Genomic DNA, 57671 nt, shown 5'->3' on the forward strand with positions numbered 1-57671 from the left:
TTGACGGTGTCGACCGCAAGGTCGACCCGGGGCCGGCGTCGACCGGCGACCCGTACGCTTCCGGCAAGCCGCCGCTGCCGCGCAACCTCTACCAAGCGGTCGAGGCGCTCAAGAACAGCGACCTCTATCGACGGGCGTTCGGCGACGGCTTCGTGGACTACTACGCCTCGATGAAGGAATTTGAGATGGACCGCTTCATGGGCGAGGTCACCGAGTGGGAGCACCGCGAGTACTTCGAGATGTACTGACGCTGACGCTGGGCCGAGCAGCGGCGCCAGACACGGCGCCGCTGCTCGGCCCAGCCGCTGAACACACTCCCCGCCCGCTGGTCCGGCGCGCCTGAACACTGCGGCGACAGAGCCAAGTCCTCCCTCTCGGCATCGCGCAGGTCATCCCTCGTGCTGCGCCGAGGCGCAACCTCGCGAGGAGCGAGTCATGACGCATCACCCGTCCGCCGCAGAGCTGGCGCAGTCCTACCTGACCCATGTCCCGAAGGGTCTGTGGATCAACGGCGCTAGTCGAGACGCGTCCGCCGGCGCCACCTTCGACGTTGAGGACCCGGCCACACAGTTGCCCATCGCCCAAGTTGCCGACGCGGGGCCGCAAGACGCCTCCCGGGCTCTCGACAGTGCCGTGCAGGCCAGCCGGGAATGGGCTTCCACGTCGGCCCGCGATCGCTCCACGGTCTTGATGAACGCCCATCGGCTGGTGCTCGAACGTCGCAGCGAGCTGGCGGCCTTGATGAGCCTTGAGCTGGGTCGAGCCCTGCCAGACAGCTACGCAGAGCTTGCTTACGGCGCCGAGTTCCTCAGGTGGTTCGCCGAAGAGGCCGTGCGGATCAGCGGCCGATTCATGGAGTCCCCGGGAGGCTCCGGGCGAATCCTGGTCGCTAAGGAGCCGGTAGGGCCGTGTCTGGCCATCACACCGTGGAACTTCCCATTGGCCATGGGCACGCGCAAGATCGCGCCGGCACTCGCCGCTGGCAACACGATTATCGTGAAACCCGCTGCGGAGACCCCTCTCACCATGCTGGCGCTAGCCGCGCTGCTGTCCGAAGCAGGCCTTCCGCCGGGGGCCCTGGCGATCGTTCCAACGACGCGGCCCGCTGAGGTCGTAAGTGCGCTCATGCAAGATGACCGACTGCGAAAGGTCAGCTTCACGGGTTCGACCCCGGTCGGGCGCGAGATTCTGCGTCAAGCAGCTTCGACGGTCCTTCGCACCTCGATGGAACTCGGTGGATGCGCACCTTTCATCGTGTTCGACGATGCCGATCTCGACCAGGCTGTCGTCGGGGCACTGGCAGCCAAGCTGCGCAACGGTGGTCAAGCGTGTACGGCCGCTAACCGGTTCCTAGTGCACGAGCGCGTCGCGGACGAATTTGTCGAGAAGTTCTCGAAGGGACTCGACCTTCTCCGATTGGGGCCTGGGTGCGATGACGGCGTCACCCTCGGGCCGCTGGTGAGCCGTGGTCAGCAGGCCAAGGTCGCCCAGATCGTCGATAGTGCCCTCGCTGAGGGCGCACAACTTCGCATGGGCGGCCATCTGCTGGAGGGTCCGGGCTACTTCTTCCCTCCAACGCTCATCGACCGGGTTCCCTTGGATGCCCAATGCACGCGCGAGGAGGTGTTCGGCCCCGTCGCTCTCGTCAGTCGATTCACAGACGAGGCCGACGCACTGGCGGCCGCGAATGCGACGGAGTACGGGCTCGCCGCCTACTTCTTTAGCACCGACCACGAGCGCTGCATGCGCGTCGCCGGCAACCTCCAGGCCGGCATGGTGGGGGTGAACCGCGGGATCATTTCCGATGTCGCTGCCCCATTTGGTGGCATCAAGCAGTCAGGGCTCGGACGTGAGGGCGGGGCCGAGGGCATCGAGGAGTACCTGGCGACGAAGTACGTGGCCCTTACGTGAGCGCACAACCTCCTGCTCCCTCGCCAGAACAGACGGGCCGGAGAGCCGCGATGTCTTCAGAACTGACCGTCGACTGGCAGCGCCGCTGGCAGTCCTCGGTCATGAACACCTATGGCACGCCGAGCCTGGCTCTCGTGTATGGCGAAGGCATCAATGTCTTCGATACTGAGGGACGCCGCTTCGTCGACTTCACGGGCGGTATCGCCGTCAACACGCTCGGGCATCGCCACCCGGCGATCATCCGGGCAGTCTCAGAGCAAGTGGGCCGACTCTGTCACACGTCCAATCTGTTCATGACGCCTGGCGTCGTTGAACTGGCCGAGAGGTTGACTGCCCACCTCGCTCAACCCGCCAAGGCGTTCTTCTGCAACTCTGGAACGGAGGCGAACGAGGCCGCGCTCAAGATCTCTCGTCGAACCGGGCGGCCCAAGATCGTGGCGGCCGAAGGAGGATTTCACGGGCGGACTCTAGGAGCCCTGTCCGTCACGGGCCAACCCGCAAAGCAGGACCCGTTCACTCCACTCTTGCCCGACGTGCAGTTCGTGCCCTACGGGGACAGTGCAGCGTTGGAGAGAGCCGTCGACGACCGCACCGCCGCGGTGGTCCTCGAGCCAATCCTCGGCGAGGGGGGCATCGTCGTACCGCCGGCGGGCTATTTGTCGCAGGCGAGGCGGATCACTCGCGAGTACGGGTCACTGCTCGTACTCGACGAGGTACAGACCGGCGTCGCGAGAACGGGATCCTTCTTCGCGCACGAGAGGGAGGGGATTGACCCTGACGTCGTCACTTTGGCCAAAGGTCTTGCGGGAGGACTCCCCATTGGCGTGTGCCTAGCAACGGAGGGAGCGGCAGACCTGCTCCAGCCAGGGGATCACGGAGCCACGTTCGGTGGGAACGCCGTCAGCGTCGCTGCGGCTCACGCTGTGCTTGACGAGATTGACTCGGCAGGTCTGGTAGATCACGCAGCACAGATCGGACGAATGCTGCGGACGAGCATCGAGCACCTTCAGCACCCAATGGTGGCATCGGTGAGAGGGGCTGGGCTGCTCATTGGCCTGGAACTCAGCTCGGCCACTGCAGGAAAGGTCGTGCAGCTCGCGCGCGACAGCGGGTATCTCCTCAATGCGGCAACCCCCAACGTTGTCCGACTGGCGCCGCCGCTCATAGTGACGAGCGACGACGTCCAACGGTTCGTGTCGTGCCTGCCGGCCATCCTCGACCGTGTCGTGAAGTAGTAGGACCTCAACTGTTTCTCCGCAGCCCCGTCGCCGACGTGACGCGTCTTTGTTGCGCGCACTGATGTACGGCGATCAGTGAGCGCCGAGATGTTTCGGGATCGTGAACATCGCGTCTCTGCTGACCGGAGCTCTTGACGAGGGCGCGAGCGAGGTAGGAAGGTAGCCGCACACGAAGCCACTACAGTGTGGCATCTGTACCAGCACATCGAAGGAAGTCGACATGGTCGCAGACGAGCACAACCTCCCGGCCCCTCGATTCACCCTGACGCGACGAGCGACGCTCAAGCGAGGGGGCCTCGTCCTGGGTCTGACAGTTCCCGCCGTATCCGCACTCCTGTCGTCGTGCTCGGACTCCGACGGCAAGAGCGACCCCAACGCGCCGGCCAAGGGGGAGAAGTACGGCGGCACCGGTGTTGCAGACCGAGCTGTTGACGCGGCCAAGGCACTCGGAATTTCCGGTCCTCTGACCCTCGTCGCCCCTTCGGGCAACGTCGGCAACTTCGAACCCTTCTACGACGAGTGGGCTTCGCGCACCGGAATCAAGATGCAGTCCCTCGAGCTGCCGATCGGCCAGTTCACAGACAAGCTCTTCTCCAGCGCCACCGCCAAGACCGACGCGTGGGACCTGATCGCCATTCAGCCACGGCTCATGGGCGACCTGATCGGCGCCAACGCCATAGCGGAGCTCACCGAATACGTCGACAAGCACCAGCCGGACATCGACGACGCGGACCACGGATTTCTGCCGCTGCAACGAGAGTACGCATCCAGGTACGAGGGCAAGGCGTACGCGATCCCGGTGGACGGTGACAACTGGATCTATGCATACCGCAAGGACCTCCTCGATGACGCGGACAACCAGGCAGCCTTCAAGTCGGAGTACGGCTACGACCTGGCGCCCGCTACCACGTGGGCGCAGTACCGCGACATCGCTGAGTTCTTCACGGGCGACGGCGTCTACGGCGCCGCCGACCTCGTCTCCTCCGGATGGTCGTTTTGGTTCTGGGAGCTCCGATACGCCTCGAGGGCGAAGCCACAGGCGTACTACTTCGACGACGACATGAACCCTCTCGTTAACACCCCAGAAGGGATCGCCGCGCTCGAAGACCTGATCAATCTCAAGGACTTCATGCCGAAGGACATCCCGTCCTGGGGTTACACCGAGTCCTACGCCGCCATGGGCAAGGGCGAGGTCGTCCAGGAGACGGCCTGGACCTCCCTCGCCAAGTATCTCAACTCCGACGACTCGGCGGTCAAGGACAAGTGGGCGACTGCGCCCATGCCTGGCACCGAGATCGACGGCGAGGTCGTATCCCGCCACATCTACGCCTACGGCGGATCGTTGGTGGTCTGGAACTACTCGAAGGCCTCCGAGGCCGCGTACCTCTTCGCGCAGTGGATCTCCAGCCCAGAGATCAGTGGTCGAATGACCGCCGAGGCCGGCTTCGCTGACCCGTTCCGCATCAGCGACATGGGCAGCGAACAGCTGGCAGAGATCTACTCGGCCGACGTGATGGCCGACTACATCAGGGTGGCCGAGACGTCCGTGCCCGAGATCATGATCAAGGGATCCAACGAGTACTCGAACGTCCTCGACGAGAACATCACCCGAGCGTTTGCCGGGCAGATCTCGGCCGCCGAGGCAATGGCCAACGTCGAGTCTGCGTGGAACGACATCACCTCGCGCCTGGGCCGCGACGAGCAGAAGGCCGCCTGGCAGTCTCTCAAGAGCACCTACCCGCAGGGATAGTCCATGATGACGGTAGACATGCGAGAGCGCCGACCCGAGGCTCAGTCTCGGTCGGGTGAGACCGCGGGCGGCGCCGCGCGGCGCCAGGCGCGAGAGCGTCGGCGACTGAGCTGGCTGACGTCAGGGCCACTCATCGTGGTGCTCCTGCTCCTCCTCGTGTTCCCCTTCGTGTTCAACATCTGGGTCTCTCTCACGGGCTGGCAGATCAACCAGGGTGACTGGTGGAAAGCCCCCTGGATTGGCCTGGACAACTACCAGGACGCCTTGACCGACAGCCGCCTGTGGGGCTCCCTGCTGCGCACGAGCCTCGTCACCCTCGTGTGCGTCCTGGTCGAAGGAGGGATCGGACTCGTCCTCGCGCTCTGCTTTGCGGAGAAGTTCCGAGGTCGGGCCCTGCTGATGGGAGTCACCATCGTCCCGATGATGATCCTGCCGGTTGTCAACGGCTTCATCTTCTTCATGCTGTTCCAGTCCGACGGCCCGGTGAACGACATTCTGCGCACGGACAAGGCCTGGCTCAACGACCCTTGGTCGGCGTTGTTCGTAGTGGCGCTCTCGGACATCTATCAGTGGACGCCGCTGATGTTTCTGATCATGCTCGCTGGATACAACGCGGTGCCGCCCAATCTGCGCAGCGCCGCAACGGTGCTAGGTGCCAGCCGCTGGCAAGAGTTTCGGTACGTCGTTCTCCCCTTGATGCGACCGGTCATTGTGATCGCACTCATCATCCGGGCCATCGAGGCGTTCAAGCTCTTCGACCCGGTGTTCATCCTGACCGGTGGCGGCCCCGGCACTTCGACCGAAACCATTTCGGTGTACCTGTACAAGGTCGCCTTCAACGACTTCAGACTCGGATATGCCGCCGCACTGGCGCTTGTCGTCCTCATTCTGCTCTCGATCGTCGGGATGCGGGCTGTGGAGCAGGTCGAGGGTCGCGTCAAGTCCCAGAAGGAGGAGACTGTCGATGAGTAGGCCTCAGTCACGTCTACTGCAAACAGCCCGGGTGGCTTTTCTGATCACGTGGACGCTCCTCATCGCGTTCCCGCTCTACTGGACCATCACGATGGCCCTCAAGCCGAAGAGCGAGTGGACCGGGACGACCTGGTTCCCCTCGAAGCTCGAATGGTCAAACTTCGCCGAGGTGCTCATCCCAGGCTACGGCGATGACGGCCTGTCGTTCATCGAGACACCAATCAAGGATGCCCTAGGTCCGCTCAAGGACAGTCTCGTTATCTCTGTCGGCGGGACCTTGCTGGCTGTCATTCTCGGCACCGCGGCTGCTTATGCCATCTCCCGATATCGGTTCGGCGGCTCCCTCTTGCCGTTCAACATTCTGTCCGTGCGGATGTTCCCTCCGATCGCCGCGATCATCCCGCTCATGGTCATGTTCTCAACAGTGCAACTGGTCGACAGCTATGTCGCACTGATCCTGGTGTACGGCGGCCTGACGGCCCCGTATGCGGTGTGGCTCACCAAGAGCTTCATCGACGATCTCCCCCGAGAGCTCGAAGAAGCTTCGATGCTTGATGGCAACACCAGGCTAGGAGCCCTGACGAAGGTGACGTTGCCCTTGATCGCCGGCAGTGTGGCGACGACAGCCCTCTTCGTCTTCATCGTGATCTGGTCCGACTTCGTCATCGCCTTCACCCTCGGCGGCACGAACGTGGAAGCGGTGTCGGTACGCATCGCGTCCCTCACTAGTGCGACCCAGGGTCAGCTCTACGGACCACAGGCTGCGCTCGGACTTATCGCGGCGCTGCCGGCGATCGTCCTCGGGCTCAGCATCCAGAAGTACCTAGCGCGCGGACTGACGTTTGGAGCGGTGAAGCGGTGACCATCAATGATCCGACACCTGCAGAGTCGGCCATGACCTCTGGCGCGACGCTCGAGCTCGTCGGTGTCACCAAAGCATTCGGGGACTTCGTGGCAGTCCAGGATGTGTCGTTCGTTGTCAAGCCTGGCTCGTTGGTCGCACTGTTGGGTCCGTCCGGGTGCGGTAAGACGACCATGCTCCGCATGATCGTCGGCCTCGAGACTCCTAGTTCGGGTTCGGTTCTGTTTGACGCGCGAGATGTGTCCGCTCTCGGGCCCGGCGAGCGCGGCGCTGGTCTCGTGTTCCAGGACTACGCGATCTTTCCGCACTTGACGGTGAGCGAGAACCTCGGGTTTGCCCTGAAGATGCGTGGAGACAGTCCCGCCGAACAGCAAGAAGTCGTTAAGGAGCTCGCGGCGGCGCTCGAGCTCACGGCCCTTCTCAAGAAGAAGCCACGATCGCTGAACCCGAGCGAGCTCCAGCGGGTCTCCATTGGTCGCGCGCTCGCCGCACGTCCGGCCATCATGCTGTTCGACGAGCCGCTGTCAAATGTCGAGGCGGGGATGCGGACCCGCATGCGCGCCGAGCTCCGGACCCTGCACAAGGCGTTCGGGCAGACGGCGGTCTACGTGACCCACGACCAGACCGAGGCGATGGCTCTCGCCGATCGGGTAGCGGTCATGAACCGGGGGCGGCTGGTGCAGTTCGGGGCTCCCCGGGAGCTCTATGACCGCCCTGCTGACGCTTTCGTTGCAGGCTTCATCGGGACGCCGCCGATGAACCTGCTCGACGTGGAGGCGACGGAGGGGCGTGCGTATGCGGGCTCACTGAGCGTCCCGATTCCGCAGGGGCTACGCCGGGGCGACGCTCGTTGGCAGTTGGGTTTCCGGCCAGAGCACACGCGACTAAGCCTCGCGCCGGACCATAACGAGGTGGCCCGTGGACAGGTGGTCGCGATCGAGCCGATGGGCGCGGAGGTGACAGTCACCGTGGCCGGCAAGGGATGGCAGGTCGCCGCCCTCCTGGACGAGGCGGACCGCGCCGATCTCACCGAGGACGCAAGCGTGTCGGTCGTTGTGGACGCGTCGCACCTGCACTGGTTCCACCCCGACGGCCCGCGCGACTTCGCAGCCGACACGCGAGCTCAGGAAGGGGCGGTGGCCCACTGATGGCCAGAGTCAGATTCAGCGGAGTCACCAAGCGCTACGAAGGTCGAACCGTCGTGCATCCCTTCGACCTCGAGGTCGATGACGGCGAGTTCATCGTGTTCCTGGGCCCGTCGCGTTCGGGTAAATCAACCATCCTCAGGATGGTCGCCGGCCTCGAGCCGTTGGACGGCGGGCGGATCGAGTTCGACGGCAAGGACATGAGTCTTGTCGAGCCCCGCCATCGCGATGTCGGCATGTTCTTCCAGAACTACGCCCTCTACCCGAACAAGACAGGTCGCCAGAACATCGCCGCGTCCCTCATGCGCCGAGGTGCGGATTCGAGCGCTGTGCGGGCGCGTGTCGACGAGGTCGCAGACCTGTTGGGCGTGAGCCATCTACTTGACCGGCACCCGAAGACGTACAGCGGTGGTGAGCAGCAGCGTGTAGCGATCGGTCGGGTCATCGCTCGCCGCGCTTCGGTGTTCGCGTTCGACGAACCGCTCTCCAACCTCGACGCGCTGGTTCGACTCAGACTTCGTACCGAGTTCAAGCGGATCTCTCGCGAGCTCGGCATCACCACCCTGTATGTCACCCCTGACCAGGTCGAGGCGTTGGCTCTGGCTGACCGAGTCGTCGTGCTGGACGAAGGGCGAATTGTGCAGGTGGGGACCCCGCAAGAGCTGTACGAGCGGCCGGCCAATGCGTTCGTCGCGTCGTTCGTCGGGGCCACCCCGATGAACACTCTCACGGGGACGTTGAAGGGTGACCATCTGCTCACGGAGGATGGAGCAACGATCGCCGTCTATGGAGTCACGGCGATGATGAGCGCCGACGCGCAGGGCATGGCAATGGTCGGGATCCGCCCGGAAAGCGTTTCGCTCGAAGAGGGCGGGCCGAACAAGGTGCATCTGGTCGAGTCTCTGGGACGCCAGACGCTGGTGCATCTCAAAGTCGGGGAGAAGGACTTCCGGGTGCTTGCGCCCGCGACGACTTCGGTCCGCGAGGGCGACAACGTGGCTCTCAGATGCGATGCCAAGGCACTGCATCACTTTTCCTACGACGGCTCGCAACGCGTCAACTGACCGCCCACTGCCGGGTTGAGGGAGCTCGTCCCCGTGACTGAAGCAGGTCACGGCTGAACCAGATCCACCCGCTCGCGGGGACCAGGCTCGTCCGGCCTGCTCATCAGACCGGGCGACACGCCTGCACAACATCAGAATGGAGCACGAAATGACAACGACGTCACACCCCACTGGTCAGTTCGAACGAAGCGAGCGCACGAAGCTTCGACGTTTCCCTGACCGCGCGAACTACGACCGCGACGAGGTCTATGCGGTGCTGGACGAAGCGCTGGTCTGCCACATGGGCTACCAAGTCGAGGATCAGCCCTACGTCATCCCAACCCTCTGCGTCCGGGTCGGCGACGCTTTGTATCTGCACGGATCCGCCGCGAGTCGAAGCCTTCGAAACATGAACGCGGCGCCTCGCGTTTGCGTGACCGCCACTATCATCGACGGGCTCGTGCTGGCGCGGACCGCCTTCAACCACTCGATCAACTACCGATCGGTCGTTGTCTTCGGAGAGGCGGAATCCGTCACCGATCCGGACGAGAAGCTGCTTGCTCTCAAGCAGTTCACTGATGCCGTCGTCGACGAACGGTGGTCCGAAGTGCGGGCGCCGACCACCCAGGAGCTGAAGGCGACGGAGATCCTCAAGGTCGAGCTGCTCGAGGCTGTGATGAAGGTCCGCAACGCACCGCCGGCCGATGAGCCCGAGCACTTCGAGGACGATACCTGGGCCGGGGTCGTTCCTGTCGGGTTGACCTTCTACCCGCCCGTTCCCGACCCTGCTCTCCCCGATCACATTCAGCCTTCAGCGACACTCACAGAGTTCATCGAGCGCGAGCGTCCTCATCCCTTCGCTGGCATGCGGAAGAGGTAGTCGCGGGGCCCTCACTTGTGGAGAGCCCGCCCTGTCGGACGCCTGAGATCATCCCCAGATTGATAGGGTCAAGTTGTGACAGTCGACGGAGTTATCGCGGGTAGTTCCGCGCGCGAGATTGCCGCCAGTATCGAGGGTGCCATCCGTCGCGAGGTGCTGGCCCCGGGTGACCCGCTGCCTTCCGTGCGAGAGCTCGCTGGGACCCTCGGGGTTAGCCCGACGACGACCGCGTCGGCCTATCGAACCCTGCGCGAACGGGCTTTGATCGTGACGCGAAAGCGCAGTGGCGTTCGGGTAAGTGAGAGGCCAGTGCTTGGTGGGCTGGGGGGCGCCTTGTACGTGCCGCACGACGTCGTCGATGTCGGAAGCGGTAACCCAGACCCTCAACTACTGCCGTCTCTGGTCGAGGGCCTGCACGCCATCGAGCCGGCGCCGCGGCTCTACGGCGAGGCCGCATCACTGCCAGAGCTGACCCGAGCCATGATGCGCGAGTTCCACGACCGGCGGCTCAATGAGCATCAGACGGTTGTGGTGGCCGGTGGCCTGGACGGGATCGAACGAGTACTCAACGCTCACCTTCGACCCGGCGACGAGGTCGCCGTGGAGGACCCCTGCTACGCAGGCACCCGGGACCTGATCCGCTCCCTGGGGATGGTCGCTAGGCCGGTGGCCATCGATAATGACGGCCCGGACCCCGATGAGCTCCAGCAGGCACTGGTCTCGGGGTGTGCGGCCGTCGTCATCACGCCACGCGCCCAGAACCCTACCGGGGTCACGATCGACGCGCGTCGAGCCGAGGAGTTGCGGGAAGTCCTGGCATCGTTCCCTGATCGCCTTGTCGTCGAGGACGACCACGCCGCTGGCGGGGTCAGCTCCGCGGAGCGCTACACCACCATCTCCACCCAGAAGAACTGGGCGCTGGTCACCTCGATGAATAAGTCCTACGGGCCGGACCTCCGAGTGGCCTGCGTGACGGGGGACGAGGAGACCATCGGTCGGGTTGAGGGGCGGCAGAGCGTCGGCTACGGCTGGGTGAGCACTGTGCTGCAGCACCTTGCCCTCCACCTGCTCAACGACCCGAGCACCCAGAAGCTGATCGCCACGGCTTCGAGTGCGTATCAGGTTCGGCGGGACGCTCTGGTCGTGGCGCTAGCCCAGGGCGGCGTCAAGTCCATGGGCAGCACCGGCTTCAATGTATGGATCCCCGTTCCGGAGGAGGACGCGGTCGTCAAGGCGCTTCTCGACCGGGGGTGGGCCGTCCGGGCAGGAGAGCCGTACCGCATCAACGCCCGGCCAGGCATCCGGGTAACCACTTCGACGTTGACCGCCGAGCAGTCGGCGCAGTTTGCCGATGATCTGGTCTCCATCCTGAGACCCGTTAGCCGCCGCCGGATGGGCTAGGCAGGACTGGCCGTAGGCAATTGCCCGGGCGGTGTCATCCCGGGCCAGTAGAAGTTGTCGGGAGTCGAACGCGTGCTAGAGATCGCCTGACCGATGCGTACACAGGCTGAGCCCTCTGCGATAGCGAGAGCAAAGTCTCCTGACATCCCCATGGACAGTTCGCCGTCGCCGATGAGCTCGGGATCCGAGCAACGCAAACCTGTCAAGCAGCTGCGCGAGGCGTCGGAACCATGCGCGCACCAGCGCCTGGGCTGGCGAGAAGATGGCGAGAGTCATCAAGCCGCGCACCCTGAGCGACTGAAAGTCGCGGACTCGGCGCAGGAATGCTTCGGCCTCGCTAGGCAGCAGGCCGTACTTCTGCGGCTCGGCGCTGGTGTTCACTTGGACGTGAACATCAATCGAGCGGCCGCCGCCTGCAGACGGTCCAGAACCCTCAGCAAACCGCCAGTCTGTCGAGCGCCTGAAACTCAGAGGCAAGGCCGCGACGTCCTTCGCCTCTTGCACGCGGTTCTCGCCGAGGAGACCGCACGCCGCCTCGATCGCGTACCGAACTCGATCGGCGGCGACGGTCTTGGTGACCGGCAGCAGACGTATCGAACGTGGGTCTCGACCCGAATCTCGGGCCGCGCGATCGATCCGCGCTCTTACCGTCCCGAGCTTGCTAGTGATCTGCTCACGTTCGTCGCCTACTGCATCCCTCAGCTCGCCTGGGTGGCTATCGGGCCTGAGGGCTCATCCATGCAGCACAAACCTGCCCAGCCACTCCCCGAAGATCGTAGTCGCGATGGCGCGGTTGTTCCGCTCGCCGTTGACAAGCTCTTTCATGACTCGCTCCGCACCATCTTCGCCATGCACCTGTCGCAGCGACTGCTGGTATGCCTCGACTCCTGCCCATCTGGCCGCGAGAGTCGCATTCACCTCGACGTGGAACTGGACGCCGTAGGCCGAACCCAAACAGAACGCCTGATTCTCGTAAGTAGCGGACCCAGCGAGTCGGACAGCCCCATCGGGAAGTGTGAAGGTGTCGCTGTGCCACTGAAAGACGTCGAACTCAGCGGGAAGGCGACCGAATACTGGGTCGTCGTTCGACTCGCTCGTCCTTGAGATGCGAAACGCGCCGATTTCCGGGGTAGGTCCCGTGTAGACCGTTCCCCCGAGAGAAGCAGCAAGCAGTTGCGCGCCGAGGCACACTCCCCAGTACGGAACGCCAGCCATGACTGCGCGGTTGATGAACGACCGCTCCTCTTGGAGCCATCGATGCCTGGAGTCGTCCATGGCGCCCATAGGCCCTCCCATGACGACCATGGCCGCGAAGTCGACGTGTCCGGGAAGCGGTTCACCCTCGTCGAGTTCGACCCGGTGGATGGCGAGTCCGCTGTCGAGGACCAAGTCTTCGTACGTGGCCGGAGGCTCGCAGTCGATGTGCTGCAGGACCAGAACCGTTGTGTTGTTCGCCACTAACTTATCCTAATGTGTCGGCACAGATAAGCACATGTACTGCTACAGTAGCGGATGGCGCCCAGCCGTGCGACGGCTGGGTTGAGAATTGGAGCTATCTCGCATGCAGTATCGGTCTCCGTCCCGCACCAGCGCCTCTGTCGCCCTGTTCGACCGCGCGAATCGCTCCGTGCCGGGCGGGGTGAACTCTCCGGTCCGGGCATTCACTGCCGTGGGCGGCGTACCGAGGTTCATCGCCTCAGCGCGCGGGTGCTGGCTGACGGACGCCGACGGAAACGATTACGTCGACCTCGTCAACTCCTGGGGTCCCATGCTCCTCGGGCATGCTCACCCAGCGGTTGTCGAAGCAGTTCGCGAATCAGCCGGCGGCGGCTTGTCGTTCGGAGCCCCCACTGAGGTGGAGCTCGAATTGGCCGAGGAGATCATCCGACGAGTCGAACCGGTCGCAAAGGTCCGTCTGGTCAACTCTGGGACCGAGGCGACGATGTCCGCTATCCGCCTTGCACGAGGTTTCACCGGACGTTCGAAGATCGTCAAGTTTGCTGGCTGTTACCACGGTCATAGCGATGGCTTGCTGGTGGCGGCGGGATCAGGAGTCGCGACCCTGAGCCTGCCCGACTCGCCTGGGGTGACAGGTGCGGCTGCGCACGACACCATCGTGCTGCCGTACAACGACGTTGCAGCCGTCAGGGCGTTGTTCGACGAAGCAGGCTCGGAAATCGCCGCCGTCATCACCGAGGCCGTGCCGTGCAACATGGGCGTCGTGCCGCCTGCGGCCGGGTTCAATGCGGAACTTCGCCGCCTGAGTTCGGAGTACCGCGCGCTTCTCATCATCGACGAAGTACTGACTGGGTTCCGGGTGAGTGAGTCCGGCTGGTTCGGGATCGAAGGGGTGCCGGGCGACCTGTACACCTTCGGCAAGGTCATGAGTGGAGGACTTCCCGCAGCCGCGTTCGGGGGCCGCGCGGACGTGATGGACCGCCTGGCCCCGGCTGGCCCCGTCTACCAAGCGGGCACGTTGTCGGGGAACCCCGTGGCTGTTGCGGCCGGATTGGCCACACTTCGCTGCGCGGACGCGCAGGTCTACACAGCTGTTGACGAGAACTCCAAGCGTCTGATGCGTCTGATTCACGAGTCCCTCGGCGCCGCCGGGGTGCCGCACACCATCCAGCGCGCGGGGAGCCTGTTCAGTGTGGCGTTCACAGAACGCGCAGGTCCGGCCAACTACGAGGAGGTCAAGTCCAGTGATACGTGGCGCTACGCACCGTTCTTCCACGCTCTTCTCGAGCAGGGGGTCTATCCACCGCCGAGTCCTTTCGAAGCATGGTTCGTATCCTCGGCACTTGACGAGACGGCCTTCTCAGCGATCGCCGATGCCCTCCCCGCTGCGGCGGCGGCGGCTGCGGCCGCCCCCCGAGAATCGGTCCACGGGGGGTGACCAAAGGCGAGCGGCTGCATGGAAAGGACCCTCGGAAGCACCCCATGACGGTCAGTTCTTCGGGCTTGCTCCGTCGGTGCCAGACGGGGTCTTGGTCAAAGCGGCTCGTCGTACTTGCGGTGGGGATGAGCGACACGCGCTGATCGGCTGATCCCGGAATGGGTCGAGACCTTCCAGGATCGGCAGTGACAAGCCGCTCAACCCGGAAGGCCTCGACGGTGTCCGAGCCTACGGTGAGCGACCACGTGCGCACCTGCCCAGATCCGACTCGCTGTGACCGCTGCGACGTCCTCGTCGGACTCGATGGGTTCCACGTTGTGGGCGTCGACCGGCGGCGCCACCTCGAGGTCGTGATCGAGTCCGCACCCATGGTGACGGCCTGCCGAGCATGCGGTGTCGTCGCGTACAGCCACGGCCGCCGCGACGTCGTCCTGGTCGATGTGCCCTGCTTCGGACGCCCGGTCCAGTGGTCTGGCGCAAGCGAACCTGGCGCTGCGAGCCTGGTGCTGCGCCGAGCCCATGTGTGCCACCGGATCTGGACCGAACAACACCACGACGTCGCCGCGCCGCGGGCGCTGCTGACGACGCGGGCGTGCTGGTGGGCGATCAGCCAGATCCGTGATGAGCATGCCTTTGTCGCCGGAGTCGCGCGTCAGCTCGGGACCACCTGGACGACGGTGTGGGGCTCCGTCCAACCCCTGCTGCAGGCGACGGCCGACGACGAGACCCGGTTCGTCGAGGTTACTGCGCTCGGCATGGACGAGCGCAGCTGGCACCACGTCTCGACCAAGCCGATCGAGGCCGGCGGCCGTGGCCCGAAGGAGCTGACCGGGATGGTCGATCTGACCCGTGACCAGCAAGGACGCGTCCACGCCCGACTGCTCGACCTCGTCGCGGGCCGCTCAGGTGCGGCCTACTCCGACTGGCTCGCCGCGCGATGTGAAGCGTTCAAGAAGGGCGTGAAGGTCGCGACCCTGGACCCGTTCCACGGCTACAAGAACGCAATCGATGGCCAGCTCGAAGATGCCGTCGCGGTCCTTGGTGCCTTCCATGTGGTGAAGCTCGGCTCCGCGGCGGTCGATGAGTGTCGCCGCCGTGTCCAGCAAGACACCCTCGGTCACCGCGGCCGCAAGGGCGACCCGCTCTACGGGATCCGCACGATGCTCCGAGCCGGCGCCGAGAAGCTCACCGACCGCCAACGAGCACGGCTCCATGCCGCGATCGGCGCCGACGTACGCCACCTCGAGGTCTGGCTCGCCTGGTCGTGTGCCCAGCAGCGGACGCTGAAGCAATGGCGGTCCGCGTTCCTGACCTACTTCGACACCGGCCGCTCCTCCAACGGCGGAACCGAGCGATCAACAGTCTGACCGAGCTTCACCGCCTGTCGCTCGCGGGTTCCGCAACCGCGACAACTATCGGCTACGGATGCTCCTCATTGGCAGCGGACCGACCAGCCCCCACCTCAGGTAAGAAGAGCCCGTTAAGGCAAGATCCCGAGGCGGCGGCAGGCTACTACCATCTCGTGTCTGCTGTGGACGCTGAATTGAGCCATCAAGTCCCGCATGTAGCTCTTGACGGTCTGGGGGCTGATGCAGAGCCTCTCGGCCACTGCGGCATAACTATCGCCCGTTGCGACGAGGGAGAGGACATCCAGCTGCCGCTCGGTGAGCGATGGTTGAACGTCGTCGATATTGTTGATGGTCTCCAAAAGGTTCTCAAGCTGCTCGAAAGTCTTCGGATCCGTCGTGGTCGACCGCATCTCCCGTAGCCGGGCGTACACCCTGCGTAACGCCTCTTCGTTTCGCTGGCTTGTCTGGGAGAGAAGAGTCGTTTGACTCACTACCTGATGTTCCACCTCGTCGCAGACCGCGAGCCGGTGGGCTAACCGTCTCGCGTCGGCTTCAACAGCGGCCTGCATGCGATCGCCTCTCGCACTGCCCTGACGAACGGCTCCGTAGAGCACGCCACGAACACGTGGGCCGACGATTACCGGTGCCGCGACCAGCCCGACGATGCCTTCCGCGAGCACGGGGGTGTCGTACTCGTGAGTAATTTTCCGGGCGCGGCGGTAGTCGTCGATGGAGACGACTCGGGCTTGGCGCCACGCGAGTCCTCCAGCGCCCGCCCCTCGGGCGACGGCCAGATTGGAGAGGCGCCCGGAATGGCCTCCCGAGAAGTTCTTGAGAACGAGGCGTCCGTCAGAGATGTCTCCTGCGAAGGCGAGGTCAACCCCGGAGGTAACTCGAAGCTGGACGACGGCCGACTCCCAAACGTCCGCGGGGGATCGTGTCGCGCCGAGACCTTGCCTCATGCCGCGGTCCTTCTCGTCGCCGGTGTGATCTTTGTCAGCATACACTTGATGTCTTGTTCCAGTACAGCACTTCAACAACGTTCCTGCTGCACCGCCCCGAGGGCACGTTGAGCGTGTCGTCGCCTCGGTAGACGCGGTTGGCATCTGCTGGCGACCGGACGCAGAGGCAATTGCCAGGCGCTACGGCCTAGAAGCGCCCACTTCGGGGGGTGGTGGTCCGACTCATATCAGCAGCAGAGTCTCCGCCACGCGAGGTCGCCGCTCGCGAACTCGAACTGTCCGAACATCGCACGAACCACACCACGACCGGAGGAGGAGCCGATGGCGCACGTGGACACCGGTGGGTCTGATCGCACCGAAAACGTCAAGATTGTGCTCTCGGACGGGACGCCGCTTGCGTGCAACGTGTACCGAGCAGGTGATGAGCCAGCCCCGGTGGTCGTCGGCTTCTATCCTTACCACAAGGACGCCCTCATTGGCTCCATCTGGGAGTACACGCGGCGCCGTTTCGCGGAACACGGGTACTCCACGGTGCTCGTTGACTTCCGTGGGACAGGACGCTCCAGAGGTGAAGTGATCCAGGCCTTCCACAAAGAGGAGGGTGACGACGAGGTCGAGGTAGTCGAATGGCTGAGCACGCAGCCCTGGTGCAACGGAAGGGTGGCCGTGATGGGGGGCTCCTACGGAGCCATCAGTGCGCTGAAGGTGGCCTCTCGCAAGCCGGCAGGTCTGCGAGCCATCGTGCCCATCAACGGGACTCGCAACATATATCCCGAATTTCTCGCGCCTGGCGGGATCCCCAATGCCTTGGGGAGGCACGTGTGGGCAACCTTTATCTTGACGCTGACGGCCTCGCCATCAATCGATCATGAGCCGGCCGATGAGTGGCGTGACGTTTGGGCCCAACACCTAGACACCTTCCGGTCGGCCGACGTACCCCCGGTCAACTGGCTGCAGCATCCCTATCGCGACGAAGCGTGGGATTCGTGTGACATTGATGTATCTGCCATTGAGACGCCCACATTCCTGATCGGCGGATGGGCGGACGTGTTCCCGAACTGTATGGACGACTTTCGTGAGATCCGTGCACCCAAGCTGGCGGTGATGGGCCCATGGGTCCATGGGCTTCCTGACAACGCTGCGATCGAAAACTGGGACTGGCAGGGAGACGTTCTCCGCTGGCTCGACCCGCTCATGAAGGAGGAGGAGACCTCGGAGTTGGTTGTCGAAGACGGGGTCCGGACCTACGTCGGTGGTGCGGGAGTGTGGCGGGCCGATGCGCACTGGCCTCCAGATGGCGCATCGACGACGCAGTTGTTTCTCGGCGATGGGCATTCATTGACGGACGCCACTCCGTCTCGCAAGGGGGTCGATGCTTACGTCGCTGACCCGACGGTCGGTGCCGACGGGCCCCTCATGGATCCGATGGCGCTTGGCATCGGATATCCGTTGTCGCAGGAACGGGATGCATCGAGGTCATTGACCTACCTGGCCGCGCCGGCGTCGAGCGACCTCGACATTGTCGGGCGGGCCGCGATGGATCTCTTCGTCGAATGCGTTGACGGGGGAGACTTCGACTTGACAGCGAAGCTCCATGACGTGAGCCCCGACGGGCGTACAACCTTCATCGCTGCCGGCTATCGTCACGTCAAGCGGGACGGCAGTTCCTCCAGCCTCGAGGATCACGTCACGATCGACTTCAATGACACGTGCTATCGGCTACAGACCGGGCATCGCCTGCAAGTCAGTCTGGCTATGGCTGACTTCCCCTACCTGTTTCCTATGCCCGAGAACAAGAGGATTCTTGTTCATCGCGGACCCGAGCACCACTCAGCCCTGACCATCAAGTCTGTCGAGCCAAGGCAGGACGACCGTCCAGGTTCCCACGTGCCGGGCCCCAGGCTGCCGTGGGTGCACGACGGAGCCGCGTCCTGGGACGTCGCCGTCTCTCCTTTGGAGGAGATGATCACGCACAGGTATGGATTCACGCAGACTCTCCACCTGCCCGGCCGGGCTCGCTACGAGATGGACGTATCTACGGTCTCCCGTGTCAGCCGCCTAGCCCCATCCGACGCTGTTGTGGAGTGCACCGTTAGCGCAACTGTCCACCAATCCGACGGATCGGTCATCACCGTCAGCACGGACAGCACTGCCCAGCGAGGCCACTTTGAGTACCAAACGACGGTAGCCGAGGCAGGTAGAGCTTCCGCCGTCATCACGGGGAGCTCGGGGTCCGGACCCGGCTGTTCTTCGGCGTCGGTCGATTGAGGTGAAGCGGTCAATGCGATGTAGCACCCCAGACTTCATCGGCTTGCGGCGCCGGGGCCCAGCTCGGGCCCTCAGGAGTAGCGCGACAGTGACCACTCAACCACTAGGAGAAGAGAAGACAATGACAACAAGGTTGCAAACGGCGCGCAACGGACGCGCAGCCGTCATCTTGCTAGCGCTCCTCGGCCTTCTGCTCACTGGCCTTTCGGGATGCGGTTCCGAAGATAACGGAAGCGGGGGTGAAAAGGATAAAGGCGCTATTGCCATGAGCTTCGGCGGATCAGATGTGTACATCTGGAACCAGATTCTCGACATCATGCGAAAAGACATCGAGGCCTCCGGCTACGAGTTTCTCACCGACGATCCTCAGTGGGACGTTGCGAAGCAAGCCTCCGACTGGGACACGTGGGCGACCCGGGGTGACGTGAAGGCCATCATGGGTTGGCCCATCGAGGCGAACGCGCTCGGTCCTGTGACCAAGAGGATCAATGACAAGAACATCCCGGTGCTGGGCTACGCCGCGACGTGGGATGGCGTGGACGCCTCGTTCTTGACAGACGCACACAAGGAGGGCGTCGCGATGGGCGACGACGTCGCGAAGTGGATCACTGAGAAGTATGGTGCTGACGCTGCCGTGGATGTCGGGATCTTCCACACCAGTGACGCTCAAATTGGTCGCGACCGGCTTGCAGGCGAAAAGGAGGCCCTCGAAGCGGCGCTGCCGAACGTTCAAATTCACCACGTGAACGGGATTTCCAGAGAGGTCGGGTACGAGGGTGTCAAGCGCGTTCTTACGGCCCACCCCGACACCAAGGTCTGGATCGGTGATAACGAGGCCGTTCTCGGTGCGTACAAGGCACTGAAAGAGGACGGCGTCGCCGCCGACGATCCCGACTACTTCCTCGGGGCACTCGACGTCACCAATGAGTCGCTGGACCTTCTCAAGGTGAAAGACAGCATCCTGCGATCTGCCTATGTCTACCGGCCCGAGGATGTCGCCGAGGTCTGTGTGAAACTGCTGCTGGCTGCTGCGGCGGGCGAGAAGGTGGAGGACCTCTATGCCTCCAACAGCCCGGTCACTGCGGAGACCGCTGACCAATTCTACACCAAGTGACCTGGCGTCGTTTCCGGAGTAAGGACAACCATGTCGACCCCGATCGTCTCGCTCGAGAATGTCAGTGTCACGTTCGGAGCCACCCGCGCACTCGTAGACGAGTCGCTTCACATCTATCCGGGCGAGATCATCGGGTTGCTCGGTCACAACGGTGCTGGTAAGTCAACGCTGGTGAACGTAGCCACTGGGGCGGTGGCTCCCGACCGCGGAGTGATGACCGTCGACGGCCACAATATGCCGCTGCGTGGTCGGCCGAAGGCCCTCGAGGCCGCCGGCATCAAGGTCATCCACCAGGAGCCTTCCTTGGCTACCAACCTTCGCGTGGGGGAGAACATCTGCCTTGCCACGCCCCTCGAGCGCCGGCCGAAGCGGGAGCGTAAGCGTGTCGCGGCAGACGCTCTAGCGAGCGTAGGAGCTGGTTCGATCAGCCTGAAGGCCCCGGTCGGCGACCTCAGCTTCGGCCAACGTCAACTGGTGGACATCGCTCGCGCACACGCCACTGACTTGCGCGTGATCTTCCTAGACGAACCAACTGCAGCGTTGGGGAAGAAGGAGACAACTGCTCTCCACGGGTTGCTGGTCGAGCTTGCCCAGAGCGGTAAGGGAGTTGTCTACGTATCGCATCGACTCAAGGACGTCCTTGAGCTTTGTACCCGCATCGTCATTCTGCGCGAAGGTCGCATCGTGATGGATCAGGAGAACGTCGGCATCACGGCGGCAGCGTTGACAGCTGCCCTGTCACCATCGAGCGCCACGCCAGGCGCGACGCACCGAGCCGGCGAACTGGGAGCCATCGACGATGCCGCGAAGCTGATGGTCAACACCCCGCATCAGACCCTCGGGTTCGAGCCTGGGAAGGTCACTGGACTCTTCGGCATGGCAGGAGATCGACAGTTCGATCTTTTGGAGTCTCTCTACGGCCTGAGTCGTGGTGTTGATGCCACCCTGGGTGACGCCAGGTTCGCCCCGTCTGGTCCGAGGGCGGCCGTTCGGGCCGGGGTGCATTACGTCAGTGCCGACCGGGAACGGGACTCTTTGATCGACGGTATGTCCGCTCGCGACAACCTCCTGCTGCCGTGGTTGAAGCAATTCTCGCGATTCGGTGTGATATCGAACCGGCGTGTTCGCCGTACGTACGACGCTAGCCGGGACGAGTTGAGCATTCGGGGTGCGCGCGATATAGACAACATCAGCTCCTTCAGCGGCGGCAACCGCCAGAAGGTGGTAATCGCACGCTGGATGTTGGTTTCCCGTCCGCGGCTACTCCTGCTCGCGCAACCCACCCAGGGAGTCGACGTGAGCGCCCGACAGGAAATTGCCACAGCGGTGCGCGCCGCTGCGTCCGCCGGCGTCACCGTCGTGGTCGCCTCGGCTGAATCGGACGAGATCGACCTCCTTTGCGATTCAGCGTACGTCTGTCGCTCCGAAGAGTGGCGTCCTGTCCCGCGAGGCGTGCGCGACTTCCAAGAGCAGTTGCTCGCCGCACTTTTGGCGTGAGCGCCAAGAGCTTCGAACCCAGAGGATTAGAAAATGCGCGTAGTTCGCTCCCTTGCAGCAACCAACAGTACGTTCATCGGGCTCGTCATCCTCATCATTGTGTTTGGTTCGCTCAACAGTCGCTTTCTGACTTCAGCGAACGCAGAGAATATTGTTCTCTCAGTCACAGAGTTGGCCATTTTGACGGCTCCGTTGGCGCTCTTGGTCATCTCGGGTTCGGTCGACTTGTCGGTAGGCTCTATCGCTAGCGTCGGCGGCGTGACCATGGGTATGGTCATGAGTGACACTGGGTCATTGACCCTCGGCATTCTCGCAGGTCTGGGCTTCGGAGTTGTGGCCGGGGCTATCAATGGCGGCTTGGTCGCATATGCTGGTCTCAACCCCATCGTCGTAACCCTCGGATTTCTAGCCGTGTGGGGCGGAATCGCGATGTACTTAACAGAAGGTGCGACCCTGTTCGAATTCCCCGGGAGCTTCGAGAGTTTGGGATCCTACCGACTGTTCGGAATCTTCCCCGTCGCTCTTCTTGTTGCGGTGGTTGTCATTGGCGTCAGCTGGTGGATCTTGCACGCCTCGCGGTTCGGCAAGTATCTCTATTCTATCGGCGGAAATGAGCGAGCCGCCTTCCTCATGGGTGTCTCGGTGAAGCGCGTGCGATTGGCCATGTTCGTCGCGGTTGGCCTTACATCCGCTATCGCGGGTATGCTGCTCGCCGTCAAACTAGGGGCGGCCGCACCGCAGGCTGGGCGCGGGGTGGAAATCCAGGCCTTGACGGTCGTCCTTCTCGGAGGTGTTGCTTTTGCAGGTGGAGCGGGCCGCATGACCGGGGTGATCGCCGGACTTCTTTTTGTTGGAGTACTGCAGAACGGGCTCGTCGTTGTGGGTACGTCACAGTTCCTGCAGCAGTTCTTCATTGGAGCGGCTTTGCTTGTTGGCATTGCGATCAACGACTCAATGGGCCGTCTCGTGCGGAGAGGTCCTGCGAGCCCCGGACGGGACCTCGTCGACGTCGTCCACGATGCCGACACTGGCACGGCCCCCGACGGCGATGGGCAACCGGGGCCCGTCTCCCGTTCGGGCGAAGAAGGTCTTAGGAGTGCGGGGCAGCATGACTACGAAGGATCTGGACAATGACCAATGTGATCTCCCTGGTTACACGGACTCCTACAGAGGTTCTGCGTGTGGGCTCGGGACCTGCTGAGGACCAGACAACTCACCTACGAGACGGCAGTTGACCAATCTGAGTGGCCCGATGTAGGCGCACGATTAGTTTCGTGCACGACTGGTTTTGACTCGTGCGCTCGAGGCAACTATCAACCGGGACTTGTCGTCGTTGAGGAAGATGGACGTTAAGCGGCATTCTCAGTGACGACCTTGTTTCGCGGTCCGAGCAGGTCGTTGGGCACTTGGTTGCCGGTGGTGTGGGGCGCGGTGACAGCGGCATGGTCATGATCGGCAATTCGGCAAAGGGGCGCCGATGACCGCTGGCGGTCCACCTTCGATTCACGCGAGCCAGTCCAGTCAGAGCTCGCGTGCAATAGTTTTCCTCGCCACCCTTCCGCCAGGTCCCCCAGCTTAACTTCGGAAGTCATGACGACAAACAATGAGGAGCATCTGCGATGAGTGAAATGAGAACTGGGACGATGGCAGGCCGTAGCCAGGATTGGTTGGGAAAGACGGTGGTTGTGACAGGAGGCTCGTCCGGCATTGGCGCTCAGGTCGTCCGTCAGTTCGCGGAAAGGGGCGCGACGGTCTTCAACCTCGACCGTGACTTGCGGCACCCATCAGACGATCTGAACAACTCGGGATCATCGATTGTGCAGATCGCAACGGACGTCTCGGACCCGGAATCCGTTTTGAAAGCGCTGGAGCACGTCCGCAGCGCCGCGGGCATCCCTGACGTGCTGGTCAACGCTGCAGGGATCTATCCGTCCCACACTCTCGTGACGATGGAGGATGAGAATTGGTCGGACGTGCTGAACGTCAACCTGCGGGGGCCGTTCCTCACGATGCGGTGGCTGGCCAGGGCTGTATCTGGCGACCATGCTGTCGACCGATCGAACTTGAACCGTCGGGTGATCAACATATCGTCCGGGGCGGCCCGCACGGGCCGCGCCGGGGCTGGCCACTACTGTGCGTCGAAGGCCGGTCTGGAGATGTTGACGAAGGTCGCGGCGCTGGAGTTCGCAGACCTCGGGATCGCTGTCAACGGCGTGGCGCCAGGATTAATTGCGACGCCTGGGACCGCTGACCTCTCCCCGGACTTCTGCGAGATACTTGTGCAAGGCCAACCGGTTCATCGCTTCGGCGAATCGGACGAGGTCGCGCGAGCCACCCTCTTCTTGGCGGACCCGGCCACGACGTTCATCACAGGGACGGTAATTGACGTCGACGGCGGTTTCATGGCCGGACGCCCACTTCCGGTGGCATAGCGGCTCTTCACAATCCAGGGTGTAGTCGTGGCCTGAACCCGCCAGCCTCGAGCAGGCTCCTGGCGATGTAGTTGGTCAGACTGCGGAACCGAGTGCTGAGCCGCGGAGGTGTTCGAGCCTGCCGTTGATTGCCTCGGTCGGCGCCGGTGTGCAGGATCCGCGGCGACTTGTAGAGCGGGTCGTCCTTGGACCCGCGGTGACCGTGGATCGCGAGTTGCACGCGGCGTCGGCAGTTGTCGAGGGCGTCGCCGGCGAGGTGAGGTCGGCCCGGGGCGCGGTGCCAGCGTTTCGGCTGGTCCGTTTCCCCGGGCCGCCTCCCGAACCGGACGTGCGACTTTCACCGCATCCGGCTCTGCACGAGGTCGTGCCGATAGTCGGGCAGGTGCGGGCTCGGCTCACGGTGTCGCGATGTTGCCCCGGTAGCGGTAACGGGTGACCGCCACCGCTGCGGGGTCGAGCAGGACGACCCCTGCGTGTTGGGCCACCACCCCTGGACGGAGTAGCGGCGACGCAGGGCCTTCCAGCCGGTCTTGCGGCGCTTGTTGCGGAGCCAGCCGACGGCCCGCGACCACGTGTAGTGGCGTAGGTCGCCGAAGGCCCGCTTGGGCACCCCGTGCTGGAAGTACCGGGTCCAGCCCCGTAACAGCATGTTCAGTTGCCGCAGCAACTCGCTGAGGGGCTGGTTCGTGCCTTGCTGGGTGATCGCCTTGACCTTCCGACGCACAGCAGCCACCGACTTGCGGGCCGGGAAGGTATAGACGAACGACTTCGACGTGCCCGGCTCGCGGTGCCTCTGGATGCGGAAGTCGTCGGCGCAACGGACCAGCCGGTAGACCGGGCTGACCGTGTCGGCGGCGCCGTGAACGATCGACCCGGGTCGCGCTGGTGGATTCCCAGACCCGGGCGGGGAGAGAATCCCGCCTTGTGGTGTCCCGGTGTCGGTGTGCCTCAAGACCTGGTCCTCGCTGAGGGCTCCGGCCTTGAGGAACGCCTTGACCAGAGCCAAGACTCGCTTGTCTCCGACGCGACGTCGCACCCTGCCCATCAGGGCGGTGTGGTCGATCTCGTCGAAGCAGGCCTCGATGTCGGCCTCGAAGATCGGCCCCAACACCAGCACCAGGCTCGCCTGGATGACCCGGTCAGCAACGGTGGGGATCCCGAGCGTCCGGAACTTGCCCGGCGACTTGGGGATCTTGCGCTGCTTGACCGGCGAAGGAGAGAACTGTCCCGACTTCACCGACCATCGAAGGTCGGCTAGGAAGTCCGCTCGGCCGTCCCGGGCCTCGATCGTACGGACGGTGAGTCCGTCGATCCCGGCCGAGCGTGCCCCGGTGTTACCGGCAACCTGCTCCCACGCAACGCGTAGGAAGGCGGGGTCCACCACGAGGTTGAACAAGTCATCGAACCGGGCCGTGGGGTCCCCGTTCGACCATCGGTGCAACTTGGTCTGCATCCCCAGTACCCATTCCCGCGCCTCAACGAGGCTCGGCCACGGCGCGTCGATATTCACCGGTGGCCTCCTGGCATTGCACGACCTGCCCATCTGCGACATCGATGTGGGCAGTTGCGATCTCGCTGCCGCCCTTCGCCATGTAGACGGCTTTCCTGTCCTCGGACTACTACGGCGGCTCTGCCCCCTGCAGGACCCATCGGGCGACGGTGGCCCTGCCCACCGGTCCGCGGGCTGCGGATCGGGTAGGGCGGACCCAGCAGGGTTCCCATGTTCACTGTGTGACGGTCGGCGGGGTCGGTGCCCAGCTCTGCTCCGGCAGCATCGCTACGAGTACGCCGCAGGCCTTCCTCGTAGCCTTCCGAACCGGCGTCAATAGCCGTCTCGGGAGTCGCCTCCTCACCCGTGTAGTCGGCGTGCACTGCGTCCCGGCCCAGATCCGCCAGATTGGAGCCGGTTCCGCGATTACGGAGGTTCATCCACTGGTTCACTCTCGTGACACCTTCCCGTCGTTCGCCGGACCCGACCCGATCTGGCAGTACTGGACGTCCCGGCTTGTCAGGGCTGCTTCCCACCCTCACCAGCACCTCCTGGATCAGGCTGCCCTCAACTTCACCCGGCCGCTGCGACGACCAGGCGATGGAGATCTCTCACCCCCATCCGTACACACAGCGCCTCATGGCGCACCCGCACCACGTGAAAGGGATCCATCACCGCGACCGCGTCGGGCAACTCCTCGGTGGTAGCGGTCTTGAACCCGGTGAACCCGTCCATCACCACGACCTCGATACCGTCGCGCCACGCCTGCGGGCGTTCGGTCGGCCAGATCTTGAACACCTGCTTGGAGCGGCCCTCGACCATGTCGAGCAACCAGGCGGGTCCGGTGGCGTCACGGATCGGGGTGAGGTCGATGATCGCGGTGACGTACTTGTCACCGCGCCGAGTGTGGCTCCAGGCGTGCTCGTCGACCCCGATCGCGGTGTTCCACGCGGCCGCGAGTCGTTCAGCGACGCGGGCCACGGTCAGGTGACCGACCACGATCCCTTCCAGCGCCTACCGCAGTCCACGACGCGAGAGCTTGGCCCGAGGCTCAGCCGCCAGACTGTGTCTTGGCGCCACACATGCCCGCAGCCGGTGCAGCGGTAGCGACGCACCGCGACCTCCAGGACCGTGGGTCGCCACCCGAGGGGCTCATGCGCGAGCCGGCGGATGACCGTGTCCCGAGGAGCGCCCTCACAGCCGCAACGACGACACCACTCATCCGGGGTGAGGACCCTACAGGCGAGCACGGCCCGATCGGGCTCGAGGCGCTGACCGGTCACGACGAGATCGAGCTCATCGAGTCGGCAGAACGTGGTCAGGTCCGGACGAGCGCAGCCCGCCCGACAGGTAGCGTCAGACACGTCGAGGTCTTCCAGATGTCAGGCGTGGGAACCTTCATCCTCACGGAGACCTCGACCCCTATCCAGACACCGACGCGCCGACGCTCCAGCCGCCCGGACTACACCCTGACGCGAAGATTCACCGACGGCGAGGATGCAGCCGTGAGGGCTGCGAGGCTTCGTCGAGCGTGACGCGATAGCCCATCGCTTCAAGCTGACCGATGGCCGGCTGCCTGGCTCGCTCTGGTCGAAGTCGGGTGTAGTAGTCGGCTCCGGGATCGCCGTAGAGGGTGCCAGTGGTTCCGATGTGCCAGATCGCGACGAGAAGCGCGTGCTGGACGGCGACGTTGGCCTTCTGGGGTCCGCGGCGGGTTGCGGTCCGCCTGTATTTGGCGTTGAGGTAGGTGCCCGGTGTTCGGGCGATCGACATCGCTGACGCCCCGAGCACACCCTGAAGGTAGGGGTTGCCTGGACGGGTCCGGCTGGACTTCACCCGGCCCGCAGACTCGTTGTGCCCGGGGTCGTCCCGGCCCAGGAGGCGAGGTGCTCCGCGGTTGGGAAGCGGCACATGTCGGCGCCGGTCTCGGCCACGACGACGTCGGCTGTGCGGGTGCTGATCCCGAGGATGGTGCAGATCAGGTCGTGGAAGCCACGAAAGGGCTCCTTCATCGCCTCGATCCGTTCAGTCAGCTGATCGATCACCGCGGTGTGCTGATCGATCAGGTCGAGGTGGACTCGGGCGAGGAACGCGTGGTGATCGTTGAACCGGCCGACCAGTGCTTCGCTGAGCTGCGGGATCTTGACCCGCACCCGGCGCCGGGCCAGGTCAGTCATCCGAGCCGCGTCACGCTCACCAACGATCAGTGCCTCGATCATCGCTCGTCCTGAGACCCCGACGATGTCGGTGGCGACCGAGGAGAGCTTGATCCCAGCGTCCTCGCGCAGTTTCTCCAGCCGCTGGATCCCCCGGGAGCATTCCCGGGTGGGTCCGGGTCCGGGTCAGGTCACGCAGCTGCCGGACCGGCTCGGGCGGCACGAACGAGCCGCGCACCAACCCGTGCCCCGAGCTGGGCCAGCCAGGTGGCGTCAGCGACGTCGGTCCTGCGGCCGGGCAGGTTCTTCACGTGCCGGGCGTTGACCAAAACCACCTCGGCCCGGGGAGGTCTTCGAGCAGGTAGTAGAACCACTTCCAGTAGTCGCCGGTCGCTTCCATCACCACGCACGTGACCTGCTCGGCGGCCAAGTACTCCCGCAGCGCCAGGATCTGCGACGTCATCGATGACCACGTCGTGACTGTCTCGTCTGCTTTGCGTCGACCGGCCCCTGCGACTCGGACGCAGACCTTGGCATCCTTCTTTCAGATGTCCAGCCCGGCACACCGGTCGTGTATCACTTCCATCCCCGTCGCTCCTCCCCATCTATTCGGAACCCTTCGAAGGGTCCGTCGCGGGAGGACGCCGAGCGCGGGTGCCGTTACTCAGGCAGGGCATCCTTGCTGATGACCCAGAACTTCTTGTGGAACGGACCCTTCGAGGTCCACGTCACGTGGACGCCGGACGGGATGGCGATCAGGTCGCCGGCTCGGAAGTCAAACTCCTCACCCGTTTCGTCGTTTCGGAGGTGCGCCTCGCCTTCGAGCATCAGGATCGTCTCGTCACCGCGGACGCCCGTGTAGGGAGTCGTCAGGCCGCCGTCGACCTCGCACCCAGGAAGGCCGATACCCGTACGCCAAAGGCCCGACATCAAGGTGCCCGTCGTGCCCTCCGCGAAGAAGACGACATACTCGCCCTTGGTAAGGTCCCCTTCAACGGGCTCCGTGAAGTCATTCTGCGTCCATACCGCAGGGTTGTCACTGATGTTGGCGATGGTCACGTCATCATGGTGCACGCCTGTCGACTGACTTCCGTCCCAGGTCGTCCAGAACTTCTTGAAGTATGGAGCCTGGCATTCCCACTCCACCCGCAGTCCCTTGGGCTGGTACACGATCGAGCCCGGTCCAACTGTGTGCTGCCTGCCACTTTCCACAACTGTCAAGATGGCCGAGCCGTCGAGCACTACAGCACACTCGTCTCCCAGCGGCGACGACCACACGAACTTACCGGAGCCGTCTGCGTTCGCTCCCGGCGCTCCCGCGTGGTGGCGCCAGAGACCGGCTGTCAGGGTGCCGCTCGTTCCCTCCGGCCGGAAGAGGGCGACCTCCCCATGAGTTTGAGTTGCCTGAGCAGGCTCATCCCACTGGAACGGCTGCCATTCATTCTTGCTCGGATCCACGGTTCCCTGAAACAGGCGACCCGCGCTAACGGTGGCTGTCATGTGATTCCTCCTTGCACCTCAGCGGCCGCGCCGATGTGCGTCGTATGTTGTGCTTGTCGAGGCAAGCGATGACTCGAGACTCCCAAGCTAGACAGCTGCGCGCCGTGCGTCACTGTCCTGGGGAGCCAAGAGATTGCGAGTGTTTTGGCGCGGTGACGAGTCCTTGAGGAGAGTCCAGGGGAGTGGTGGGGTTTGAGGTCCGGCGGGTCGGCGTGAAGTAGGCGGCCATCGTCGGGATCTTCGGTGTGAAACGACCAAGTCACCCACTGAAGGAGAACCACCGATGGCCTTGTCCAAAGTCTGCCTTGTCCGAGTTGCTCGAGGCATCCGAGCGGATCGGCGCCGCACCGTATGAACGCACTGATTCCCGTGTCACCGAACGCAGTGGTTACTGCTCGAGGTCGTTGTCGACCAAGGCCGGCGACGTCGAGCTGCGGATTCCCAAGCTCAGCAAGGGCTCGTTCCTCCCGGTCATCCTCGAGCCCCGGCGGCGGATCGGCCAGGCGCTGTACGCGGGGGTGATGGAGGCCGGCCTACGTTCATGGCGTCTCGACTCGCGCCGTGGACGAACTGGTCGAAGCGATGGGCGTCGAGGCTGGGATCAGCAAGTCCGGGGTCTCGCGGATCTGCGCCGGCCTCGACGAGACCGTCGGTGCGCTCCGGACCCTGGACCTCGACCACACCGAGTTTCCCTACGTCTACCTCGATGCGACGTACCTCAACGTCCGTAACACCACCTCCCAGGTGGTCTCGATGGCCGTGGTGGTCGCAACCGGGATCGCCGCGGACAGTTCCTGGGAGGTCCTCGGGCTGGACGTCTGCGACAGCGAGGACGAGACGTTCTGGCGCGGGCTCCTGACCAACCTCAAGCCACGCGGCGTGCACGGCGTCAAGCTCGTGATCAGCGACCACCACTCGGGTCTGAAGTGGTCCTTCCAAAGTGCCGGGCACCAGCGATGGCGGGTCCACTTCGCCGCAACCTGCTCGCCCACGTGCCGAAGTCCCACGCCGACATGGTCGCCGACGTCTTCCGCACGATCTTCGCCCAACCCGACGCCCAAGCCCCGCCGCCGTCATCCGGCTCGTCGGCGCGGTCCCGGCCGATATGCACGACGAGTGGCAAGCCGGTGATCGTCGCTACCTCTCCGAAGGATCCATGGCTCCGCTCTACCCCGACAGCGATACTGGAGACATCGCCGCCATCAACAGCGGCGAGTAGGCACCGAGGATCACCTCAAAGCCCACCACCCCGCGGGACTCTGCCAGTCCTCGCGTTTAGGACTGAAGCTGGGCGGGCTAGCTCGGTTTGAGCGACCCTCAAGGATCGCGTGGTAGGAGAACACATGGATGAGGCGGCGGTCACGGCGCAACGGATGCTGCTTGGCGAGAAGATGGCCGATGAGTTTCCTAAGCTGGCTCACAAGCTGCAGTCCTCGATGCTTGAGCAGATCCCGGAACTCGCCGTGGACTCTGTGGTGGTCGAGATGCTGGGGACCAGCATCCGTAGCAACCTCGAGACGATCGCCCAGGTTCTGCGGAATGTGGTCGACGTGGAGTCCGTGGTGGCGCCGATTGGCGCACGAGAATACGCAGAGCGGTTAGCCCAGCGCGGCGTGTCGCTCATCGCGCTGCTGCGGGCCTACCGCCTCGGGCAGCGAATCCTCATGGACTGGAGCTTCTCAAAACTCGACGAAACGGTGGATCCCGACGTTGCGTTAGCCTCTTACCACGCGTTCTCCGGCCTGATCTATCGCTATGTCGACTCGATATCCGAACAGGTCGTTGCCGAGTATCAGCGCGAACACGAGAGATGGATCGCTCACCGAAGCAACGTCGTTGCCGAGATCCTCGATCAGTTACTTGCTGGCCACCCGGTGGACGTGGACAAGGCCGAAGTGGTTCTCGATCATGGCCTCCGCCAGACGCACCTCGGGGTTCTGGTATGGACCGACGCTCCCACCCCTGAGGTACTTGATCCCGCGCGGCTGGAGCGAGCCGTTGCCAGACTGAATCGCTCGATGAACGGTTCCGGTGCGGTGCTTTTTTGGCCCAAAGACCGAGTTACCGGCTGGGCCTGGTTGGTGGTCGATAGCGACGAAGAGCTTCCTGACCTGGCCCAGTTTGATACCGCCTTGATGGAGACCGAGCCGCACGTGCGCGTTGCTCTGGGGACCCCTGCAGTTGGGCTGGAAGGCTTCCGTGCGACTCACCTGGAAGCTCGCCGCGCTCAGCAGGTAGCGCTCGTGGCCGGGGGCCGAGCGCCGCGGATCGTTTCCTATGGCGATTCGGGCGTGCGATTCACGTCGCTGCTGGTGGACGACCTCGAAGCGGCGAGGCGGTTCGTCGGCGGCGCCCTCGGTGGCCTTGCTGAAGACACGGTATCTGCTGAACGTCTTCGACAAACGGCGCTGGTATTCCTGGAAATGAAGGGAAGTCACACGACGACCGCCCAGCGTCTTCATCTGCACAAGAACTCGGTCAAGTATCGCCTGAAGCGCGCAGCCGAGAAGCGCGGCAGGCCGGTGGACGAGGAGCGGCTTGACCTCGAGCTCGCGCTGATCGCCTGTCGGTGGCTGGGCCCGGCGGTCTTGAGTGACCCAGCTGACTCGTAGACGTGACGGAGGCTGTTCGTCAGCACCTCTCGGTCGCGTAGGCGTGGCCGGCAGGAGCGGTCGTTGCGATGTCTGTTCAGAACCTGAACACCACTGATGCCTGCTCCAAGGAACAGCCGGGACTGGCTCAATGATCAAAGTGAGAAACATGCCGGCATCCAGTCCGTACACGAGCCCGGAGCAACAGGCGGACCTCGAACGCCTCGGCGCCCGCCTACGCGAACGCCGGAAAGCCCTCGGTGTCACCGTAGTCGCCTGTGCCGAAGCCGCTGGCGTGTCGCGCGTGACCCTGCACAGGATCGAGGCCGGCAACCCCTCGGTCACGATCGGCGCCTACAGCAACGTCGCAGCCGCACTCGGGCTCCACCTCGTTGTCCCGATCCTCGACGATCCAGCAGCGGAGCCGGAGACGATCACGGTCGGCGACTACCCAGGCCTACGCACGCTGGCCTGGCAGACCGACGCCGGCACCACCATCACCGAGACAGAGGCACTCAACCTCTACGAACGCGGCTGGCGACACCTCGACCAGGAAGCCCTCACCGATCACGAGAAGGCGTTCATCCAGCACCTAGCGCTTCCGGAGCACGGGTTGGGGTGACAGGTCGACGTCTCTGGCTGCTTGACCGGTCGGTCAGGCAGCAGTCTGTCGGATACGGCGCTTGAGTTGCTTCTTGACCTGCAGGGGTGTGCGGCCGGCCATGTAGTCGCCGTTGTTCGGGCGGTCGTTGTTGTAGTCCACGGCCCAGGCCTGCAATGCCTTGTCGAGAAGTGCGAGGTCCTCGACGCGGCCGCGGTGGAAGTGCGCGCGGTAGAACTCCTGGAGAACGGTGCCGTGGAACCGTTCACAGACCGAGTTGTAGTTCGGCGACCTCGGCGGGATCCGATAGTGGTGCAGCCCCAGCTCGCTCACGCGGGTCTTGAACGCCTTGCCGACGAACTCTGGGCCGTTGTCGGTCAGGACCCCCTCGAGAGTGATGCCGTGCTTGCGGAGCGTCTTCTTCAGCTGGTCCAGGAGCAGCGCCGCCACCGCCGCGGTCTTGTCGCCCACGACGAGTTGGACGACCGCGACACGGGTCGCGATGTCGACCGCGGTCAGCTGCCACACCGCACCGACACCCTGGAGACGCCCGACGTAGCTGGAGACGCCCGACGTAGAAGGCGTCCAGGGCCACGACCTGGCCCGGATGGCTGGCGTACTGGCAGAACCCGAACGGGCCCTCGAGGGCGGCCTCGGTGAGCTGACCGGTCTCGGTCGCAGTCAGGCTGGCCAACGCGATGACACGCTGCCTGGCGGTGCCCAGGTTGTGACGCCGCAAGACCGTCGCGACACCGGACGCCGAGCGGTTCACCCTCGCTTCTTGAGGTGTCGCAGCAACGACTTCGGACCCAACGTCGGCCTGGCGATCGCCTCGGACAGAATGACCGCGACCTCCTCGGAGGTCATCGCGTTCGGCTGGTGGGGCCTGCATCGATCACGCGGCAGCAGTGCCGAGAGGCCGTACTGCTCGGCCTTCTTGATCCACTCGTAGTAGGTCTTACGCGAGACGCCGAAGACCCGACAGGCCTCGCTCACGTTCCCGATCTTCGCGGCGTACTCGATCAACCGAACACGCCTGTCGTACACAATGTCCTCGTGGGTCACGGAATGACTCCTCGTTCTCTAGATCTTCAGCAATCCAGAGACTGTCTTCCGTGGCCCACCCCTACGCGCAGGCTCACCGGGTGTCACCCCAACCCGTAATCCCTAAGGCCTAGGTGATGCCGAGCGTGTCGTCGTGTCGCAGCTTGCGCTCGAGGGCATCGCCTCGGCCGCCCCCTTATCAATTCCTTGGAGGCGTCAGCGGCGCGGAGTTCCTCGGCGGGGCGGCCGGGGACGGTTGGCTTCCTGCCGGTCACGAGCCGCATCCTGCGACGGGATCCGCCCCGCGATGCCTTCGCCGGCGTCGATCGGGATCTTGAGGCGGGACACGATCCGGTAGCGCAGGTCGCGGGCCGGGCCTGTACGTGGGCCTGCTGCAGCATCGCGGCGGTGGCCGGCCAGTCGCCCTGCTCGAGCAGACGAGGGTCGCGCTTGCGAGCCATGGGAGCCCACCGCTCGGCGGGAGTCTTCTCGGCCGCGGCAACGAGCCGGGCGCGAACCTCGCTGCTCTTGTGGAGCTCGTACAGCGCCGCCTTTCACGGGTCGGCATCCCAGGTCTTGACGGCGTCGCGCAGGTCGCGACGTTCCGCGGCGTGGGCCGAGCCTTCGCCTGGCTTCCGTTCATGCGGCTGGCGTGGGCGCTGCGGGGTGTCGTCGGGGTGATCTGCATCGTGCAGTCGATCGCTGAGGACCGACACTCCGGGGATTCTGGGCGGCGCAGCGATCGCCCTGACCTACCTGGTGCCGGCGGCCACCCGGCGGATCGAGGCCCACTCGGCGGCCGCGGCCGACCAGATGTGGTCTCCCTCGGCCTGGGCTCCGTGTTGGCCGGCCTGCTCCGGTTTCAGGGTCATCCCATGCGGCTGCAGCGGTTGCAGCGGCTGGAGACTGCCGTCGAGCAGCAGCCGCGACCGCGGCTGCACTTGGTGCACGGCTGAGGAGCGGCTGGACGTCCTGGCCATCAACGAGCTGGGACGGGCGCTCTACGCCCCGATCTTCGACCAGCCGGGTCGGCCGACCAACCTCGCGCGGTTCGCCTTCCTCGACGACCGCGCGTCACGTGGTGATCGGATTCCTGTCATGCCGTGGCGTCTTGGCGCTCCCGAGCAAAGTGCGAGCAGTCAATGACCGGAGGCGCGATCACCGGACTCCTGAGCTGGGGACAGTGCCTCGCACAGCTCGAAGATCATCGTGCGCCGGTCCAGGGACGGCGGTGGCATGTCGAGCGAGCAACTCGCTCCTCCGAAAGAGCAGCCACCAACAATGCGCGCCACAAGCCGTCCGTGGGATCGTCAAGGGCGAGGCGCAGCGTGGTCTCGTCGTGGTCCGCCGCCCGCGCCAGCTGGCGACCCACGTTGATCACCAACGACTCAAGCGCCAACAAGGCCACCTCGTCCTGGAGGAGGGCCTGGCCAGGCAGGGGAATCGACGCGGCGGCCTCCATCGCCAGGCGGCGCAGCCGCTCGGGAGGCAGCCCCACGACCACCGGCGAGACGGCGCCGTACGGCAAGAACGGCCGGCACGAGCGGGCTTGGGCCGACCGACCACGTGCCGTCATCCGTCGGGCCTGCCACGCACATCTCATGAATGCTCTCCTCGTTCGTCGCTGTGACGGGCAACACTGTCTCGACGGCGCCACTCAGGCGTCCGCGAAGATACTGAGATCACCTACGTACGTGACCGTGGTCACGAAGGGAGCGGCTGGTTGCGTCGGCCTGACGCCTGAGCGCGATGCGCCGGGAGCGCCTACGCTCGACCGAGACAGGGAGGGGGTTCCGATGCCGCGAGGCAGGAGAGGGGTGACCGGCAGCGTTCCCGCCGAGGTCACCGCCCTAATCGGGCGCAAGGCCGAAGCGGCCGACGTGAAGCAGATGCTCGCGCGGGCGCGGGTCGTGACCCTGACCGGCCCGGGAGGCGTGGGCAAGACCCGGTTGGCGCTGCGGTTGGCGCACTCAGTCCGATCCGCGTTCGCGGATGGTATCTGGATGGTTCCCGTGGCCGAGCTGGAGCAAGCCGACCTGCTGGCCGCGACCGTGCTCGCCCGTCTCGAACTGGACGGACTGACCGGGACGCGCGTCGAGGACCTCGCTGGCGCGATCGGCGACCAGCAACTTCTGCTCGTGCTGGACAACTGCGAGCACCTCACGGACGCCGTGGCAGCCCTGGTGACCCATCTGCTCGCGTCGTGCCCCGAACTGCGGGTGCTCACGACCAGCCGCGAGGCCTTGCGGGTCGCCGGCGAGGCTTTGTACGTCGTACCGCCCCTCGCGCTGCCCGGCCCCGGAGCACTGAAGCCGGGAGAGGCTCAGCGTTTCGACTCTGTGGCGCTCTTCGTGGAACGCGCGCGAGCGATCGATCCGCACTTCGAGTTGGGCCCTGATGGCGAGCGGATGGTCGCCGACCTGTGCCAGCGGCTCGATGGTCTGCCGCTGGCGATCGAGCTGGCGGCGTCCAGCACGCGCTGGCTGTCGCTCGACTCGCTCGTCGAGCGCGCTGGGGACCCGCTGGACGGCCCGCCGTCGGGCCTGCGGTCGGCGCCCGACCGGCACCAGTCGCTGCGGGCCAGTCTCGGCTACAGCTACGACCTCTGCTCGCCGGCGGCCCGGACGTTGTGGGCGCGGTTCTCCGTCTTCCGCGGCGGCGCCGATCTCGAGGCCGTCGAGGCAGTCTGCCTGACGGCCGGGCCCGACGGTGTCTCCGACGCCATCCGTCCCGACCCGCTGCGGGGCTCGGTGCCGTCGGCGCTCTTCGAGTTGGTCGACAAGTCAGTCGTCACGCGTGAGGGGGACCACTACCGAATGCTCGAGACGATCCGGCAGTTCGGGGCCGCGCACCTGGCGGGGGACCCCGCGGACCAGGCGGCCGTGAATCTCGCACACCTGCGGTTCTTCGCCCTGCGCGCCGAGCGGTTGAGTGAGGGGTGGTTCGGGCCCGACCAGCAGGCCCTGCTCACGCAGAGTCACGCGGACCACGCCAACTTCCGTGCGGCCCTCGAGCTCTCCTTGGAGGCGCCCCGATGGGCGGCGCTCGGGGTGCGGGTCGCGCGCGAGCTTTGGGCCTTCTGGATCGGTACGGGGTCGCCCGCCGAGGGCCGGCACTGGCTCGGTCGCCTGCTCGCTCTCGACGGCCTCGCCGCGGACGAGCGAGCGCGCGCCCTGTGCGTCAGCGGCTTCCTCGCAGCCGTCGACGGTGACGTCGCGGCCGCCCGCGCTCACCTCGACGAGTGCCTGGTGGTCGCGGCCCAGGTCGGGGACCACGCCACGACCGCGCACGCGATCAGCACCCTGGGGGTCGCTGCGCTCTTCGACGGGCAGCTGGAGGACGCGGTGGAGAAGCTGACGCGCGGGACGCTTCTCGAACGCCAGATCGGCGAGAACGCGCCGTACCTCGTCGACAGCCTGATCAACCTCGGCCTCGCACTGTCGGCGGCGGACCGCCTACCCGAGGCCCGGCTTGTTCTGGAGGAGGCGCGGACGTTGTGCGAGGCGAGCCGCGAGCAGCTGCTGTTGTCGTGGACGCTGATCTTCCTGGGGCTCACCCACCTGCGCGAGGGGCGACTGCCCGAAGCCGTCTCCCTGGCCCGGGACGGCCTGTCCCTCAAGCGCTCGGTCGGCAACAACCAAGGTGTCACCTGGGCCGTGGAGATCCTGGCCTCGGCGGCGGTCCGCGCCGGTGACGGCACCCGAGCCGCCACCCTGCTCGGCTACTGCGACGCGCGAGCCACCGACTTCGGGCCGCCCTTCCACGGCTTCCCGGGCATGGTCACGTGGCACGACGAGGCCGTCGCCCGAGCCCGCGAGGCGATCGGCGCAACGGCCTTCGCGGAGGCCGCCAGGCGGGGGGCCAAGTTCTCGCTCGACGAGCTGATCTCGCTCGCGCTGGACGAAGCCCCCGCGGTGTCGGGCACGGCCGACGGTGCGCCGAAGCAACTGCCGCTCACCGCCCGCGAGCACGAGATCTCCACCCTCGTCGCGCGCGGTGACACCAACAGGGAGATCGCCGCGCAGCTGGTCATCTCGCCCCGCACGGTCGACACCCATGTGCAGAACGTCCTGACCAAGCTGGGGTTCACGTCGCGCAGCCAGATCGCCGCCCTCTTCGCCTCGGACCGGAAGGGTCTCGCCCGGTCCCAGTGGTAGGCGTCAGGCGTCGGCCCAGGCCACGCTGAGGTACTGCGTCTCGGTGAACTCCTCCAGGCCGATCCGCGCGCCCTCTCGGCCGACGCCGCTCTGCTTCATGCCCCCGAAGGGCGCTGACGGGTCCGAGACCAGTCCTCGGTTGATGCCGACCATGCCGGCCTCCAGGGACTCTCCGATACGCAGCGCGCGCTGCAGGTCGCCGGCGTACACGTAGGCCGCGAGGCCCATCTCGGTGTCGTTGGCCGCCGCGACGACCTCGGCGTCGGTGGTCCAGGTGACGATAGGTGCCACCGGGCCGAAGATCTCGGTCCGCACGATCTCGGCGTCGGCCGACACGTCGCGCAGCACCGTCGGTGCGAACCAGAAGCCGTCGCCCTCGGGCGCCGGTGCCTGGTGCGTGATCCGTGCGCCGGCGGCGAGGGCGCCCGCGAGCAGGGCCTCGGTGTCCGTGACGGCGCGGGCGTTGATCAGCGGGCCGATGTCGCAACCGTCGGTCGCGGGTCCGACGCGCAGCTTCTCCACGGCCGCCCCCAGGCGCTCGGTGAACTCGTCGGCGACATCGGCGTGGACGTAGAAGCGGTTGGCGGCGGTGCAGGCCTGGCCGCCGCCACGGAACTTGGCGATCATCGCGCCGGCGACGGCCGCCTCGAGGTCGGCGTCCTCGGTGACGATGAAGGGGGCGTTCCCGCCCAGCTCCATCGAGGCGTTCAGGACGCGGTCGGCCGCCTGGCGGAGCAGGACCTGGCCGATCTCGGTCGATCCGGTGAACGAGATCTTGCGGACGCGCGGGTCCGTCATCCAGGTGCCGACGATGCTGGAGGCCGATCGCGACGGCACGATGTTGACGACGCCGGCGGGCAGCCCTGCCTCGACCAGCAACCGTCCGAGCGCGAGGGCGGTCAGCGGCGTCTCTGAGGCGGGCTTCAGCACGACGGTGCAGCCGGCGGCGAGTGCGGGGGCGATCTTGCGTGCCGCCATCGCGGCGGGGAAGTTCCACGGCGTCACCAGGGCGGCCACGCCGACCGGATGGTGGGTCACCAGGGTGCGGGTGCCTCCGGCGGGGCTCGGTCCGTAGTCGCCGCCGGTGCGGACGGCCTCCTCGGCGAACCACCGGAAGAAGTCGGCCGAGTAGGTCACTTCGCCCGTCGCGTCGCTCAGGGACTTGCCGTTCTCGGACGCGATGAGCGCGGCCAGCTCGTCGCGGTCGCGGATCATCAGCTCGTAGGTACGCCGTAGCAGCTCGGCGCGCTCGCGCGGGGCCACCCGGCGCCACTCGACCAGCGCACGCTCCGCGGCGTCGACGGCCAGGGTCGCCTCGGCTGGCGTCCCGTGGGAGACCGACGCGATGACCGCGCCGGTCGCCGGGTCGGTGACGTCGAACTCGCCGCCGGTGCCAGGGCCCCAGGCGCCGTCGATGAAGATGTCATGCATGGTGAACTCCTCGAGTCAGGTCGGTCTCAGCGCGCGATCTCGTCGTGCACTCGGCGGGTCTGCTTCCACTTCATGTGGACCAGCCGCACACTGATGCGCCAGCCGGCCTCGGTGCGCACCAGGGTGTCCTCGTAGCTGCCGCCCCCGGAGACCCGCACCAGCTCGCCCGGGGTGTCGCTGCGGCGTCCGGTCTCGACGAGATAGTCGGAGTACGCCGTCGCCGTGTCGCCGTCGAGCCGGATCACGACGTTGACGACCGGATGCTGGGCGAACAGCCACGCAGGGTCGGGCGCGGAGAGTCGACCGCTCATCTCGGCCGGGGTCTCGAGCCTCCCGCCCATCGGGCGGAAGTCGATGACGGCGTCGGCGGTGAAGACCTCGTCCCACGCCTCCCACCGGCGCTCGTCGAGCCCGTAGGCGTAGGTGTTGATCGCGGCCTGGATGCCGAGGTGGTCGGCGACCGTGCGCAGGTCGGTCACGGATCCTCAGGCTGCCTGGGTGGTGGTGGGGAGGAAGATCGCGAGCGGCTCGAACATCTCGCCCGCCTCGTAGACGTCGTTGAACAGACCGGTTCCCTCAGGGGTCAGGGCGACATCGGTGGCGAGCCATGCGTCGAGGTCCGCGTCGAGGTCCTGCTGCACAAGGGTGAACTGGACCAGTGGCAGGCGCGGTCGGGTGTCCGGCTCCTCCGGGTCGAGCACCGTCAGCACGGCCCGACCCTCGCGCACGGTGACCCGCGGGTCGGCGATGCGGACGTAGAGCATCCCGTGGTGGCCCGCGAAACGGACGTCGCCGCGGAACGCCCAGGTGCGCTCCCCGGGGGAGGCATCGGCCGGTACGGCGTCGGGGAGCGGCTCGAAGGCCGCGACGTTGCCCTCGAGGAACGTCGCCCCATCGGTGATGGAGGCCCGACCGTCCGGCATCCGCGAGATGTACTCCAGGAAACTGGTCTTGATGCCCCAGTGCAACCCGGGCCGCGGTGCGTCCGTCATCCCACCTCCTTTGGTGAACAAGTTGTGTTACTACTACTGTAACAGTGGTGGAAGGGGCATGGCCACCGCGAGACCGGCCCTCCTCAGCCGCCTCCACGGGCGACGATCCTCTTGGCCCGGACGACGACCGGGCGGTCGATCATCACGCCGTCGACGACGTGCACGCCTTCTGCGGTCGCGGAGTCGAGCACGCGTCGTGCCCAGCGGAGCTCGTCCTCGCTCGGGCGCAGAGCGGCGTTCACCGGCTCGACCTGGCGCGGGTGGATGCAGAGCTTCGCGCCGAAGCCCAGCTCGGTGGTGACGGCCAGGTCGGCGGCGAGGAGCTCGGGCGCGTCCAGCGCGGTCGTCACACCGTCGACCGGCGGGGCGATCGCTGCCGCCGCCGAGGCGGCGACGAGCCGGCCCCGGGCGTAGGCGAGGGCTCGGTGCGAGGCGGGGTCGACGTTCAGCTCGGCCGCCAGGTCGACGTTGCCGAGCGCGAGGCGCACGACCCCCGGGGCAGAGGCGACGAGGTCGGCGTCGCGTATCCCGACCGCCGTCTCGATCAGGGCGACGATACGGTCGCCGACCGCGCGGTGGAGCACGCCGAGCCGGTCCGCGTCGTGGGCCTTGGGCGCCATCAAGACGGCCGTGGTCGACGCCAGGGCGGCGACCTCCGCGTCGTGCCAGGGCGTGCCGTCGCCGTTGATCCGAACCACCGCCTCTTCGCCGGCGGCCAGCCATGCCAGGGCGTGCTGCAGGGCCTCCGGTTTGCGATCGCGGGGGACCGCGTCCTCCAGGTCGATGATGATCGCGTCGGCGCCGCTCGCGGCCGCCTTGGCGAAGCGCTCGGGACGGTCGCCAGGCACGAACAGCAGGCTGCGCGCCTCGCGTGCGGGGAGGCTCATGCCAGCACCACGCTCAGTCGCCAGTCCAGGACCCGCGTGGCGACGTCGTCGTGCGACGCGGAGGGCCGCGCGTCGACCAGCACGCGCACGTGGGCGAGTCCGCCTCCGGAGGGCAGCGGGTCGAGGTCGTCGAGCACGACCGTCGAGAGCAGAGTGTCGTCCTCGTGCACGGGCCCTACGTGGTCGCAGCCCTGCCAGCCGGCCACCGTTACGATCGCCGGCAAGGCACGGGCGAGCTGGTGCAGGGCCAGGCCGATCGTGTGGCCGCCGTACACCAGCCGGCGGCCGCTGGCGGCGCCCGCGTCGTGGTGGACGGCGGCGATGTTGCCGGTGAGGCGGGCGAGCTCAGGGGCGCTGGAGACGACGTCGGCGCCCTCGACCTGCCACCGCTGCCCGACGCGCAGGTCGGCGAAGTGCGGACCGGGAACCCGCTCGCGGAACCGGGCAAGGTCCCAGCCTGCGACGGCGGCCCCTAGCTCGGCCGGCTCCGGGGCGCGGCCCAGGCCCGAGAGGTCGTTGCGCGCGTCGCCCGGGGCGTCGTCGGCCGAGAGGGGCAGCATCGCGCAGCGCCAGAAGTCGAGCACCGGCCGGTCGTCCTGGTCGGTCGTCACGATGTGGAGCGCGGCCAGTCCGGTGCCGGGACGTCCGGGACGAGGTGAGTTCCGCTTCAGACCGTCGACGGTCGTCACGGTGCGCAGCGTGTCGCCGAGGACCGGGAGGCGCCGGAAGCAGAGGCCGCGGTAGAAGAGGTTGGCCTTGACGTGCTGCGTCACCGACGTCGACTGCCCGATCACCGTGTCCCACACGAAGGCGGGGGAGGCCAGCCCGCCACGCCCCGTCACCTCGGTGGCCAGGGTGTCGTCGAGGACGAGGCGAAGCCGGTTGCCGACGATGGCGTGATGGGCGGCCTGCCGGCCCTCGGTGAGGGTCACGGCGGGCGAGTCGTCGAAGACCTGGCCGACCGACAGCTCGTCGAAGTAGGGCCCTCGGACGGCACAAGTGAGTTCGGGAGCGGGAGGAGTGTGGGACATGGGTCAGCGCCGCTTGCTCCGCGCCACGAGCTGGGCCGCGATGACGTTGCGCTGGATCTCGTTGGTGCCCTCGCCAACGATCATGAGGGGGGCATCGCGGAAGTAGCGTTCGACGTCGTACTCGGTCGAATAGCCGTAGCCGCCATGGATGCGCACTGCATTGAGTGCGATCTCCATGCCGATCTCGGAGGCGAACAGCTTGGCCATGCCGGCCTCCATGTCGACGCGCTGGCCTGCGTCGTAGAGCTCGGCGGCGTGGAGTGTCAGCTGGCGGGCCGCCATCAGCTTCGTGGCCATGTCGGCCAGGTAGTTACCGACGGACTGGTGCTTCCAGATCGGCTTGCCGAACGACTCGCGGTCCTGCGCGTAGGCGAGGGCGTCGTCGAGCGCGGCGCGGGCGACTCCAAGAGCGCGCGCGGCGACCTGGATGCGACCCGTCTCCAGGCCCTTCATCATCTGCGCGAAGCCGCGTCCCTCGACGCCGCCGAGGACCGAGGACATGGGAGTGCGGTAGCCGTCGAAGGACAGCTCGCAGGACTCCACGCCCTTGTAGCCCAGCTTGGGCAGGTCCCGGGAGACGGTGAGCCCGGGGCCGTGCTCGACTAGTAGGACCGAGATGCCCTGGTGTCGAGGCTCGGCCTGGGGGTCGGTCTTGCACAGCAGCGCGATGAGCTGGGAGCGTCGGGCGTTCGAGATCCAGGTCTTCGACCCGGAGATGACGTAGTCGTCGCCGTCGCGGCGGGCGGTCGTGGTCATCGCCTGCAGGTCCGAGCCGCCGCCGGGCTCGGTCAACGCCATGGTCGCGCGGACCTCGCCCGTCGCCATCCGCGGCAGATAGCGGTCCTTCTGCTCCTCGGTGCCGAACTGCACCAGAAGCTTAGCGACCACGGTGTGGCCGCCCATCGCTCCGGCGAGGCTCATCCAGCCTCGCGCCAACTGTTCGGTTACCTCGACGTAGCAGGGCATGGACACCGGCGCCTCGCCGTACGGCTCCGGGATCGCCAGACCGTAGATGCCCAGCTCCTTCATCTGCTCGATGAGGTCCTCGGGGTAGGTGTTGGCGTGCTCCAGTTCCTGCACGACGGGCTTGACCTGCCGGTCCACCCACTCCCGCACGATCTCGACGACGGCCTGCTCTTCGCTGGACAACGGGGGCATGGTCACACTTTCCGTGATGGGTCAGACGGTCCCGGCCGTGCGGAGCGACGCGATGGTCGCCGGCGAGCGGCCGAGTGAGGTCAAGATGGCGTCGGTGTGCGCGCCGAGTGCTGGCACGGCCTCCATGCGCGGCTCGAGGCCGCCCAGGGACGCCGGCGGCTTGAGGGCCCGGATCACACCGCCGGGGCTGTCGACCGGGACCCACCGCCCGCGCGAGGCGAGGGCGGGATGTTCGACGAACTCCGCGATGGTGTTCACCCGGGCGTTGGCGACCTTGGCGCTGTCCAGCAGGGCGAGGGCTTCGGCCGTCTCGAGCTCGGCGAACCGCTTCCCGATGGCGGCGTTGAGGTCGGTGCGGTTGCGGACGCGAGCGGGATTGGTGGCGAACGCTTCGTGGTCGGCGAGGGACGCGTCGTCCATGACGACCGCGCAGAAGGTCTGCCACTCACGCGGGTTCTGCACCGAAAGCATGATGATGTCGCCTTGAGCGCTCGTGAAGGGTCCGTACGGCGCGATGCTCGCGTGCTGTGCTCCGACGCGCGGGGGCGGCGTCCCGCCGTACATCGTGTAGTAGGCGGGGTTGCCCATCCACTCAGCGAGGGCCTCGAACAGCGAGACCTCGACGGGGACCGCCACGCCGGTCGTGGCGCGGTGCAGGAGGGCAGTAAGGATGCCCGAGTAGGCGTACATGCCCGCCGCGATGTCAGCGACCGAGATGCCGACCCGGGCGACACTGTCAGGCTCGCCAGTGATCGAAACCAGCCCTGCCTCGGACTGCACCAACAGGTCGTAGGCCTTGCGGTCGGCCCAGTCGCCGGTCGTGCCGTAGCCGGAGATCGTCGCGTGCACGAGGCGCGGACACGTCTCGGCGAGCGAGGCGGCGTCCAGGCCCATCCGGGCGATGGCGCCCGGACCCAGGTTGTTCAGGAAGACGTCGGCCCCGGACAGCAACTCGCGCAGGATGACCGCACCCTCGGGCGTCTTGACGTCGAGCGTCAGCGACTCCTTGGAGCGGTTGAGCCAGACGAAGTAGCTCGACTCGCCGTACACAGTCTCGTCGTAGCCGCGGGCGAAGTCGCCGACTCCAGGGCGCTCGATCTTGATCACCCGGGCCCCGAGGTCGGCGAGCTGACGGCTCGCGAACGGAGCCGCGACAGCCTGTTCCAGACTGACGACGGTGATGCCTTCCAGCGGCAACATGGCAGCCCCTTTCGTTTCGGCTCGTCGTCTCAGGCGTCGAGCACGAGGCGAGCGACCCGCTCGACGGCGTCCTCGCTGGATCCCAGGGCGATGCCGTCCGAGACGGCCCGCTTCAGGTGCAGGTGGATGGGCAGCTCCCAGGTGAAGCCCGAGCCGCCGTGCAGCTGCATAGCCGTCGCCGACACCCGGAAGTAGGTCTCAGAGACGACCGCGCGGGCCAGCGCCGCGGCGAGCGCGGGGTCGTCGGTGCCGTCCTGCAGAGCCCAGGCACCGTGGTAGGCGAGCGATCGCGCCTGCTCGACCGCCATCAGCATGTCGGCGCACTTGTGCTTGACGGCCTGGAAGGCGCCGATGGCCTGGCCGAACTGCAGGCGGGTGCGGGCGTGCTCGACGGTCCGGTCGAGCATCGCCTGGGCGCCGCCGACCTGGGCCGCCGCCAGCAGCACGGCGCCGACCTGGGCGGCGTGCTCGCAGATCCCGGGCGTGGCCAACTCGTCCGCCAGCAGGCGCGCGGGGACGTCGTCCAGCTCGAGCCGGGCCTGACGACGGGTCAGGTCCATGGTGGTGAGCGGCGTCGCCGTCAGCCCCATGGCCGCCGCGTCGACGAGGAACAGCGCGGCGCCGTCCGAGGTGCGGGCGACCACGAGGAGGGTGTCGGCGATCGCGCCGTCGGGCACGTGGTCGGCCACGCCGTGCAGCGTCCACCCCGCACCCGCCGACCCCGACGACGTGGCGGAGACACTCAGGGCGTCCGCGTCGAAGGTGCCGCCGGCCAGGGGGGCGACCAGGGTCAGGACCCGCTCGCCGACGACCGCGTCGGCCATCAGCTCGCCGGCCGTCTCGTGGTCGGGCAGGACGCTGAGGGCCGGGAGGGCGAGCGCGAGCGTACCGACGACCGGCCCGCACACGAGCGCGGCGCCCAGCTCCTCCAGCACGATCGCGGACGCCACCAGCCCGACGCCGTCGCCGCCGAGGGACTCGGGGACCGCGAGGCCCAGCACCCCGAGCTCGGAGCCGAGGCGCTTCCACAGGACGGGATCCCAGCCGGACTCCGTCTCCATCGTGGTGCGTACGACGTCCTCGGGGGAGACCTCCTGGCAGAACTCGCGCACCATCCGGCGCAGCTCCAGCAGGTCCTCGTCGAACGCGAACTCCTGGCCGACCCCCTCGCTCATCGCGGGATCTCCTTCCACGGCTTGCCCTTGTCGTTGCGGATCTCCTGCGGAAGTTTCAGCACCCGCTCGCCGATGACGTTGCGCATGATCTCGGAGGTCCCGCCCTCCAGGGTGGTGGCCCGCGAGCGCAGGAACTTGCGCTGCAGCGCGGTCGGCCCGCTCACGTCGTCGGGCGCGTCCGGGGAGTAGGTGTCGACCAGCGCGGCCTCCGGGCCCAGCAGGTCCAGGCAGAACTCGTAGACGGACTGGGCGAGCTCGGAGCCGACCAGCTTGATGATCGCGCTCTCGGGGCCAGGATTGCCGCGCACGGCGGAGACCCGGGCCCGATCCGCGGTGAGGCGCTGAGACTCGGCGCGCAACCACAGGCGGGCCAGGCGGTCGCGCAGGACGGGAGTGTGGCGCTCCGGTCGGGCGGTCCACAGCTCGAGGGCGTCGGCGATCGTGCCGCTGCTGCGGGCCGCCACGCGGTCGCCCAGGGACGTGCGCTCGTCGCCGAGGGTGCTGTTGGCCACGAACCAGCCGGCGCCGACGTCGCCGAGGCGCTGAGTGTCGGGGACGTAGACCTCGTCGAGGAACACCTCGTTGAACGACGCGCGCCCGGTGATCTGGCGCAGCGGGCGCACCTCGATGCCGGGGGTGGTCATCTCGACGATGAAGTAGGTGAGGCCCTGGTGCTTGGGGACGTCGGGGTCGGTGCGGGCCAGCAGGACCGCCCAGGCGGACTTGTGCGCGAGGCTGGTCCACACCTTCTGCCCGTTGACGCGCCAGCCCTCGCCGTCGCGGACGGCTCGGGTCGCGAGGCCGGCCAGGTCGGACCCGGCGCCCGGCTCGCTGAACAGCTGGCACCAGAGCTCCTCGCCGGTCGCGAGCGGGCGCAGCAGCCGGTTCGCGGTGACTGGCGGGACGTGGCGGACGATGGTGCCGGCGACGATGCCGTAGCCAATGGTGTTGACCGTGCGCGGCTCGGGGCCGCCGGCGTCGCGCATGACGCGGTTCGCCACCGGCTGCAGCGCCCGCGGCGCGTCGAGGCCGCCGCGGCCGACCGGGAAGTGGACCCACGCCAGGCCGGCGTCGTACCACGCGCCCATCAGCTCGACGAGCGGCACCTGACCAGGCGGGTGGGCCTCAACGACCTGGCGAGCCAGCGACGCGACCGCGGTCGCGTCGAGCGTCGAGCTGTCCGTCGTCATGAGCAGTCCTTTGCTGTCGGCAGCGTGGCGATGCGAGCCGATCACCCCTATCATCACTCTAACAGAAGTAGAACACGACTTAGACCCACGCGTGGACGGAGGCTCCTCATCGCCCAGCACCCGGGGGAGCGACGCTCCTACTCCGCCGCCGACGTACGCCGTCTTGCCCTGCAGCACCGCACCTGGGGCCACTGGGGTCCCGACGACGAGCTCGGTGCTGCCAACTGGATCACAGAGGACGCGGTGCGTCACGCCGCCGGCCTCGTGCACCGCGGCGCCACGTTCTCGCTGGCGATCCCGATGGACCGCACCGGCCCGCAGTCGGGTCGCACGGCGCGGGTCAACCCTCAGCACGTCATGCTCCGGCACGGCGGCGACATGCTCGCGGACGGTGACTCCGCGCTGCACGGGATGCGGTCGACCGACGATGCGGTCTACATGCCGCTGCAGTCATCGACGCAGTGGGACGCGCTGTGCCACATCTTCTTCGACGGCCGGGCCTACAACGACCGCGGGCCCGAGTCGGTGACCAGCGCCGGGGCGCACTTCAACAGCATCACCACCATCGCCGACCGCGCCGTGGGGCGGGGCGTGCTACTCGACCTGCCGCGCTTGCTCGGCGTGCCGTGGCTGGAACCGGGCCACGCGATCCAGGACACCGATGTCGAGCGCTGCCTGGCCGCCCAGGGTCTCGAGGTGCGCCCCGGCGACTTCGTGCTTGTGCGCACCGGCCACCTGGCCAGGCGCCGCGAGGAGCCCGGGTGGGGCGACTACGTCGCCGGCAGTGCGCCCGGCCTCGGTCTGAGCGCCGCGGTTTGGCTGGCCGAGCAACGGGTCGCGGCGGTCGCCTCGGACACCTGGGGGACCGAGGTGCTGCCGTCGGAGTGCGCGGAGATCTCGCACCCGGTGCACGTCCTGCTCATGGTCAACGTGGGCATCCGGATCGGGGAGATCTGGGACCTCGACGCGCTGGCCGAGGACTGCGCCCGCGACGGCGTCCACGAGTTCCTGCTGACCTGCCAGCCGCTGACCATCACCGGCTCTGTCGGCTCGCCGGTCAATCCGATCGCCGTCAAGTAGTTGTATTGTCCTGCAATGGTGTTCGCAGTGGTGTTCACCGTCTTCGCCGACTGAAAGGTCTCGCATGTCCGAGTACCGCTCCCTTACCTACGAGCAGCTGGACGACGGCGCGATCGTGCGCATCACGCTCGATCGGCCCCGCCAGCGCAACGCCCAGCACCGCGGACTGCTCGTGGAGCTGGACCAGGCGTTCCTGCGGGCCGAGGCCGACGACGACGTCCGTGTGGTGATCCTCGCGGGAGCCGGACCGACGTTCTCGTCGGGTCACGACACCGGCTCGGCGGAGCGTACGGCCGAGCGGGACCCGGACTCCCCGGACTTCCACCCGACGTACACGATCAACGGGGCGACCCGCCGCAGCGCCGAGAAGAAGATGGTCCAGGAGTGGCACTACTTCTACCAGAACGCCTGGCGGTGGCGGAACCTGCGCAAGGTCACCATCGCGCAGGTGCAGGGGTCGGTCGTCGCCGCCGGCCTGTCGCTGATGTGGGCGTGCGACCTCATCGTCGGTGCCGAGGACACCAAGTTCGCCGACCCGGTCGCGGTGACCCTCGGGATGTGCGGCGTGGAGTACTTCGCGCACCCGTGGGAGTTCGGCACCCGCCGGGCCAAGGAGATCCTGCTGACCGGTGAGGCGGTGGGCATCGAGGAGGCGCACCGCGTCGGCATGGTCAGCAAGATCTTCCCGGCCGACGAGTTGGCCGATCGGACGCTCGACTACGCCCGCACGATCGCCCGGCGGCCCACGATGGCCGCGCTCCTGATCAAGGAGGCGGTCAACCAGGCGCAGGACAACCAGGGCTTCTACAACGCGCTGCAGGCGGCCTTCTCCCTCCACCAGCTCAACCACGCCCACTGGGCCGAGATCCACGGCGAGGGGGGCGACCGGGCCACCGCAGAGGACGGCGCCGAGACCTGGCGCCTCGGCTCCTAGTCGGCCGTCCCCAGCAACCCGCCCCACCACCGAAGCGAGAGCGAGCCGATGACCACCGAGCAGGACGCCGACGAGATCCCCGACTACGCCACGGGGCTGCGCCTCGACGACACGGTGCACGTCGTGCTCGGCGCGGGGATGGGCATCGGCCGGCAGGCCGCCCACGCTCTGGGGGCGGTGGGCGCGCGGGTGGTCTGCGTGGACGTCGACCCCGATCGGGCGCGCACGGTCGCCGCCGAGGTCGCCGGTGTCGCGTGGTCGGGCGACCTGACACAGCGCGCGGACGTCGAGGCCCTCTTCGCGTTCGTCGGGGCTGAACTGGGGCGCCTCGACGGGGTGGTCGACATCGTCGGCGGTGCGCGCTACAAGCCGCTGATCGACCTCACCGACGAGGACTGGACCTTCCACCACGACATCGTGCTGCGCCACGCCTACCTCGCGATCGAGTACGCCGCGAAGCACTGGCGCGCCACCGGCACCGGAGGGACGATGACGTTCGTCGCGTCCGTCACCGGCCTCGAGAGCGCGCCGATGGTGGCGGCGTACGGCGCGCACAAGGCGGCGCTGCTCTCGTTGGTCCGCACCGCGGCCGTCGAGCTGGGGCCCGATGGGATCCGCGTCAACGCCGTCGCACCGGGCATCGTCCGGACCCCCCGCGCGCAGGCCAACCCCAGGTGGACCCCCGACCTACTGGCCGCCAACGTCGCCAAGACCCCGCTGCGCAAGCTCGCCTATCCGGCCGACATCGCCGGCCCGATCCTGTTCCTCGCGGGGCGGCTGTCGTCGCACGTGACGGGTCAGACGCTCACCGTCGACGGGGGCAACATGATCCTCTACAACGTCGACAGCCCGACGCCCTGATCACTCACGCGAGGTAGGAGGCGATCTCCCGCTCGGCGAGCTCGCGGCTCTCGGCGACCGTGAGCGAGCGACCGCCAGGCTTGAGGATGCGCATGACGCCACGCCGGAGGTCGTCGCGGTAGCGGGCCTCGACCACGTCGAACTCCAGGTTCTTGACGTAGATTCGCAGCCGGTCGCGCAGAGAGCCGTCGGAATCGGCAGCCTCGACCACGTCGGGGAGCATGCTCGTCTGGACCAGCAGCGCGTGGGCGATCCGGCGGGCGCGGTCGTCGCGCAGCCCGATCAGGATCTCGCGCTCGGACGAGCGGATGACGTGGTCCTTCCACCAGTCGAAGTCGGACGGCTCGCCGATGGCGACGAGCTCGACGTGAGGCAGCGCTACCGTGCGCGCCATGGTCTCGACCGCCGTCCGCAGGTACGTCTCCCGCTCGGTGGCCGAGAGCGATCCGAGTGCGGTCTGCAGTCCGGCGCGCACGTCGGGCACGGAGTAGCAGTACCGACGGATCCCGTGGATCGCCGCGTCGAGGAGGCCGTACTCGTAGTTGAAGACACGGAACGGGTTGATCGAGCTCGCGTCCACCGACGGCGGGCCGACGGCGGCCGCGGCCTCGGGCGTGAAGCTCCAGACCGGGTCGCCGCGGTAGGTCCCGTGCAGGATGTCGTGGAAGATCGCGCCGCCGTAGAAGCGCTGGGGCAGGACCGGCCCCGGCCCTCGGGAGTACGCGATGCTGATCCCCGAGGCCTGGGCCTGCCGCAGGAACCGGTTGTTGTCGAGGTAGACGAGCGAGGCGGTGTAGCGCGTCAGCGGCGAGGGCCGGAGCTCGCCCATGTGGAACGCGGCGTCGAACAGCCGCAGTGTCCAGTCCGTGCCCCACACCTCCTCCGCCGCTCGGGCGAGCGTCTCGGCGACCTCGGTGTCCGGCCCGGCGTACTGCGTTCCGACGGTGGCGACGCCCAGCAGCCCGAGGATCGCCGTCGACGGCGAGTCGAAGCCCATCAGGCCGTTCGACGAGGTGATGAGGAGCCCGAGCCTGTCGGCGAGCCGGCCGAACCCGGCCGAGGGGTCGATCTCGAACTTCGGGTTCAGGTCGGCGAGCAAGCGCACGCCCTCGGCGGTGAACTCCCGCTGCCGGTCACCGGAGTCCATGGCCGCCGTGACGAACTCGCGGAGCACCCGGGACTCGTCGGCGTAGTGCTCAGTGGGCCACTCGTCGTCGAGGGAGAACCGGATGTCCTCGGCGACGTGGCGCAGGCTCCCTTCGGCGATCAGGTCGAGGAACCGCACCAGCTCGCGACGTCGCGACGACGAAAGCGGGGCGGGTGCCTTGCGGTTCGCGGCGACGGCCACCTCGGAGAGCGACACCTGTGGCACCTGTCGTCCGGCGGCGTCGGTGCCGACGTACGACCGCAGCGTGCCCTTGCGCACCCACTGGTTGACGGCCTGTCGGCTGACGCCGATGGTGCGCGAGGCCTCGGACTGGGTGACCAGGTCGTGGGGCGCCTCCACCGGGGCGGAGCGCGTGCGCAGCCGCTCGGCCGCGCGCTCGAGAGCCCGGACGAGCTCGGGCATCGGGACGGCGCCGCTCTCGCCGAGCGTCAGGGCCAGGTGCTCGAGGGCGTCGGAGATCCTGCGGTCCGGTCCGTCCACGATCGTGGAGTCTACAAACATGGAGCGCCGGTGACGCACCATCATTGACAACGAAAATCTTTGTCAATGGCAGCGCTTGACGCCGATGCCGGTCGGTCCTACTCTCGTGTGACGGGCCACACGTCGGCGAGGAGGAGGGTTCGCGTGCAGATCGACCACGTAACAGCACTGGCGCAGCAAGCGGCGGACCTGCTTCCCGCACCGCCGCGCGACGGGGACGTGGACTCCTATCTGTCGTGGCGCGAGCTCGTGTGGTCGACCGCGGCGCGGCTCGGCGAGATCGCTGGGCCGGGTCTCGCGCCCTCGACGGTCGGCGCTTCCACGACCCCCGGCGCGAAGGTCACGGCGCAGGAGCTGCTCGAGCTGGCCGGGATCGCCGGGCCCGGACGGACCGCGGAGCGGCTGGCCGAGCACCGGCCGGCGCACGACTGCGGCGCCCGGCGCGTACGCCGAACGGTGGGCACCCGCTTGGCCTGATCCCGCTCGGTCCCGCCGGGCGTCGTCCCGTTTCTTCGCCGCCTCTCCGGTCCCACTCCGGGACGGGTCCATCAGTGCTGCCTTGACAATGATGGTCGTATGGTGCTCAATAGGCGTGCTACGTGTTGTGTTCGACGATCGCATCCCGTAGTCCGAGACGGAGCCGACCGACAGGCAGGTGGACATCGTGGCGCGAGACCGCACGGCACGAAGCCGCATCCGGCAGTACCTCGCCACTGCGGGGCCGCTCGATGAGCCCTCGGGGCACGCCACCACGGCGCTGAAGGAGGCGATCGACTACCAGGGGTCGTCGGTGGCGTTCATCCAGCTGATCGCGGCCATGGACCGCGACGGGGAGATCGAGCGCGAGATCCGGGGAAAGCGTACGTACCGCATCTCCGGCACAGGTCGCTCGGCCGTCGGGATCGGCGCCCCGGCGTACGCCCCGGCCACGGCGCGGGTGGAGGCCGTCACCGCCGACGGCGGTTCCGCCGTCGTGGAGATCGACTACGACCGGCTCGCCCGGGCCCTCGTGCGCGAGTTCCTCAGTGTCGCGGGCGGGCAGGCAGTCGAGGCCGAGGCTCCCGAGGATGACGACGCCGCTCGTCTGGCCGCCGAGCGAGACGACTACCTCCGGCGTCTCGCCGAGGCACGTGAGAAGCTCGACGAGCTGCTCGGCGACCCGCAGGCCGCGTCCGTCGCCCGCTCCGCGGCCGGCGCCTCCACCTGAGCGACCTCCGGTCCCGAGCCAGGAGCAAACGACGAAGCCCCTGTCCCCATTCGGGACAGGGGCTTCGACACGTCCGGGCCGCGACGCGGCGGAAGACTCGTGGTCAGCGAGTGAGGACGAAGCCCTCGTAGCCCCTCGCAGCGCTGTCGTCGAGCTTCTGCACGAAGTCGGGCAGCGTGCCGGCGTAGGCCAGGTAGGCGCGCGGGCGGCCGGGGATGTTGTCGCCGTACACGTAGGTGTTGGCGCCGGCCTGGAGCAGCTTCGAGGCGACCTCGTAGACCCACTCGCTCCACTCCTTCTCGGCGGTGGGGTCCGCCTCGACGCGCTGGACGTCGTTGGCCACGAGGTAGGAGGCGAAGTCGGCCATCCACTCCAGTGGCTTCTCGCTGCAGCGCGGCGAGTTGCCGTGCCCGCCCTTGCCGTGCGGCCCGCCCATGATGAACAGGTTGGGGAAGTCGGCGACCTGGATGCCCAGGTACGTGAGCGGGCCGAACTGCCACTTCTCCTTCAGCGACAGCCCGCCCTTGCCGCGGATGTCGATGCGGTTGAGCGCGCCGGTAAACGCCTCGAATCCGGTGGCGATGATGATGATGTCGGCCTCGACCTCGCCGTCCTGCGTCAGCACGCCCTTCGGCGTGTACGACAGGATCGGGCTTTCCTTCAGCGACACCAGCCGGACGTTGTCGCGGTTGTAGGTCTCGTAGTAGTTGGTCTCGCACGGCACCCGCTTGGTCCCGAACAGGTGGTCGGTCGGCACCAGCAGATCAGCGACCGCCTGGTCGTGGACCCGCTCCCGAATCTTCTGCTCGATGAACGCGCCGTACTCCTTGTTGGCCTCGGCGTCGGTGGCGATGTCGTGGTAGACGCCGACCCACTTGGCGAACCCGGGCTGCTGGTAGAGCTCCTCGTAGTGGGCCAGGCGCTCATCGCGCGGTACGTCGGTCGACGTGGTCGGGTCGGCCTGGTGGATGAATCCGCTCGAGGTGGTCTGCAGGTGCTGGAACAGGGTCGGGTAGGTGCCGCGGATCTCGGCCATGTCGTCGGCGGACAGCGGCCGGTTGCGCAGCGGGATCGCCCAGTTGGGGGTGCGCTGGAAGACGGTCAGGTGGCCGGCCGTCTTCGCGACCTCGGTGATCACCTGGATCCCAGTCGCGCCGGTGCCGATGACGATGACCTTCTTGCCGGTCGTGTCGACCGGCTCGTGCGGCCAGGCGCCGGTGTGGTGCCACTCGCCCTCGAAGGTGCCGAGCCCCGGGATGTCGGGGAAGTTCAGCGCCGACAGGACGCCGGTGGCCGCGATGACGAACCGCGTCGTGTAGGTCCTCCCGCCGCGGGCCTTGACGGTCCAGAGGTTGCGCTCCTCGTCGAAGTGCAGCTGCTCGACAGTCGTGTTGAAGTCGATGTCGCGACGCAGGTCGTACTTGTCGGCAACTCGGTTGAAGTACGCGAGCAGCTCGGGTTGGCCGGCGAACAGCTCGGACCAGTCCCACTCCGCCAGCAGCTCCTCGTCGAAGGCGTACTGGTAGGTGTAGCTCTCGGAGTCCAGCCGCGCCCCGGGGTAGCGGTTCCAGTACCAGGTGCCGCCGATGTCGCCACCGCCTTCGAGCACCCGGACGGACAGGTTCTTCTCGCGCAGCAGCATGAGCTGGCGCATGCCGGAGACGCCGGCGCCGATGACGATGACGTCGTACGTCGCGGTGTCGGCCTGATCGGTGGTCTGGTCCATGGGGTCCTCTGTCTGGCGCGGGTCGGTCGGCTACGAGACGTCGGCGGTCGCGGCGGCGACCTCCGGCGTCGGCAGGCGGATGCCGAGCTCGGCGGCGATCCGGACGGTGTCGGCCCCGGGGAGCGGGGCGGGGGCGGGCGGGACCGGCGCGGAGGTCGAGAAGCGCAGCGGGGAGCTCGCGACGTCGACGTGGCCGTGCCGGCCGTCGGCCAGGGTGGTGCGCATCTGGCGCGCGACGGCCTGGGGGTGCGCGAAGGCCTCGCTGAGCGTGAGCACGGTGGCTCCGGGCAGCTTGAGCTCGTAGTAGAGCGCCTGCCACTCCTCGGCCGTGCGTTCCAGGAACTTCGGCTCGACCAGGGCGTAGAGGGCGTCCTCGTGCTCGCGGCGTAGCGGCTCGGTGGCGAAGCGCGGGTCGTGCTCCCAGTCGGGCTCGCCCGCTGCGACGCAGAACGAGTGCCAGAACTGCTGGGTGATGCAGATCGTGAACCACTGGTCGTCGGCGGTGCGGAAGACCCCGAACGGCAGTGAGCCGCTGCCGCCGCGACGCGGCTCGGGCAGGAACTTCTTGCCGACCGTCACGGCTTGGGGAACCCGGTAGGACAGCAGCGAGACCTGCGAGTCGAGCAGGCTGACGTCGAGTCGCGCGCCCTCGCCGGCCCGGTTGCGCCGACGTACGGCGCCTAGGATCCCGAGCACCGAGAACATGGCGCCGGTGAGCCCGCCGATGGGGTTGCCCCAGCGGATGGGGGTGTCGTTCGGCGTCGTGTGATCGACGGTGATGCTCATGCCGCCGCCGAGAGCCTGGATGGCGTTGTCGAAGGCGGGGTAGGAGCGCCACGGGCCCTCGTGGCCGAACCCGGTGATCGAGCAGGTGATCAGGTCGTCGTTGGTGTGCTGCAGCGAGGCGTGGTCGATGCCGAGGCGCGCGAGGACGCCGGGCCGGTAGTTGTCGAGGACGACGTCGGCGTGCTCGGTCAGGGACAGCAGGAAGGCGCGGCCCTCGGGCGTCTTCAGGTCTGCGGTGACGCTCTCCTTGCCGCGGTTGAGCCCGCAGCGGAACGCCGACTCGCGCTCCTCGTCCGGGTAGGGCTCGATGACCTGGCCGACCGGCCGGTCGACCCGGATGACCCGGGCGCCGAGGTCGGCAAGCAGCTGAGCGGCGAAGCCCTTGCTGGGCTCGTCGCCGTTGAGCTCGAGGATGACGGTGCCGGCGAGAGCGCGGTCTCGGGGGCTGGCGGTGGGGTCGGTCGGGACCGGCTGCGCGGCGCGGGGCCGCAGAGGGAAGTCGCTCAGGTACGGGTGGCGGGCGCAGTGGATCGTGCCGGCGGCCGCGAGGGTCTCGATCTCGTCGTCCGAGAGACCGAGGACGGTCGAGAGCACCTGGGCCGTGTCGGCGCCGAGCGGCCGTGGCGCGCGCCACGTGGCCGGGTCGCTGAAGCCGAGCGGGTCACCAGCGACGGTCGCCGTACGCCCGAGGTCGTCGGTGATGTCGACCGACATGCCGCGGGCCCGGACCTGCGGGTGATCGAACACCTCGGCGATGTCAGTGACCTTGCCGGCGACGACGCCGGCCGGCATGAACGCATCCTGCCACTCGTCGGCGGTGCGGGTCAGCAGGATCCGCTGGAGCTCGGCCACGACCTCGTCGCGGTGGGCGTGCCGGGCGAGCCCGCTGCTGAAGCGAGGGTCGGTGACCAGGTCGGGACGGCCCATGATCTCGCAGGCCGCGGGCCACATGCGCTGGCTGAAGCACAGCGAGATCCAGCCCTCACGGCACTCGAAGTTGCCGAACGGCACCGTGCCCTGGCCGCCCTCGAAGGGCGAAGGCTCGGGCTCCTGGCCGAAGGTCAGCGCCTGCGGCACGCGGTAGGTGTTGAGCGCGAGCATCACGTCGAGCATCGAGACATCGACGTGCTGGCCGGCACCGGTGCGGTCGCGGTGCAGGGTCGCGCCGACGACGGCGATCGCGGCAACGATGCCGGCGTACAGGTCACCGATCGGGATGCCCCACCTCACGGGCGGGTGGTCGGACCGCAGCCGCGTGTAGTTCAGCGTGCCGCACATGGCCTGCACGATCGGGTCGTACGCCGGCATCCGCGCCCACGGGCCGTCAGCGCCGAACCCGGTCAGGGAGCAAGTGATGATCGCTGGGTTGTGGGCGCGGAGCGTCTCGTGGTCCAGGCCCAGCCGCTCCATGACCCCGGGCCGGAAGTTGTCGAAGACCACGTCGGTCTCGGCGACCAGCTGGTAGAACAGCGCGCGGCCCTCGGTCGACTTCAGGTCGACGCTCACGGAGTGCTTGTTGCGGCTCAGGCCCCAGGTGAAGGCCTCGTCCTCGCTGAGCGGCCCGGGGCCGTGCTCGGGCTCGGGCCCGGTCGCGGGGGTGGCCTCGACGCGGACGACCTCGGCGCCGAGGTCGGAGAGCAGCAGGGTCCCGAACGGACCGGACACGACGCGCGCCAGGTCGAGGACCCTGATGCCGGCGAGGGGTAGGGACGAGGACGTGTCCGACAACATGGGCCGATACTACCTTCTAGTTATGAAAAACAACAACTTGAACAACATAAGAAGGATCGGTCAACGGGTGGCCGGCGCAGGGGCCGCGAGCGCGCCACGCAGGTCCATCACGTCGACGATGTCGCGCTTGACGATCTTGCCGCTGGCCGTGCGGGGCAGGGACTGCCCGACCACCGCGATCCGGGCCGGCACCTTGAAGGCGGCCAGCCGCTCGGCGACGTACGCCTGCAGGTCCTCGGGGCCGATCGTTGTCCCCGCGCCCAGGCGTACGACGGCGGCCAGCTCCTCGCCCAGGGACTCGTGGGGGAGGCCGAAGACCGCCACCTCGAGCACGGCTGGGTGGCTCGACAGGCAGTCCTCCACCTCCGCGGCGTTGATGTTCTCCCCGCCGCGGATGACGACGTCCTTCAGGCGGCCCGACAACGAGAGGTAGCCCTCCTCGTCGAGCCGGCCCTGGTCGCCGGTGCGGAACCAACCGTCGACGAAGCTGTCGGGGGACTCCCCGTGCTCGTAGTGGGTGATCACCTGCGGCCCGCGGATCGCGATCTCGCCCACCTCGCCGACCGGGAGCGCTCGGCCGGCCTCGTCGAGGATCCGCACCTCGACGGTCGGCAGCGGGCGGCCGACGCTGTCGGGCCGCGCGATCCACTCTTGGCCGCCGATCGCCACGACCCCGGACGTCGTCTCTGTCAGTCCGTAGCCGGTGCTCGGCGCGACCCGGCCCTCGAAGGTCGCGTGGACGCGGGCGATCAGGTGGAGCGGGGCGGACGAGCCGCCCATGCCGAGCCGCTTCAGCGAGGACACGTCGCGCGTGCCGGCCTCGACGGCGTCGAGGAACGTCTGGATCACGAACGGCGGCCCGGCGAGGTCGGTGATGCCCTCCGCCTCCACAAGGCGGGCGGCCTCCTGCGCGTCCCACTTGTGCATGAGCACCATGCGGTGGCCCGAGTAGGCCAGCGTGTAGAGGTTGTTGATGCCAGCGATGTGGAAGAACGGGAAGGTCACCAGCCGCGCCGAGGGGGCCGGCCGCAGCGGCGGCCCGTCGGGGTCGAACCGCTCAGGCACCGGCACCGAGCGAATGATCTTGTTGAGCAGCGACGCGCTGTGGTTGCGGTGGGTGCCAAGGGCGCCCTTGGGCCGCCCGGTGGTGCCCGAGGTGAACAGGATCGTGGCCGGGTCGTCGGGGGAGATCTCGCACTCGGGCGGCGCGAGGTCGTCGCCCAGGCGCGCCAGCAGGGCCTCGTAGGGCACCACGGCGTCGGGCACGTCGGGGCACCGCACCGCGACGAGGTGGCGTACGCCAAGGGCCGCCGTGTCCAGCTCCCGCAGCAGCGCGAGCCGCTCCGCGTCCGCCACGACGACCGACGGGCGAGCGT

At 67.1% G+C, this 57671-nt stretch carries 48 protein-coding genes and 4 pseudogenes (2 of these 52 only partly in view); 27 read left to right on the plus strand and 25 right to left on the minus strand.

The genetic code is table 11. From position 1 onward, the window contains the following. From ABEA33_RS14940 to ABEA33_RS14985, 10 genes are all read left to right on the plus strand, one after another. Positions 1–248, plus strand: partial view of a glutamine synthetase family protein gene (locus tag ABEA33_RS14940; protein ID WP_345527609.1) — the 3' end only. Its footprint begins 1216 nt before the window's first position; the window shows 248 of its 1464 coding nt (coding positions 1217–1464); the start codon falls outside the window, past its left edge; its stop codon occupies positions 246–248. A gap of 187 nt (positions 249–435) precedes the next feature. Then, positions 436–1911 carry an NAD-dependent succinate-semialdehyde dehydrogenase gene (locus ABEA33_RS14945; RefSeq protein ID WP_345527610.1) on the plus strand — a complete coding sequence of 492 codons (1476 nt, stop codon included), beginning with the start codon at positions 436–438 and terminating at the stop codon, positions 1909–1911. A gap of 50 nt (positions 1912–1961) precedes the next feature. Then, the gene (locus ABEA33_RS14950; RefSeq protein ID WP_345527611.1) at positions 1962–3146 is read left to right on the plus strand and encodes an acetylornithine transaminase; all 1185 of its coding nucleotides are present in this window, start codon (positions 1962–1964) and stop codon (positions 3144–3146) included. Positions 3147–3369: 223 nt separating this feature from the next. Then, positions 3370–4899 (plus strand): extracellular solute-binding protein, encoded by a 1530-nt coding sequence (locus ABEA33_RS14955; RefSeq protein ID WP_345527612.1) that lies wholly within the window; start codon positions 3370–3372, stop codon positions 4897–4899. Between the two features lie 135 nt (positions 4900–5034). Continuing rightward, positions 5035–5871, plus strand: coding sequence for a carbohydrate ABC transporter permease (locus tag ABEA33_RS14960; RefSeq protein WP_345527613.1), 837 nt, complete (start codon positions 5035–5037; stop codon positions 5869–5871). 31 nt (positions 5872–5902) lie between these two features. Then, on the plus strand, positions 5903–6733 hold the full coding sequence (locus ABEA33_RS14965; RefSeq protein ID WP_345527614.1) for a carbohydrate ABC transporter permease: 831 nt from the start codon (positions 5903–5905) through the stop codon (positions 6731–6733). Next, positions 6730–7881, plus strand: coding sequence for an ABC transporter ATP-binding protein (locus ABEA33_RS14970; RefSeq protein WP_345527615.1), 1152 nt, complete (start codon positions 6730–6732; stop codon positions 7879–7881). The genes ABEA33_RS14965 and ABEA33_RS14970 overlap by 4 nt, the downstream gene beginning before the upstream one ends. Positions 7882–7934: 53 nt before the next feature. After that, positions 7935–8942: an ABC transporter ATP-binding protein gene (locus tag ABEA33_RS14975; protein WP_345527616.1), complete on the plus strand. Its 1008-nt coding sequence runs from the start codon at positions 7935–7937 to the stop codon at positions 8940–8942. A gap of 136 nt (positions 8943–9078) precedes the next feature. Next, positions 9079–9801, plus strand: a complete 723-nt coding sequence (locus ABEA33_RS14980) for a pyridoxamine 5'-phosphate oxidase family protein (RefSeq protein ID WP_345527617.1) — start codon at positions 9079–9081, stop codon at positions 9799–9801. 75 nt (positions 9802–9876) lie between these two features. Continuing rightward, positions 9877–11202 carry an aminotransferase class I/II-fold pyridoxal phosphate-dependent enzyme gene (locus tag ABEA33_RS14985; RefSeq protein ID WP_345527618.1) on the plus strand — a complete coding sequence of 442 codons (1326 nt, stop codon included), beginning with the start codon at positions 9877–9879 and terminating at the stop codon, positions 11200–11202. Positions 11203–11277: 75 nt separating this feature from the next. Here the strand turns inward: ABEA33_RS14985 and ABEA33_RS14990 are convergent, their stop codons facing one another. After that, positions 11278–11706 carry an alanine racemase gene (locus ABEA33_RS14990; RefSeq protein ID WP_345527619.1) on the minus strand — a complete coding sequence of 143 codons (429 nt, stop codon included), beginning with the start codon at positions 11704–11706 and terminating at the stop codon, positions 11278–11280. Between the two features lie 228 nt (positions 11707–11934). Continuing rightward, the gene (locus tag ABEA33_RS14995; RefSeq protein WP_345527620.1) at positions 11935–12660 is read right to left on the minus strand and encodes a type 1 glutamine amidotransferase; all 726 of its coding nucleotides are present in this window, start codon (positions 12658–12660) and stop codon (positions 11935–11937) included. A gap of 103 nt (positions 12661–12763) precedes the next feature. Here ABEA33_RS14995 and hemL point away from each other — a divergent pair, with 103 nt between their 5' ends. Both hemL and ABEA33_RS15005 read left to right on the plus strand, forming a co-directional pair. Beyond that, positions 12764–14098, plus strand: coding sequence for a glutamate-1-semialdehyde 2,1-aminomutase (hemL, locus tag ABEA33_RS15000; protein WP_345527621.1), 1335 nt, complete (start codon positions 12764–12766; stop codon positions 14096–14098). A 317-nt stretch (positions 14099–14415) separates the two neighbouring features. Then, on the plus strand, positions 14416–15465 hold the full coding sequence (locus ABEA33_RS15005; RefSeq protein WP_345527622.1) for a transposase: 1050 nt from the start codon (positions 14416–14418) through the stop codon (positions 15463–15465). Positions 15466–15578: 113 nt separating this feature from the next. On the opposite strand, the gene ABEA33_RS15010 is transcribed toward ABEA33_RS15005, so the two are convergent. Next, a complete protein-coding gene (locus ABEA33_RS15010) occupies positions 15579–16454 on the minus strand; it encodes a helix-turn-helix transcriptional regulator (protein WP_345527623.1) in 876 nt (291 codons plus the stop codon). Positions 16455–16730: 276 nt separating this feature from the next. On the opposite strand from ABEA33_RS15010, the gene ABEA33_RS15015 reads away from it, so the two are divergent. From ABEA33_RS15015 to ABEA33_RS15035, 5 genes are all read left to right on the plus strand, one after another. Beyond that, positions 16731–18677, plus strand: coding sequence for a CocE/NonD family hydrolase (locus tag ABEA33_RS15015; protein ID WP_345527624.1), 1947 nt, complete (start codon positions 16731–16733; stop codon positions 18675–18677). Positions 18678–18942: 265 nt separating this feature from the next. Continuing rightward, a complete protein-coding gene (locus ABEA33_RS15020) occupies positions 18943–19791 on the plus strand; it encodes a sugar ABC transporter substrate-binding protein (RefSeq protein WP_345527625.1) in 849 nt (282 codons plus the stop codon). Positions 19792–19821: 30 nt separating this feature from the next. Then, positions 19822–21288: an ATP-binding cassette domain-containing protein gene (locus ABEA33_RS15025; protein ID WP_345527626.1), complete on the plus strand. Its 1467-nt coding sequence runs from the start codon at positions 19822–19824 to the stop codon at positions 21286–21288. Positions 21289–21321: 33 nt separating this feature from the next. Then, positions 21322–22422, plus strand: coding sequence for an ABC transporter permease (locus tag ABEA33_RS15030; RefSeq protein ID WP_345527627.1), 1101 nt, complete (start codon positions 21322–21324; stop codon positions 22420–22422). Positions 22423–22907: 485 nt separating this feature from the next. Then, positions 22908–23720 carry an SDR family NAD(P)-dependent oxidoreductase gene (locus ABEA33_RS15035; RefSeq protein WP_345527628.1) on the plus strand — a complete coding sequence of 271 codons (813 nt, stop codon included), beginning with the start codon at positions 22908–22910 and terminating at the stop codon, positions 23718–23720. A 7-nt stretch (positions 23721–23727) separates the two neighbouring features. On the opposite strand, the pseudogene ABEA33_RS27490 reads toward ABEA33_RS15035, so the two are convergent. The 5 genes and pseudogenes from ABEA33_RS27490 to ABEA33_RS15060 form a co-directional block, all read right to left on the minus strand. Beyond that, positions 23728–23976: pseudogene (locus ABEA33_RS27490) on the minus strand (hypothetical protein); the annotation flags it as partial. An 81-nt stretch (positions 23977–24057) separates the two neighbouring features. Next, complete coding sequence (locus ABEA33_RS15045; protein WP_345527629.1) at positions 24058–25173, minus strand: group II intron maturase-specific domain-containing protein; 1116 nt, start codon at positions 25171–25173, stop codon at positions 24058–24060. A 666-nt stretch (positions 25174–25839) separates the two neighbouring features. Further along, positions 25840–26573 (minus strand): annotated as a pseudogene (locus tag ABEA33_RS15050) (transposase); the annotation flags it as partial. Between the two features lie 118 nt (positions 26574–26691). Beyond that, a pseudogene (locus ABEA33_RS15055) lies at positions 26692–27951 on the minus strand (IS110 family RNA-guided transposase). Between the two features lie 74 nt (positions 27952–28025). Continuing rightward, a complete protein-coding gene (locus ABEA33_RS15060; RefSeq protein ID WP_345527630.1) occupies positions 28026–28865 on the minus strand; it encodes a cupin domain-containing protein in 840 nt (279 codons plus the stop codon). Between the two features lie 305 nt (positions 28866–29170). On the opposite strand from ABEA33_RS15060, the pseudogene ABEA33_RS15065 reads away from it, so the two are divergent. The 3 genes and pseudogenes from ABEA33_RS15065 to ABEA33_RS15075 form a co-directional block, all read left to right on the plus strand. Beyond that, a pseudogene (locus ABEA33_RS15065) lies at positions 29171–30084 on the plus strand (IS256 family transposase); the annotation flags it as partial. Positions 30085–30208: 124 nt separating this feature from the next. After that, positions 30209–31477, plus strand: coding sequence for a PucR family transcriptional regulator (locus ABEA33_RS15070; protein WP_345527631.1), 1269 nt, complete (start codon positions 30209–30211; stop codon positions 31475–31477). Between the two features lie 148 nt (positions 31478–31625). Then, positions 31626–32078 carry a helix-turn-helix domain-containing protein gene (locus ABEA33_RS15075; protein WP_345527632.1) on the plus strand — a complete coding sequence of 151 codons (453 nt, stop codon included), beginning with the start codon at positions 31626–31628 and terminating at the stop codon, positions 32076–32078. A gap of 33 nt (positions 32079–32111) precedes the next feature. On the opposite strand, the gene ABEA33_RS15080 is transcribed toward ABEA33_RS15075, so the two are convergent. The 3 genes from ABEA33_RS15080 to ABEA33_RS15090 all read right to left on the minus strand — a co-directional run bounded on the left by ABEA33_RS15080 (position 32112) and on the right by ABEA33_RS15090 (position 33817). Next, entirely contained in the window at positions 32112–32585 is a 474-nt protein-coding gene (locus tag ABEA33_RS15080; RefSeq protein ID WP_345527633.1) for an integrase core domain-containing protein, read from the minus strand. Between the two features lie 240 nt (positions 32586–32825). Beyond that, complete coding sequence (locus ABEA33_RS15085) at positions 32826–33122, minus strand: helix-turn-helix domain-containing protein (RefSeq protein ID WP_345527634.1); 297 nt, start codon at positions 33120–33122, stop codon at positions 32826–32828. Positions 33123–33655: 533 nt separating this feature from the next. After that, positions 33656–33817, minus strand: a complete 162-nt coding sequence (locus ABEA33_RS15090; RefSeq protein WP_345527635.1) for a hypothetical protein — start codon at positions 33815–33817, stop codon at positions 33656–33658. Positions 33818–34064: 247 nt separating this feature from the next. On the opposite strand from ABEA33_RS15090, the gene ABEA33_RS15095 reads away from it, so the two are divergent. Next, on the plus strand, positions 34065–34247 hold the full coding sequence (locus ABEA33_RS15095; protein WP_345527991.1) for an MmyB family transcriptional regulator: 183 nt from the start codon (positions 34065–34067) through the stop codon (positions 34245–34247). Between the two features lie 58 nt (positions 34248–34305). On the opposite strand, the gene ABEA33_RS15100 is transcribed toward ABEA33_RS15095, so the two are convergent. Next, positions 34306–34605 carry a hypothetical protein gene (locus ABEA33_RS15100; protein ID WP_345527636.1) on the minus strand — a complete coding sequence of 100 codons (300 nt, stop codon included), beginning with the start codon at positions 34603–34605 and terminating at the stop codon, positions 34306–34308. A gap of 313 nt (positions 34606–34918) precedes the next feature. Between ABEA33_RS15100 and ABEA33_RS15105 the strand changes: the two genes are divergently transcribed. Continuing rightward, a complete protein-coding gene (locus tag ABEA33_RS15105; RefSeq protein WP_345527637.1) occupies positions 34919–37258 on the plus strand; it encodes a helix-turn-helix transcriptional regulator in 2340 nt (779 codons plus the stop codon). Between the two features lie 3 nt (positions 37259–37261). Here ABEA33_RS15105 and ABEA33_RS15110 read toward each other — a convergent pair whose 3' ends face one another. The 9 genes from ABEA33_RS15110 to ABEA33_RS15150 all read right to left on the minus strand — a co-directional run bounded on the left by ABEA33_RS15110 (position 37262) and on the right by ABEA33_RS15150 (position 46322). Next, positions 37262–38689, minus strand: coding sequence for an NAD-dependent succinate-semialdehyde dehydrogenase (locus ABEA33_RS15110; RefSeq protein WP_345527638.1), 1428 nt, complete (start codon positions 38687–38689; stop codon positions 37262–37264). A gap of 26 nt (positions 38690–38715) precedes the next feature. Continuing rightward, positions 38716–39168, minus strand: a complete 453-nt coding sequence (locus ABEA33_RS15115) for a nuclear transport factor 2 family protein (protein WP_345527639.1) — start codon at positions 39166–39168, stop codon at positions 38716–38718. Between the two features lie 6 nt (positions 39169–39174). Continuing rightward, positions 39175–39681 carry an HtaA domain-containing protein gene (locus tag ABEA33_RS15120; protein WP_345527640.1) on the minus strand — a complete coding sequence of 169 codons (507 nt, stop codon included), beginning with the start codon at positions 39679–39681 and terminating at the stop codon, positions 39175–39177. 83 nt (positions 39682–39764) lie between these two features. Continuing rightward, the gene (locus ABEA33_RS15125; RefSeq protein ID WP_345527641.1) at positions 39765–40568 is read right to left on the minus strand and encodes an HpcH/HpaI aldolase/citrate lyase family protein; all 804 of its coding nucleotides are present in this window, start codon (positions 40566–40568) and stop codon (positions 39765–39767) included. Then, positions 40565–41599, minus strand: coding sequence for a MaoC family dehydratase (locus ABEA33_RS15130; RefSeq protein WP_345527642.1), 1035 nt, complete (start codon positions 41597–41599; stop codon positions 40565–40567). Before ABEA33_RS15130 ends, ABEA33_RS15125 begins: the two co-directional genes overlap by 4 nt. A gap of 3 nt (positions 41600–41602) precedes the next feature. Beyond that, positions 41603–42757, minus strand: coding sequence for an acyl-CoA dehydrogenase family protein (locus ABEA33_RS15135; protein WP_345527643.1), 1155 nt, complete (start codon positions 42755–42757; stop codon positions 41603–41605). 21 nt (positions 42758–42778) lie between these two features. After that, complete coding sequence (locus ABEA33_RS15140) at positions 42779–43957, minus strand: CaiB/BaiF CoA transferase family protein (protein WP_345527644.1); 1179 nt, start codon at positions 43955–43957, stop codon at positions 42779–42781. 29 nt (positions 43958–43986) lie between these two features. Then, positions 43987–45132, minus strand: coding sequence for an acyl-CoA dehydrogenase family protein (locus ABEA33_RS15145; RefSeq protein WP_345527645.1), 1146 nt, complete (start codon positions 45130–45132; stop codon positions 43987–43989). Beyond that, on the minus strand, positions 45129–46322 hold the full coding sequence (locus ABEA33_RS15150) for an acyl-CoA dehydrogenase family protein (protein WP_345527646.1): 1194 nt from the start codon (positions 46320–46322) through the stop codon (positions 45129–45131). The genes ABEA33_RS15145 and ABEA33_RS15150 overlap by 4 nt, the downstream gene beginning before the upstream one ends. A gap of 243 nt (positions 46323–46565) precedes the next feature. Between ABEA33_RS15150 and ABEA33_RS15155 the strand changes: the two genes are divergently transcribed. The 3 genes from ABEA33_RS15155 to ABEA33_RS15165 all read left to right on the plus strand — a co-directional run bounded on the left by ABEA33_RS15155 (position 46566) and on the right by ABEA33_RS15165 (position 49197). After that, positions 46566–47402, plus strand: coding sequence for a cyclase family protein (locus tag ABEA33_RS15155; protein WP_345527647.1), 837 nt, complete (start codon positions 46566–46568; stop codon positions 47400–47402). Positions 47403–47466: 64 nt separating this feature from the next. Next, positions 47467–48336, plus strand: a complete 870-nt coding sequence (locus ABEA33_RS15160) for an enoyl-CoA hydratase (protein WP_345527648.1) — start codon at positions 47467–47469, stop codon at positions 48334–48336. Positions 48337–48384: 48 nt separating this feature from the next. Then, positions 48385–49197: an SDR family NAD(P)-dependent oxidoreductase gene (locus ABEA33_RS15165; protein WP_345527649.1), complete on the plus strand. Its 813-nt coding sequence runs from the start codon at positions 48385–48387 to the stop codon at positions 49195–49197. Between the two features lie 4 nt (positions 49198–49201). Here the strand turns inward: ABEA33_RS15165 and ABEA33_RS15170 are convergent, their stop codons facing one another. Beyond that, positions 49202–50845 (minus strand): hypothetical protein, encoded by a 1644-nt coding sequence (locus ABEA33_RS15170; protein ID WP_345527650.1) that lies wholly within the window; start codon positions 50843–50845, stop codon positions 49202–49204. Positions 50846–50989: 144 nt separating this feature from the next. On the opposite strand from ABEA33_RS15170, the gene ABEA33_RS15175 reads away from it, so the two are divergent. Together ABEA33_RS15175 and ABEA33_RS15180 are read left to right on the plus strand one after the other, a co-directional pair. After that, positions 50990–51322, plus strand: a complete 333-nt coding sequence (locus tag ABEA33_RS15175; protein ID WP_345527651.1) for a hypothetical protein — start codon at positions 50990–50992, stop codon at positions 51320–51322. A 187-nt stretch (positions 51323–51509) separates the two neighbouring features. Further along, on the plus strand, positions 51510–52052 hold the full coding sequence (locus tag ABEA33_RS15180) for a hypothetical protein (RefSeq protein ID WP_345527652.1): 543 nt from the start codon (positions 51510–51512) through the stop codon (positions 52050–52052). Positions 52053–52155: 103 nt separating this feature from the next. Here the strand turns inward: ABEA33_RS15180 and ABEA33_RS15185 are convergent, their stop codons facing one another. The 3 genes in view from ABEA33_RS15185 to ABEA33_RS15195 are tightly spaced (at most 60 nt apart) and all read right to left on the minus strand, a layout consistent with a single transcriptional unit that may run on beyond the window. Then, positions 52156–53778, minus strand: coding sequence for a flavin-containing monooxygenase (locus ABEA33_RS15185; protein WP_345527653.1), 1623 nt, complete (start codon positions 53776–53778; stop codon positions 52156–52158). 30 nt (positions 53779–53808) lie between these two features. Continuing rightward, positions 53809–56295, minus strand: a complete 2487-nt coding sequence (locus tag ABEA33_RS15190; protein ID WP_345527654.1) for a CaiB/BaiF CoA transferase family protein — start codon at positions 56293–56295, stop codon at positions 53809–53811. A gap of 60 nt (positions 56296–56355) precedes the next feature. Further along, positions 56356–57671 carry the 3' portion of a class I adenylate-forming enzyme family protein gene (locus ABEA33_RS15195; RefSeq protein ID WP_345527655.1) on the minus strand. It continues 397 nt past the right edge of the window, so only the last 1316 of its 1713 coding nucleotides appear in the window; its start codon lies beyond the right edge, outside the window; its stop codon occupies positions 56356–56358.

Source organism: Nocardioides endophyticus (assembly GCF_039543845.1).
Lineage (GTDB): Bacteria > Actinomycetota > Actinomycetes > Propionibacteriales > Nocardioidaceae > Nocardioides > Nocardioides endophyticus.

Excerpts from the sequence above, each read along its gene's own strand:
- ABEA33_RS14980 (WP_345527617.1), top strand. The coding sequence starts at position 9,079 with ATGGAGCACGAAATGACAACGACGTCACACCCCACTGGTCAGTTCGAA.
- ABEA33_RS15110 (WP_345527638.1), bottom strand. The coding sequence starts at position 38,689 with ATGCATGACATCTTCATCGACGGCGCCTGGGGCCCTGGCACCGGCGGC.
- ABEA33_RS15120 (WP_345527640.1), bottom strand. The coding sequence starts at position 39,681 with ATGACGGACGCACCGCGGCCCGGGTTGCACTGGGGCATCAAGACCAGT.
- ABEA33_RS15045 (WP_345527629.1), bottom strand. The coding sequence starts at position 25,173 with ATGCAGACCAAGTTGCACCGATGGTCGAACGGGGACCCCACGGCCCGG.
- ABEA33_RS15075 (WP_345527632.1), top strand. The coding sequence starts at position 31,626 with ATGCCGGCATCCAGTCCGTACACGAGCCCGGAGCAACAGGCGGACCTC.
- ABEA33_RS15150 (WP_345527646.1), bottom strand. The coding sequence starts at position 46,322 with ATGACGACGGACAGCTCGACGCTCGACGCGACCGCGGTCGCGTCGCTG.
- ABEA33_RS15165 (WP_345527649.1), top strand. The coding sequence starts at position 48,385 with ATGACCACCGAGCAGGACGCCGACGAGATCCCCGACTACGCCACGGGG.
- ABEA33_RS15060 (WP_345527630.1), bottom strand. The coding sequence starts at position 28,865 with ATGACAGCCACCGTTAGCGCGGGTCGCCTGTTTCAGGGAACCGTGGAT.
- ABEA33_RS14945 (WP_345527610.1), top strand. The coding sequence starts at position 436 with ATGACGCATCACCCGTCCGCCGCAGAGCTGGCGCAGTCCTACCTGACC.
- ABEA33_RS15130 (WP_345527642.1), bottom strand. The coding sequence starts at position 41,599 with ATGTCCCACACTCCTCCCGCTCCCGAACTCACTTGTGCCGTCCGAGGG.
- ABEA33_RS15015 (WP_345527624.1), top strand. The coding sequence starts at position 16,731 with ATGGCGCACGTGGACACCGGTGGGTCTGATCGCACCGAAAACGTCAAG.
- ABEA33_RS15035 (WP_345527628.1), top strand. The coding sequence starts at position 22,908 with ATGAGTGAAATGAGAACTGGGACGATGGCAGGCCGTAGCCAGGATTGG.
- ABEA33_RS15140 (WP_345527644.1), bottom strand. The coding sequence starts at position 43,957 with ATGTTGCCGCTGGAAGGCATCACCGTCGTCAGTCTGGAACAGGCTGTC.
- ABEA33_RS15030 (WP_345527627.1), top strand. The coding sequence starts at position 21,322 with ATGCGCGTAGTTCGCTCCCTTGCAGCAACCAACAGTACGTTCATCGGG.
- ABEA33_RS15185 (WP_345527653.1), bottom strand. The coding sequence starts at position 53,778 with ATGGACCAGACCACCGATCAGGCCGACACCGCGACGTACGACGTCATC.
- hemL (WP_345527621.1), top strand. The coding sequence starts at position 12,764 with ATGCAGTATCGGTCTCCGTCCCGCACCAGCGCCTCTGTCGCCCTGTTC.
- ABEA33_RS15135 (WP_345527643.1), bottom strand. The coding sequence starts at position 42,757 with ATGCCCCCGTTGTCCAGCGAAGAGCAGGCCGTCGTCGAGATCGTGCGG.
- ABEA33_RS15145 (WP_345527645.1), bottom strand. The coding sequence starts at position 45,132 with ATGAGCGAGGGGGTCGGCCAGGAGTTCGCGTTCGACGAGGACCTGCTG.
- ABEA33_RS15160 (WP_345527648.1), top strand. The coding sequence starts at position 47,467 with ATGTCCGAGTACCGCTCCCTTACCTACGAGCAGCTGGACGACGGCGCG.
- ABEA33_RS14955 (WP_345527612.1), top strand. The coding sequence starts at position 3,370 with ATGGTCGCAGACGAGCACAACCTCCCGGCCCCTCGATTCACCCTGACG.
- ABEA33_RS15125 (WP_345527641.1), bottom strand. The coding sequence starts at position 40,568 with ATGAGCCTCCCCGCACGCGAGGCGCGCAGCCTGCTGTTCGTGCCTGGC.
- ABEA33_RS14950 (WP_345527611.1), top strand. The coding sequence starts at position 1,962 with ATGTCTTCAGAACTGACCGTCGACTGGCAGCGCCGCTGGCAGTCCTCG.
- ABEA33_RS15025 (WP_345527626.1), top strand. The coding sequence starts at position 19,822 with ATGTCGACCCCGATCGTCTCGCTCGAGAATGTCAGTGTCACGTTCGGA.
- ABEA33_RS15190 (WP_345527654.1), bottom strand. The coding sequence starts at position 56,295 with ATGTTGTCGGACACGTCCTCGTCCCTACCCCTCGCCGGCATCAGGGTC.
- ABEA33_RS15070 (WP_345527631.1), top strand. The coding sequence starts at position 30,209 with ATGGATGAGGCGGCGGTCACGGCGCAACGGATGCTGCTTGGCGAGAAG.
- ABEA33_RS15020 (WP_345527625.1), top strand. The coding sequence starts at position 18,943 with ATGAGCTTCGGCGGATCAGATGTGTACATCTGGAACCAGATTCTCGAC.